This window comes from Paenibacillus antarcticus (genome assembly GCF_001637225.1).
Lineage (GTDB): Bacteria > Bacillota > Bacilli > Paenibacillales > Paenibacillaceae > Paenibacillus_AQ > Paenibacillus_AQ antarcticus.
The window spans coordinates 173014-230684 of the sequence record NZ_LVJI01000018.1 but is presented as its reverse complement, the minus strand read 5'-3'; the positions used below and the strand labels follow the sequence as shown (position 1 = coordinate 230684).

At 40.1% G+C, this 57671-nt stretch carries 58 protein-coding genes (2 of these 58 only partly in view); all 58 read left to right on the top strand.

The window, feature by feature from the left end; all coding sequences use genetic code 11:
- Positions 1-1215, top strand: partial view of a flagellar hook-length control protein FliK gene (locus PBAT_RS14310; protein WP_068650632.1) — the 3' portion only. 222 nt of this gene lie to the left of the window's left edge; only the last 1215 of its 1437 coding nucleotides appear in the window; its start codon lies beyond the left edge, outside the window; it ends in the stop codon at positions 1213-1215.
- Positions 1216-1232: 17 nt separating this feature from the next.
- The gene (locus tag PBAT_RS14305) at positions 1233-1769 is read left to right on the top strand and encodes a flagellar hook capping FlgD N-terminal domain-containing protein (protein WP_068650631.1); all 537 of its coding nucleotides are present in this window, start codon (positions 1233-1235) and stop codon (positions 1767-1769) included.
- Positions 1762-2151 (top strand): TIGR02530 family flagellar biosynthesis protein, encoded by a 390-nt coding sequence (locus PBAT_RS14300; RefSeq protein WP_068650630.1) that lies wholly within the window; start codon positions 1762-1764, stop codon positions 2149-2151. The genes PBAT_RS14305 and PBAT_RS14300 overlap by 8 nt, the downstream gene beginning before the upstream one ends.
- A gap of 79 nt (positions 2152-2230) precedes the next feature.
- Positions 2231-3049, top strand: a complete 819-nt coding sequence (gene flgG, locus PBAT_RS14295) for a flagellar basal body rod protein FlgG (protein ID WP_068650629.1) — start codon at positions 2231-2233, stop codon at positions 3047-3049.
- A 58-nt stretch (positions 3050-3107) separates the two neighbouring features.
- Positions 3108-3332, top strand: a complete 225-nt coding sequence (locus PBAT_RS14290) for a flagellar FlbD family protein (protein WP_068650628.1) — start codon at positions 3108-3110, stop codon at positions 3330-3332.
- Positions 3329-3790, top strand: a complete 462-nt coding sequence (locus PBAT_RS14285) for a flagellar basal body-associated FliL family protein (RefSeq protein ID WP_068650627.1) — start codon at positions 3329-3331, stop codon at positions 3788-3790. Before PBAT_RS14290 ends, PBAT_RS14285 begins: the two co-directional genes overlap by 4 nt.
- A gap of 42 nt (positions 3791-3832) precedes the next feature.
- Positions 3833-4831 (top strand): flagellar motor switch protein FliM, encoded by a 999-nt coding sequence (fliM, locus tag PBAT_RS14280; protein WP_068650626.1) that lies wholly within the window; start codon positions 3833-3835, stop codon positions 4829-4831.
- Positions 4821-6089 carry a flagellar motor switch phosphatase FliY gene (fliY, locus tag PBAT_RS14275; protein WP_068650625.1) on the top strand — a complete coding sequence of 423 codons (1269 nt, stop codon included), beginning with the start codon at positions 4821-4823 and terminating at the stop codon, positions 6087-6089. The genes fliM and fliY overlap by 11 nt, the downstream gene beginning before the upstream one ends.
- A gap of 26 nt (positions 6090-6115) precedes the next feature.
- A complete protein-coding gene (locus PBAT_RS14270; RefSeq protein WP_068650624.1) occupies positions 6116-6481 on the top strand; it encodes a response regulator in 366 nt (121 codons plus the stop codon).
- A gap of 27 nt (positions 6482-6508) precedes the next feature.
- Positions 6509-7015: a flagellar biosynthetic protein FliO gene (locus tag PBAT_RS14265; RefSeq protein WP_068650623.1), complete on the top strand. Its 507-nt coding sequence runs from the start codon at positions 6509-6511 to the stop codon at positions 7013-7015.
- Positions 7012-7767, top strand: coding sequence for a flagellar type III secretion system pore protein FliP (gene fliP / locus PBAT_RS14260; protein WP_068650622.1), 756 nt, complete (start codon positions 7012-7014; stop codon positions 7765-7767). Before PBAT_RS14265 ends, fliP begins: the two co-directional genes overlap by 4 nt.
- A 38-nt stretch (positions 7768-7805) precedes the next feature.
- Entirely contained in the window at positions 7806-8075 is a 270-nt protein-coding gene (gene fliQ, locus PBAT_RS14255; protein ID WP_068650621.1) for a flagellar biosynthesis protein FliQ, read from the top strand.
- An 11-nt stretch (positions 8076-8086) separates the two neighbouring features.
- Entirely contained in the window at positions 8087-8875 is a 789-nt protein-coding gene (fliR, locus tag PBAT_RS14250; RefSeq protein ID WP_068650620.1) for a flagellar biosynthetic protein FliR, read from the top strand.
- Between the two features lie 20 nt (positions 8876-8895).
- On the top strand, positions 8896-9978 hold the full coding sequence (flhB, locus tag PBAT_RS14245; protein WP_246168183.1) for a flagellar biosynthesis protein FlhB: 1083 nt from the start codon (positions 8896-8898) through the stop codon (positions 9976-9978).
- Positions 9979-10004: 26 nt separating this feature from the next.
- Entirely contained in the window at positions 10005-12038 is a 2034-nt protein-coding gene (gene flhA, locus PBAT_RS14240) for a flagellar biosynthesis protein FlhA (protein ID WP_068650618.1), read from the top strand.
- On the top strand, positions 12035-13423 hold the full coding sequence (gene flhF, locus PBAT_RS14235; RefSeq protein ID WP_068650617.1) for a flagellar biosynthesis GTPase FlhF: 1389 nt from the start codon (positions 12035-12037) through the stop codon (positions 13421-13423). Before flhA ends, flhF begins: the two co-directional genes overlap by 4 nt.
- Entirely contained in the window at positions 13420-14319 is a 900-nt protein-coding gene (locus PBAT_RS14230; RefSeq protein WP_068650616.1) for a MinD/ParA family protein, read from the top strand. Before flhF ends, PBAT_RS14230 begins: the two co-directional genes overlap by 4 nt.
- A 37-nt stretch (positions 14320-14356) precedes the next feature.
- Positions 14357-15667: a protein-glutamate methylesterase/protein-glutamine glutaminase gene (locus PBAT_RS14225; protein ID WP_068650615.1), complete on the top strand. Its 1311-nt coding sequence runs from the start codon at positions 14357-14359 to the stop codon at positions 15665-15667.
- Between the two features lie 32 nt (positions 15668-15699).
- Positions 15700-17781 (top strand): chemotaxis protein CheA, encoded by a 2082-nt coding sequence (locus PBAT_RS14220; RefSeq protein ID WP_068650614.1) that lies wholly within the window; start codon positions 15700-15702, stop codon positions 17779-17781.
- 58 nt (positions 17782-17839) lie between these two features.
- Positions 17840-18301 carry a chemotaxis protein CheW gene (locus PBAT_RS14215; protein ID WP_068650613.1) on the top strand — a complete coding sequence of 154 codons (462 nt, stop codon included), beginning with the start codon at positions 17840-17842 and terminating at the stop codon, positions 18299-18301.
- A 3-nt stretch (positions 18302-18304) separates the two neighbouring features.
- Entirely contained in the window at positions 18305-18931 is a 627-nt protein-coding gene (locus PBAT_RS14210) for a chemotaxis protein CheC (RefSeq protein WP_068650612.1), read from the top strand.
- Positions 18924-19418 (top strand): chemotaxis protein CheD, encoded by a 495-nt coding sequence (locus tag PBAT_RS14205; protein WP_068650611.1) that lies wholly within the window; start codon positions 18924-18926, stop codon positions 19416-19418. The genes PBAT_RS14210 and PBAT_RS14205 overlap by 8 nt, the downstream gene beginning before the upstream one ends.
- Before the next feature lie 14 nt (positions 19419-19432).
- Complete coding sequence (locus PBAT_RS14200; protein ID WP_248912429.1) at positions 19433-19837, top strand: hypothetical protein; 405 nt, start codon at positions 19433-19435, stop codon at positions 19835-19837.
- 15 nt (positions 19838-19852) lie between these two features.
- Positions 19853-20641, top strand: coding sequence for a FliA/WhiG family RNA polymerase sigma factor (locus tag PBAT_RS14195; protein WP_068650609.1), 789 nt, complete (start codon positions 19853-19855; stop codon positions 20639-20641).
- A 53-nt stretch (positions 20642-20694) separates the two neighbouring features.
- The gene (locus PBAT_RS14190) at positions 20695-22098 is read left to right on the top strand and encodes a DUF342 domain-containing protein (RefSeq protein ID WP_068650608.1); all 1404 of its coding nucleotides are present in this window, start codon (positions 20695-20697) and stop codon (positions 22096-22098) included.
- A 50-nt stretch (positions 22099-22148) separates the two neighbouring features.
- Entirely contained in the window at positions 22149-22469 is a 321-nt protein-coding gene (locus PBAT_RS14185; protein ID WP_246168872.1) for a hypothetical protein, read from the top strand.
- 37 nt (positions 22470-22506) lie between these two features.
- Positions 22507-23067, top strand: coding sequence for a hypothetical protein (locus tag PBAT_RS14180; protein ID WP_246168186.1), 561 nt, complete (start codon positions 22507-22509; stop codon positions 23065-23067).
- Positions 23067-23705 carry an MltG/YceG/YrrL family protein gene (locus PBAT_RS14175; RefSeq protein WP_068650606.1) on the top strand — a complete coding sequence of 213 codons (639 nt, stop codon included), beginning with the start codon at positions 23067-23069 and terminating at the stop codon, positions 23703-23705. Before PBAT_RS14180 ends, PBAT_RS14175 begins: the two co-directional genes overlap by 1 nt.
- Before the next feature lie 233 nt (positions 23706-23938).
- A complete protein-coding gene (gene rpsB, locus PBAT_RS14170) occupies positions 23939-24637 on the top strand; it encodes a 30S ribosomal protein S2 (RefSeq protein ID WP_068534617.1) in 699 nt (232 codons plus the stop codon).
- A gap of 228 nt (positions 24638-24865) precedes the next feature.
- Entirely contained in the window at positions 24866-25516 is a 651-nt protein-coding gene (gene tsf / locus PBAT_RS14165) for a translation elongation factor Ts (RefSeq protein WP_068580343.1), read from the top strand.
- 168 nt (positions 25517-25684) lie between these two features.
- The gene (gene pyrH / locus PBAT_RS14160) at positions 25685-26413 is read left to right on the top strand and encodes a UMP kinase (RefSeq protein WP_068534625.1); all 729 of its coding nucleotides are present in this window, start codon (positions 25685-25687) and stop codon (positions 26411-26413) included.
- Positions 26413-26967 carry a ribosome recycling factor gene (gene frr / locus PBAT_RS14155; protein WP_068534628.1) on the top strand — a complete coding sequence of 185 codons (555 nt, stop codon included), beginning with the start codon at positions 26413-26415 and terminating at the stop codon, positions 26965-26967. The genes pyrH and frr overlap by 1 nt, the downstream gene beginning before the upstream one ends.
- A 226-nt stretch (positions 26968-27193) precedes the next feature.
- On the top strand, positions 27194-27961 hold the full coding sequence (locus PBAT_RS14150; RefSeq protein ID WP_068650605.1) for an isoprenyl transferase: 768 nt from the start codon (positions 27194-27196) through the stop codon (positions 27959-27961).
- Between the two features lie 22 nt (positions 27962-27983).
- Positions 27984-28781: a phosphatidate cytidylyltransferase gene (locus PBAT_RS14145; RefSeq protein WP_068650604.1), complete on the top strand. Its 798-nt coding sequence runs from the start codon at positions 27984-27986 to the stop codon at positions 28779-28781.
- 18 nt (positions 28782-28799) lie between these two features.
- Entirely contained in the window at positions 28800-29939 is a 1140-nt protein-coding gene (locus PBAT_RS14140; RefSeq protein WP_068650603.1) for a 1-deoxy-D-xylulose-5-phosphate reductoisomerase, read from the top strand.
- 134 nt (positions 29940-30073) lie between these two features.
- Complete coding sequence (rseP, locus tag PBAT_RS14135) at positions 30074-31345, top strand: RIP metalloprotease RseP (protein WP_068650602.1); 1272 nt, start codon at positions 30074-30076, stop codon at positions 31343-31345.
- Positions 31346-31430: 85 nt separating this feature from the next.
- Entirely contained in the window at positions 31431-32879 is a 1449-nt protein-coding gene (gene proS / locus PBAT_RS14130; RefSeq protein WP_068650601.1) for a proline--tRNA ligase, read from the top strand.
- A gap of 146 nt (positions 32880-33025) precedes the next feature.
- Positions 33026-37339 carry a PolC-type DNA polymerase III gene (locus tag PBAT_RS14125; RefSeq protein ID WP_068650600.1) on the top strand — a complete coding sequence of 1438 codons (4314 nt, stop codon included), beginning with the start codon at positions 33026-33028 and terminating at the stop codon, positions 37337-37339.
- A 201-nt stretch (positions 37340-37540) separates the two neighbouring features.
- Positions 37541-38008: a ribosome maturation factor RimP gene (gene rimP / locus PBAT_RS14120; RefSeq protein WP_068650599.1), complete on the top strand. Its 468-nt coding sequence runs from the start codon at positions 37541-37543 to the stop codon at positions 38006-38008.
- A 36-nt stretch (positions 38009-38044) separates the two neighbouring features.
- Entirely contained in the window at positions 38045-39142 is a 1098-nt protein-coding gene (gene nusA, locus PBAT_RS14115; RefSeq protein ID WP_068580327.1) for a transcription termination factor NusA, read from the top strand.
- Positions 39143-39171: 29 nt separating this feature from the next.
- Entirely contained in the window at positions 39172-39480 is a 309-nt protein-coding gene (rnpM, locus tag PBAT_RS14110) for an RNase P modulator RnpM (protein ID WP_068650598.1), read from the top strand.
- Positions 39473-39796: a YlxQ family RNA-binding protein gene (locus tag PBAT_RS14105; RefSeq protein WP_068580577.1), complete on the top strand. Its 324-nt coding sequence runs from the start codon at positions 39473-39475 to the stop codon at positions 39794-39796. Before rnpM ends, PBAT_RS14105 begins: the two co-directional genes overlap by 8 nt.
- Positions 39789-42395, top strand: coding sequence for a translation initiation factor IF-2 (gene infB, locus PBAT_RS14100; RefSeq protein ID WP_068650597.1), 2607 nt, complete (start codon positions 39789-39791; stop codon positions 42393-42395). The genes PBAT_RS14105 and infB overlap by 8 nt, the downstream gene beginning before the upstream one ends.
- A 14-nt stretch (positions 42396-42409) precedes the next feature.
- Positions 42410-42757, top strand: a complete 348-nt coding sequence (gene rbfA, locus PBAT_RS14095; RefSeq protein ID WP_068650596.1) for a 30S ribosome-binding factor RbfA — start codon at positions 42410-42412, stop codon at positions 42755-42757.
- Positions 42758-42788: 31 nt separating this feature from the next.
- Positions 42789-43766, top strand: a complete 978-nt coding sequence (locus tag PBAT_RS14090; RefSeq protein WP_068650595.1) for a DHH family phosphoesterase — start codon at positions 42789-42791, stop codon at positions 43764-43766.
- Positions 43763-44680: a tRNA pseudouridine(55) synthase TruB gene (gene truB, locus PBAT_RS14085; RefSeq protein WP_068650594.1), complete on the top strand. Its 918-nt coding sequence runs from the start codon at positions 43763-43765 to the stop codon at positions 44678-44680. The genes PBAT_RS14090 and truB overlap by 4 nt, the downstream gene beginning before the upstream one ends.
- Before the next feature lie 85 nt (positions 44681-44765).
- Positions 44766-45674, top strand: coding sequence for a bifunctional riboflavin kinase/FAD synthetase (locus tag PBAT_RS14080; protein WP_420848777.1), 909 nt, complete (start codon positions 44766-44768; stop codon positions 45672-45674).
- 156 nt (positions 45675-45830) lie between these two features.
- Positions 45831-46100: a 30S ribosomal protein S15 gene (gene rpsO / locus PBAT_RS14075; protein ID WP_068534675.1), complete on the top strand. Its 270-nt coding sequence runs from the start codon at positions 45831-45833 to the stop codon at positions 46098-46100.
- A gap of 285 nt (positions 46101-46385) precedes the next feature.
- Positions 46386-48470, top strand: coding sequence for a polyribonucleotide nucleotidyltransferase (gene pnp, locus PBAT_RS14070; RefSeq protein ID WP_068650592.1), 2085 nt, complete (start codon positions 46386-46388; stop codon positions 48468-48470).
- A gap of 255 nt (positions 48471-48725) precedes the next feature.
- Positions 48726-49703, top strand: a complete 978-nt coding sequence (locus PBAT_RS14065) for a polysaccharide deacetylase family protein (protein WP_068650591.1) — start codon at positions 48726-48728, stop codon at positions 49701-49703.
- Between the two features lie 86 nt (positions 49704-49789).
- Positions 49790-51058, top strand: a complete 1269-nt coding sequence (locus PBAT_RS14060; RefSeq protein WP_068650590.1) for a M16 family metallopeptidase — start codon at positions 49790-49792, stop codon at positions 51056-51058.
- On the top strand, positions 51033-51479 hold the full coding sequence (dut, locus tag PBAT_RS14055; RefSeq protein ID WP_188016944.1) for a dUTP diphosphatase: 447 nt from the start codon (positions 51033-51035) through the stop codon (positions 51477-51479). Before PBAT_RS14060 ends, dut begins: the two co-directional genes overlap by 26 nt.
- A 213-nt stretch (positions 51480-51692) precedes the next feature.
- On the top strand, positions 51693-52592 hold the full coding sequence (gene dpsA, locus PBAT_RS14050; protein ID WP_068650588.1) for a dipicolinate synthase subunit DpsA: 900 nt from the start codon (positions 51693-51695) through the stop codon (positions 52590-52592).
- Positions 52589-53185 (top strand): dipicolinate synthase subunit B, encoded by a 597-nt coding sequence (locus PBAT_RS14045; RefSeq protein ID WP_068650587.1) that lies wholly within the window; start codon positions 52589-52591, stop codon positions 53183-53185. Before dpsA ends, PBAT_RS14045 begins: the two co-directional genes overlap by 4 nt.
- A 53-nt stretch (positions 53186-53238) precedes the next feature.
- The gene (locus PBAT_RS14040; RefSeq protein ID WP_068650586.1) at positions 53239-54285 is read left to right on the top strand and encodes an aspartate-semialdehyde dehydrogenase; all 1047 of its coding nucleotides are present in this window, start codon (positions 53239-53241) and stop codon (positions 54283-54285) included.
- A gap of 25 nt (positions 54286-54310) precedes the next feature.
- Positions 54311-55528, top strand: a complete 1218-nt coding sequence (gene dapG, locus PBAT_RS14035) for an aspartate kinase (RefSeq protein WP_068650585.1) — start codon at positions 54311-54313, stop codon at positions 55526-55528.
- Between the two features lie 63 nt (positions 55529-55591).
- Complete coding sequence (gene dapA, locus PBAT_RS14030; RefSeq protein WP_068650584.1) at positions 55592-56473, top strand: 4-hydroxy-tetrahydrodipicolinate synthase; 882 nt, start codon at positions 55592-55594, stop codon at positions 56471-56473.
- A gap of 234 nt (positions 56474-56707) precedes the next feature.
- Positions 56708-57671, top strand: the 5' portion of a protein-coding gene (locus PBAT_RS14025) for a ribonuclease J (RefSeq protein ID WP_068650583.1). The gene runs 716 nt beyond the window's last position; 964 of the gene's 1680 nt are visible here — the first part of the coding sequence; it begins with the start codon at positions 56708-56710; its stop codon lies off the right edge, out of view.

The window sequence follows — 57671 nt, the reverse complement described above, 5'->3', positions numbered from 1 at the left end:
TCTCTAAAAGAGAATATATCGACAGAGTCAGATCCGCTTGTCCAACTATTGCAGGGGCTTAATGAGGATGTGACAAAACTTGATGAGGCAATAACGGAAGATCCAGCTCTAATGGTGATTCTTCAAGACTGGCTACAACAAGTTAATACGTTGTTAAGCACAAATGAAATGGGATCACAACATGTAGATGGAGAAGAGTCCTCTACCATATCGACACTTGCAGATGACCCTGCAACGATAAGATTTGCATTGCAAGATGGGCTAACTCAATTAGTAGCTTTACTGCAGAATAAAGAAGTTACTACAAATACTTCTGCACAAGCTGTTCAGTTGTTGGCTTCTTTTGAGGGTTTATTGCAATCAGCAGGCGTTGTGGATCAAAAGAAGTCGCTAGGTACTGTTCAAGTTAATCAAACAACTAACCAAGCTCCTTCAATCCAGAGTGTTAATGGGAGTCAATTAACGGAAAATCAGGGCATTTCTGTTCAAAGTCGAGCACCAGTCCTGGGTATTCAGAATGTTGTTCCATCTTCTTCAGCCGTCCAAGCAAATGAATCCATTAAAATCGTACAAGGGACCTTGTTAACTCAAAATAACCTAGTACCAGTAACATCTGTAGATGAGGAATCGACTGTTAATGAAGTTGATGCTCTAAGTACGAGTGAAGGAACGTTTACAGCTGGTGAACTCGTTATGAGAGAAGGTATTAAGAATCCTCTAAAAGCAGCTGCAGCATCCGTTCCTGTTGAGCAATTTGCCAAGGAAATGACTAGTTTTGTAGTTAACAAGCTGGACATTGTGAAGCAAAATGGCATGACTGAAGCAAGAATATCTCTTTATCCAGAACATTTGGGGCAAGTGGATATTAAGATTACGATGTTGAATGGACAATTGGTAGCTACGTTTATGACAGAGCATTCGGGTGCAAAAGATTTGCTTGAACAGCAAATGTCTCAACTGAGATCAGCACTTCAGTCTCAAGGATTGCAAGTCGAGAAGTTGGAAGTGACACAGAATCAATCACTACAATCACATATGTACCAAGATGGCCGTCAACCTAGTGCTGGTCAACAACAGTCCAATCGTAGATCCAAAGAACGCGAGGGTCAATCGGATGATTCATTAGTGGTAGCTGAGCTGACAGAGGAATGGAATGACAGGTTATCGGCACAAATTGATACAGATAATGGTAGTACATTTGTAGCGAAAGCTTAAAGAATGGAGGTGAAAATGTGGCTTCAGATAACATTTCAACAAAAAATATTTGGCCTAATTATTCTACGAGTAATGTACAGACGGCAAGTAAAAAGGATACTTCAACGATGGGTAAGGATCAGTTCCTAAAGATCATGATGGCCCAACTTAAGAATCAAGATCCAATGCAACCATTGGAAGATAAGGAATTCATCGCACAGATGGCTCAGTTTACATCCGTTGAGCAATTGATGAATATATCGGGTCAATTGACAACATTGAATCAATCACTTGGCAGTGTATCTGGACTTATTGGTAAAGACATAAGTTGGGTAAGCACAGAAACTTCTGGTAGTAACTCGGAAGTGAAAACAGGAACGGTGACTTCAATTGTTATCCGCGATGGTGTTCAGTATGCAACAGTAGGAAAAGAAGCTATTCCGGTTAATCTAATACTCGAAATAGCAGAACCAAAAGCAGTTGTTAAGGATCCTGATGTTCCGACTGATGTGGATAATACAGTGAAACCTGATACGGAGACTGTTGTAGAAGAAGTGGGGGAACCCCATGAGTGATCGGATGACGATTGGGCAATTATATCCAGCCAAAATAAATCCAGTAGCTACTTCTAACAGAAGCAATGTTCGTAAATCACAGATTGAAACGGATAAGACTTCTTTTGATCAACTGTTACAGAAAAATATGCTCAAGTTCAGCAATCACGCTACAAAACGTTTAGAGCAAAGAGGGATTGAGATCCCCAATGAACAGTTGGCACGTATATCCGATGCTGTTGATCAGGCAGCAGCAAAAGGAAGTAAAGAATCACTTATATTATTAAATGATATGGCATTGATTGTGAATATACCAAATCGTACCGTTGTAACAGCGATGGACGGTGGATCCATGAAGGATAACGTCTTCACGAAAATTGATAGTGCTGTCATTATTTCATAACTGGCTGGCCCGAACCGGAAGCCAGAGGACTGTTGATCGATTGATATGGTCCATGTATTTAATAAGGAGGAATAATAGAATGTTAAGATCTATGTATTCAGGGGTTTCTGGGATGAAAGGCTTTCAAACAAAGTTAGATGTTATTGGTAATAATATTGCCAATGTAAATACGATTGGATTTAAGTCTGGTCGTGTGATGTTCAAAGACATTATGAGCCAAACGGTTTCTGGTGTAACTCCTCCTACGGAGGGTAGTCAAGGTGGTGTAAATGCTAAGCAGATCGGTCTAGGTGTATCTATCGGATCTATTGACACTTTGCATTTAGCAGGAAGTGCTATGACAACCAACAATCCAACAGATTTGCGTATTGACGGAGATGGATTCTTTTTAGTGAAGATGAATGAAGATCAGGAGGTTCCATTTCTCACACGTGCGGGTGACTTCCATATGGATGCTGGACGTAATCTAGTAACTTCTGATGGAATGTTTGTGTTAGAAGTGGGTGGCGGAGTTATTACTCTTGAAGAAGATGTTACGGCTTTTACGATAGCCCAAGATGGTACGATAGTTCAAAAAATGGGTGATGGAACGACTACACCAGGAGCGCAGATTGGCTTAGCTAAGGTAACCAACCCTGAAGGCCTTGAGAAAATTGGTGGTAACTTATACCGAATGACCTTAAATGCAAATCCAGAGGGTGAGCTTGAAATGTTTGGAGGTAATGATGCTGAAGAAGGTACGGGAGCTATCATTGCTGGTCAATTGGAAATGTCTAACGTAGATCTCACGAGTGAGTTTACCGAGATGATTGTTGCACAACGTGGTTTCCAAGCCAATTCTCGTATAATAACAACATCTGATGAAATCCTCCAAGAAGTAGTTAATCTGAAACGTTAATGATTTAGCGGGAGGGGAGGAATAATCTCCTCTCCCAAATTTTCATAGGAGGCTTATTATGATCTCAGTAACTAGAATTAATGGTTCGAAAATGTGGTTGAATGCTCTATTGATTGAAATGGTTGAAGAAACACCTGATACCTACATAACGTTAATCACAGGAAAAAGATTAATTGTACTTGAAAAGGCTACTGAGGTTATCTCACTTGTGAAACAATATAGTCAAGAGATTGGCCTGAATAGTGCAACTATTAAAGTACAACAAACGGAGGAAACCCCATGAAAAAGATGATGCCATGGCTGATTACAATTTTATTAGCTATCACGTTGATCGTACTAGCTGTCTTCTTATTGATGGCAAATCAGTTTCCAAAGGATGATGTCGCTAATGCAGTTAATTCTGTTGAGACGAAACACTTGTCAGCGGATGAAATTGTAGAATTGACTTCAGAAATTACTGGAATTAAAACAAACCTCTCGGATCCCGATTATATCGTATTGATGAATTTTGCGTTTCAATTGGATACCAAGAAGTCTAAGGAAGAGTTTGACAAGATCAAAGATATCAAAATCAAGCCGATTATTCTCAAAACACTTGCTGATACAAAAGCGGAGGATTTAAAAGGTGCGAATGGTAAAGATCAATTAAGCGCAAAATTGATCAATTTGATTAATAAAACCTTAACCGAGGGGAAATTGACTCAAATCGAGATCACTGATTACTTGTTAGCATCAACCTAAGAATTGAAGCATTGGAGATAATCCTGTAAGGGGGTGAGATGATTGGTAGATGTATTATCACAAAACGAGATTGACGCCCTGCTCGCTGCACTATCTTCTGGAGAAATGGACGCTGAAGAGCTCAAAAAAGAAGACACACAGAAAAAAATCCGTTCTTATGACTTTAAGAGAGCTGTTCGTTTCTCTAAAGATCATATACGCAGCTTAACGCGGATACATGAGAATTTCGCGAGATATCTTACAACTTATTTTTCAGCACAGTTAAGAACTTTTGTGCAAATTAACGTCGTTCAGGTGGAACAGCTTCCGTATGATGAATTTATTCGTTCTATACCTAAGATGACGATTCTTAATATTTTTGAAGCAGAGCCACTTAAAGGTAGAATGGTCATGGAAGTTCATCCGAATGTAGCTTACGCTATGTTAGATCGATTGCTCGGCGGTATGGGGAATGCGCCTTCCAAGATCACTTCACTCACTGAGATAGAAACGACGATTATGGAGCGAATTTTTGGCAGGGCATTTGAAAGTTTGCAAGAAGCGTGGAAGACGGTATTAGATATCACTCCGCGTATGGAAGCCATGGAGACTAATCCACAGTTCATGCAAATTGTATCACCGAATGAAACGATAGCTTTGATATCATTAAGTACCAAAATTGGAGATACAACTGGGATGATCAATTTATGTATCCCTCACGTTGTTCTAGAGCCAATTATGTCCAAACTGTCGGCACACCAATGGTTCGTGTCGGAGAAGAAAATAAGTGAACCTGTTGAAGTTGAATCTTTAAAACAACATGTTCGACATGCTAAATTAAAGATTGTAGCTGAACTGGGTAATTCAAGATTATCTATTTCTGAATTTTTGGGATTGTCTGTGGGAGATGTCATCAGTTTAAATAAGCCGGTCAACTCAGGACTATCCATTAAAGTAGGAGATAAATTGAAGTTTATTGGAAGTCCTGGGACATTAAAGGATCGCATTGCCATACAAATTGATGAAATTGTCAGTGAAGGAGTTGAAGAACATGACGAGTAAAGATTATTTGTCCCAAGAGGAAATTGATGCTCTTCTTAGACAATCGGATTCAGATAGCCCTGCAGAGCCCATAGAAACGGTAGATGACTATCTGATACCGCTTGAACAAGATGCTTTGGGTGAAATTGGTAACATTACATTTGGTAGTGCAGCCACAGCACTTTCGACATTGCTTGGGAAAAAAGTGGAGATTACCACGCCAAGAGTTTCAATTATCACCCGATCTCAATTCGAAAATGAGTTCCCTAAACCACACGTTGCTGTCCATGTAACGTATGTTGAAGGGTTTGAAGGTATTAATTCGCTAGTCATCAAGAATAGAGATGCACAAGTTATCGCAGATTTGATGCTTGGTGGTGAGGGAAATCCTTCTACTGAAGAGCTGAATGAGATTCATATCAGTGCTGTTCAAGAAGCTATGAACCAAATGATGGGGTCCTCAGCAACATCCATGTCAACGCTGTTTAATCGTTTTGTGAACATTTCACCTCCAGGTATCAATATTTTAGATATTGAGAGTGGTGAAGGAATGGCAAGTATTCCTTCGGATGAAACATTAATAAAAATTTCATTCCGATTAACCATTGGAGATCTAATTGACTCTACCATCATGCAACTTCTCACGGTAAACTTCGCAAAAGAAATGGTGAGGATATTAATTAGTGGGACAGAAGAGCCTGCACAGTTAGAAGTAGCAGCAGCGGTAGAGCCTGTACAGCCTCCTGTGAATTATGCAGCTCCTACACCTATACAGCAGCAGGCTAACCCAATCAATCAGGGACAGACACAGGCACAGGCACAGCCAAATGGTTATGGACAGGAACAGAATGGNNAACAGAATGGCTATGGACAGCAACCTATTATGCCTGGGTATGACATGAATCAGCAAATGCAATATGCGGCACCACCACAGCATTATGGGGCTCCAAATCGTAACCTAAATGTACAGCCTGTACAGTTCGCTAACCTACAGTCTGCTCCATATAATCAGATTGATCAAAACAATTTAGAATTATTAATGGACATTCCCCTTAAAATCACCGTAGAATTAGGAAGGACCCACAAGCAAATAAAGGATATTCTTGAATTGTCTCAAGGTTCGATTGTTGAACTAGACAAGCTCGCTGGTGAACCTGTTGATATTTTAGTAAACAACAAGCTGATTGCAAAAGGTGAAGTTGTTGTTATCGATGAGAATTTTGGTGTGCGTGTGATAGATATCATTAGCCAGTGGGACCGTATACAGAAATTACAATAAGCATAATTAGAGGAGGGTTTTTACCAATGGCAAATCGAATTCTTATCGTGGATGATGCAGCTTTTATGAGAATGATGATCCGAGATATTTTGACAAAAAATGGTTTTGAAGTAGTTGGAGAAGCACAGGATGGTGCTCAAGCTATTGAAAAATTCAAGGAAGTTCGTCCAGACTTAATCACAATGGATATTACCATGCCTGAAATGGATGGTATTACTGCGTTGAAAGAGATTAAAAAAATTGATCCAAGTGCCAAAGTTATCATGTGTTCTGCAATGGGACAGCAAGCAATGGTTATTGATGCTATTCAAGCGGGTGCAAAAGACTTCATCGTTAAGCCGTTCCAATCTGATCGTGTAGTTGAAGCGATTAATAAAACGCTGGGTAATTAGGATCATCTATGAAGGATACGAATCAATATGGATGATGTAAATTACGGGTTGAATATCGTTTATGTAATTATTGTATTAGCGGTTATTATTGCACTCATAATTTTGTTGATTCGTTTCTTAGGCACCAAAAACAAATCTTGGTTTAGTAATCCAACCATTCGAATACTTGGTGGTGTTGGACTTGGTCCAAACAAAACATTACAACTGATTGAAGTAGGAAATAGTGTTTATTTGATCGGCGTAGGTGAAAATATTAACCTTGTTGATAAAATTTCCGATCCAGATGAGGTAATCTCTATATTGGCAGCACTAGAGGAAGAGGCAGCGATGAAAGGTAATATGCTGCCTCCATTCTTAAGTAAACTTGTTAGTAAATTGCGAAGAGAGCAACCTTCACAAGAGATTGAACTAGAAGATGGATCTTCATTTCATGAAGTGTTTGATTCCAAGATTCGTAGAATGTCTAACCGAAAAGACAAAATGGAAGAGCTGCTCCGAGAAGATAATAATAATGATCGGTTGAGTGATCCATGAAAAAAAAGCTCATATTAGTATGCATATTATTAGGAATAGTCAGCTTATTCTCCATTACGGCGGCTTTTGCGGACCCTATTCCTAATATTGATATTCAGATCGGGGATTCTGGAGCTGGGAAACCAGCTACTAGCTCCTTGTCAATACTTCTCCTCATCACTGTGATCAGTATTGCTCCGGCTTTATTGGTGTTAATGACGAGTTTTACGCGGATTGTGATTGTACTTGGTTTCGTAAGAACTTCACTAGGGACACAACAGATGCCCCCAAATCAGGTGTTAGTTGGACTTGCATTGTTCTTAACATTGTTTGTGATGTCACCAACGCTATCGTCCATGAATGATGTCGCCCTGCAACCTTATTTAAAAGGAGATATTACACAGACAGAAGCCTTAACCAAAGCTTCTGAACCCATCAAAAAGTTCATGTTTTCACATACACGAGAGAAAGACCTGTTATTGTTCATGAACTATACGAAAATGGAAAAGCCTGCTACATATAATGATATTCCGCTTACGGTGATGGTACCTGCCTTTGCAATTAGTGAGCTTAAAACGGCATTTCAAATGGGATTTATGATTTTTATACCCTTTCTAGTCATAGATATTGTAGTTGCTAGTGTATTGATGGCCATGGGAATGATGATGTTACCACCCGTTATGATATCACTTCCGTTTAAGATTTTACTTTTTGTACTCGTAGATGGTTGGTATTTAATTGTTAAATCGTTACTGCTTAGTTTTAACACATAGCACATAGTAAGACGTATATGTGGTGAGGGAGATCAGTCATGAATTCGGATTTTATTATTGGACTGGCTGGACAAGCGGTTTATACCGCACTTATTGTAAGTGCACCAATGTTGCTTCTGGGACTCGTGGTTGGTTTGATCATTAGTATATTTCAAGCTACCACCCAGATCCAAGAGCAAACACTTGCGTTTGTTCCAAAAATAATTGCTGTATTGTTATCGTTATTGTTGTTTGGTCCTTGGATTTTAACGACACTCGTAGACTTTACCTTTAATATATTAGACAATTTGTATAAATATATCGGTTAGGTTGAATATCAATGGAATTATTAACGCAAGGTTTCCCGATCTTTTTGCTTATTTTTTGTCGAATTACATCTTTTTTTGTCGTAGCGCCAGTCTTTTCATCCAAAGGTGTACCTGCGCAATTTAAGGTGGGATTATCATTTTTTATTAGTTTACTTATTTATCTAACTTATGGTATTCATCAGTCTATTCCACAAGATATGACCTATATCCTACTCATAATAAGTGAAATTATGGTGGGATTACTTCTTGGATTTGTTGGGTACATGTTGATCACAGCGATTCAGACAGCAGGTTCATTCATAGATATACAAATTGGTTTCGGTATTGCCAATGTATTAGATCCTATGACAGGTGCTTCAGTACCGATGTTAGGTAATTTCAAATACATGATTGCTATGTTGCTTTTTCTAAGTATGAACGGCCATCTACATTTATTGGAAGCCATTTTTGATAGTTATGAATGGATTCCATTAGGAAATGACTTTTACATGAAGCTGTACGGTGGTAGTATTACTGAATTTTTAATTAAAACCTTTAGTCAATCCTTTGTGTTAGCTTTTCAAATGTCAGCTCCGTTGGTAGTAGCGATGTTTTTAACTGATGTTGGGCTTGGCTTTTTAGCGAGAACTGCACCTCAATTTAATATCTTTGTTATTGGAGTTCCACTAAAAATTTTCTTAGGCTTGGCGATGTTGTTATTGCTCGTCCCCAGCTTTTCATATGTATTCGGCAACCTTTTTGAAATTTTGTTCGAATCGATGCACAACCTGCTAGGGGTCATTGGGAAACCACCAAATTGAGCAGGATGGAGGATTTGATCGTGTCCTTTAGATATCCTTTGGACTTACAGCTATTTTCTCAAGAGAAAACAGAGAGGGCAACTCCTAAAAAGCGCCAAGATACACGGAAAGAGGGGCAAGTTGCAAAAAGTATGGAGATTTCGAGCTCTGTAACGCTACTTTCTGCATTTCTCTGTCTTCTTATATTTAGTGGATTCTTTAAGGAACGACTTGTTCATTTGTACAGCGATATATTTATGAACCGTTTGTTGACTGAGATTACAATCAACAATGTGATGATGATGTTTAAAGACTATGGTATACAAATATTAATAATGATGGCCCCATTGTTTTTAACGGTGGTCGTCATGGCGCTTATCGCGAATTTCATGCAGGTGGGTTTCCTACTCACAGGTGTAAAAATGAAATTCAGCAAACTTGATCCGATCAAAGGGTTTAAAAATATATTTTCAATGAGATCATTAGTTGAATTTGCTAAATCTTTAGTCAAGTTAACGATTATTGGCTATCTCGTTTATAGTACGTTATGGGGTAAAAAGGTAGAAATTGCCTCGTTGTCTGAAATAAGTTTGGATAATATCTTAAAGTTTGTAGCAGATCTGACGATGAATTTAGGACTCAAAATTGCAATTGCGTTATTTGTACTAGCTGTGTTGGATTATATATACCAACGATATGAATATGAAAAAGGTATAAAAATGTCTAAGCAAGATATTAAAGATGAGTACAAAAAAATGGAAGGTGATCCGTTAATTAAAGGGAAGATCAGGGAACGCCAACGAAGGATGGCTATGCAGCGTATGATGCAAGAAGTCCCGAAGGCTGATGTTATTATCACGAACCCGACTCACTTTGCGATCGCTTTGAAATATGATGGATCTACCATGGAAGCTCCAAAGATTATTGCTAAAGGTCAGGATTATATGGCCCTTAGAATTAAAGCAATTGCGAAGGAACATGGTGTCATTACAATGGAAAATAAGCCTCTAGCTCGCGCACTCTTTCAAAGAGCGGAAATCGGAGATTCGATTCCTGCAGATTTGTTTCAGGCGGTGGCTGAAGTACTGGCCTATGTATATAAACTAAAAGGTAAAAAATCATAATTGTGGGATTGGAGGCATAGAGTACCGTGAAAATTAAAGAAATCACCGTCCTGACAGGAATCATCGGTATTGTTCTTATGATGATTCTTCCAATCCCGGCGTGGCTTTTAGATATTTTACTCGTGATTAACATTTCAATTGCACTCATGATTTTATTGGTATCTATGAATACCAAGGAAGCACTAGAGTTTTCCATATTTCCATCACTGCTCCTTATTACAACATTATTTCGTCTTGCATTGAATGTATCGACAACGAAGTTGATTCTTTCTACGGGAGAAGCAGGTACAGTCGTTGCGACATTTGGTAGCTGGATCGCAGGTGGTCAAATTGCAATAGGATTTATCGTATTTTTGATCCTAGTTGTTGTGCAATTTATAGTGATTACCAAAGGGTCTGAACGAGTTGCTGAAGTAGGAGCACGTTTTACACTAGACGCTATGCCTGGTAAGCAAATGAGTATTGATGCAGATTTAAATGCTGGATTAATCAATGAGAAACAAGCAAGAGATAGACGTAGTAAAGTAGAACGTGAAGCAGACTTCTATGGGGCTATGGATGGTGCCAGTAAATTCGTTAAAGGTGATGCTATCGCCAGTATTATTATCCTGATCATTAACTTGGTTGGTGGATTTATTATTGGTATGACCATCCACGGTATGGGATTCGGTGAAGCGATTTCGACATACTCTATTCTCACTATTGGTGATGGACTAGTTAGTCAGATTCCAGCTTTATTGATTTCTACTGCTGCTGGTCTGATTGTGACACGCGCTTCGTCTGAAGGGAATCTTGCAGATGATTTAACTAAGCAATTGTTCGCTTATCCTAAATTGATCTACATTGTGGGTGGGACTATTGCAATGCTTGGTTTCTTTACACCGATTCATATTATTACGACGCTTCCACTAGCATTCCTATTAATATTCGCTGCAAGAAAGATGCAACAGAATTTGGATAAGAGACAATTAGCTGATGAACAGTTAGAAGAAGAACAGCAAATTGAAGAGGTTAGAAGTCCAGAAAGTGTTATTAATTTATTACAAGTAGACCCCATTGAATTCGAGTTCGGGTATGGACTTATACCCCTAGCAGACACCCAACAAGGTGGGGATTTACTTGATAGAATTATTATGATCCGTCGACAATGTGCACTTGAATTAGGACTTGTGGTCCCTGTTATCCGAATTCGCGACAATATTCAACTAAAACCGAATGAATATGTCATAAAAATTAAAGGGAATAACGTTGGCGGTGGTGAATTATTACTTAATCACTATTTGGCTATGAGTCCAGGTTATGATGACGATTCCATATCAGGGATTGAGACTTTAGAGCCTGCATTTGGTCTTCCAGCATTGTGGATTGATGAGAGTACTAAGGAACGTGCTGAATTATCAGGGTATACGGTAGTCGATCCTCCTTCTGTGGTTGCGACTCATCTTACAGAATTGATTAAGAAGCATGCTCACGAGTTACTGGGTCGACAAGAAACAAAGACACTTATCGACAATTTAAGAGAAAATTATCCTGTTCTTGTCGATGAACTCATTCCTTCCGTGTTATCCGTGGGGGATGTTCAAAAAGTGCTATCAAAATTACTACGTGAGAAAATCTCTGTACGTGATTTAGTTACGATTTTTGAGACATTGGCAGACTGCGGAACCTACTCTAAAGATCCAGATGTTCTTACTGAATATGTACGTCAATCCTTATCAAGACAAATTACTCAGCAGTATTCGCAAGAAGGAGAGACCCTAAAGGTCATAACCGTTGGTCCTACGTTAGAGAAGAAAATTTCGGAAAGTGTGCAGCAGTCTGATCAAGGTAGTTATCTTGCCTTGGATCCCATGTCTACGCAGACGATATATCAGAAGTTAAATGAACAAATTAATAGGTTGCTACAATCGGGACAACAACCTATCTTCTTAACATCACCAACGATTCGTATGTATTTACGACAAGTCATTGAACGTACCATGCAAGATATACCCGTTCTCTCATATAGTGAATTGGAACCAAATGTAGAAATTCAAAGCGTTGGAGTGGTGAATTTATGAGAGTGAAGCGGTACATAGTCGAACATATGCCGGATGCCATGCAACGAATCCGCAGTGAACTAGGTAGAGATGCTGTCATTCTTAGTACGAAGGAAATAAAAATAGGCGGGTTCCTTGGTATGTTCACGAAGAAGAGGATTGAAGTAGTCGCTGCTGTAGAGAAAGAATCTCAAGTAAAAGAAAGCCAGCCAGCACGTCCTAATAGACAAGCTACCACCAAGAATGAATTGAGTGCTGTGAATGCTATTAAAGCTGTTCCAAACGCTAGTCTTTCGACATTGAGCGTACCTAACAGGGCGGTTCCGGCAGCTTATAAAAGAACGAATGATGTACTCAAAGCTGGGATGAACGATGTTGCTCGTGATCTTGAATTATCAACGATGAGTGTTGCAGCATCTTCTGAAATGGTAGCAGAAGAACAACTAGTTGAAGAGAGACGACAACTAGAATCGGAGCGACCTACTCATGTAGCCTCAATCAAGTTGATAGATCAGCAAGTATCGGATGATCCACTTCTAAAGGAAATAAAAGAAATGAAATTGTGGATGGCTAAAATGGCCAAGCATTCGATGATGAAAGAAGAATTACCGGAAACCCTTCAAAAAATTCAGGAACAGCTAATACAACAGGAAGTGGACATACATTTAAGAGCAGAATGGATCGAAGCAGCTTGTGAGAAGTGGGAGGATAGCGGGCATTCCTTAACGGATGACCAACTCCACCAATTTATTTACGATAAAGCATTTTCTTTTCTTGAAAATCGGCTTGGTGGTGGAATTAACAGCACGACCAAAATTGTATATGTCGCTGGTCCTACGGGTGTTGGAAAGACAACAACCATTGCCAAACTTGCAGCAGAGCAGTTGTTTAGATATCAGCGCAAAGTAGGGTTTATCACATCTGACACTTATCGGATATCTGCCGTGGAACAACTTAGGACTTATGCGTCTATCTTAAATGTACCTTTAGAGGTAGTCCAATCACCGGGGGATATGCAACGAGCTATGCAACGTCTTGACTATTGTGACCTTATACTAATGGATACGGCTGGTAGGAACTATCGAAATGAATTGTTAGTTTCGGAACTTCAAAGTATGCTGACACACGCTGGAGACAGCGAGACTTACTTGGTATTGAGCTTGACCTCTAAGTCACAAGATATGATGAAAATCACGGAACACTTTAGTAAATATGGTCTTGATAAGGTGATCTTTACAAAGCAAGATGAGACCGGAAGTTATGGACCTATATTTAATTTACTTAATAACTTTCCACTTCATCTGTCTTATATGACGAATGGACAAAATGTTCCAGATGACTTGATGATGCCGAATCAAAAAATGTTATGTGACCTCCTTTTGGGAGAGAGGGAAGATGAGTCATGAATGATCAAGCTCAATCTTTGAGGAAACTTGTCTCGATCAATGAGAGAGCTCGGTCGTTGGATACGCAGGAAAGCCAAGATACGGGCTTAGCCAAGTTTATTACTGTTACTAGTGGTAAGGGTGGTGTTGGGAAATCAAATTTCACCTTGAACTTTGCTCTTTCCCTACAGTCATTAGGGAAGAAAGTATTGATCTTTGATGCTGATATTGGTATGGCTAATATCGATGTTCTAATGGGAACGAATTCAAGATATAACCTACATCATTTACTTCAGCGAGAGAAAAGTATACATGAGATAGTCGGCAAAGGTCCTAATGGGTTGTCTTACATTTCAGGAGGATCAGGGATTACTGATCTCATATCACTGTCAGAACATGATATCCAATACTTCACTTCACAAATTGAACTTCTAGCAAGTCAGGTAGACTATATTATTTTTGATACTGGAGCAGGATTGTCCAAAGAAAATATACAGTTCATTACTTCCGCTGATGAATGTCTTGTGGTAACTACACCTGAACCAACGGCAATTACAGATGCTTATGCATTGATCAAAATAATACATGGTATCGATCAAGATGTAGGGTTTCAACTGATTGTAAATAGAGTGGACGATGAAAAAGAAGCATTGTTTACAGCTAATAAAATCAAACTCGTAGCTCGAAAATTTCTTGATATTGATATCCCTATGCTTGGTTATATAAGTGATGATTCGCATGTGGTTCAAGCTGTGAAGAAACAAGTGCCATTCTCCATAGCTTTTCCTAATAGTGTGGCCTCAAAAGATGTTCAACGTCTTGCAAAGCATTATGCGATTGTCCCTTCCGCTTCAGAAAGAGAAACTTTGACAGGAATCAAAGGATTTATGCATAAGTGGCTACATCGTACAAAATGATTCTTCTGTAAAAAGACACAGGGAGGTATGTATCATAATGCATTATAAGGTTGTTGTTGTGGATGACTCTCCTTTTATGCGAAAGATCATTTCTGATCTTATTGAAAGGGATTCTTCTTTCCAAGTGGTTGGAACGGCAGTTAATGGCTGGGAAGCTTTAATGAAAGTATCTGAATTAAAGCCCGATATTGTCACTATGGATGTCGAGATGCCTGAAATGAATGGTTTGGAAGCATTAAATGCGATTATGATGGATAATCCCATTCCAGTAATTATGTTATCAGGAGTTAATGAAGAAGGGATGAGAGAAACAATCATCGCACTGGAGTCCGGGGCATTTGACTTCATCAGAAAACCTTCTGCAAGCATCACTAATGATATAATTCAAGTTGGCGAACTTCTTCTTGAGAAAATGAAGGTCGCGATGCAAGCCAAGGAACGAAGAGCTGCTTGGCAAGCTAAAGAACTTATTAGATCTGAAGGAATAAAGAAACAAATAAGTATTCTCTCAAATCCTATACGTGAGTTTAATAAGCCTCTATCAGAAATCATTAATACGGTGAAAGGGCACAAGAAACATGAAGCTCTTTCCAAGAAGATAGAGCAAACACCAAAGGTTATTAGTAGCCCGATAGTATCCAATAATAAACCACCTTTGGACAAGGATCTCAATCAGACTAAACGTACGAAAACAATCAAAGAGATGATGCCATTAGTGATGGGTAATCCTCCCAGTAAGATTTCAAGTGGAATAGAAAGTGATACCAGTTCTTTCCAACATCTTGTTGCTATAGGTTGCTCAACTGGCGGACCTAGAGCTTTGAAGGAACTCTTGGAGAGGATTCCAGGGGAATTACCAGCTCCAGTAGTGATTGTGCAGCATATGCCGCCTAAATTCACTAAATCACTTGCTCAGCGGCTTAATTCTTTCAGCTCGCTTGAAGTAGTGGAAGGTGAGCAAGGTATGGTCTTGTATAAAGGATATGCCTATATTGCACCTGGCGGATTCCATATGAAGATCGTACGGGCGTCTGCTGGCCATTATGAAATTTCTTTAACTGAGGAAGGGACACGTAATGGGCATCGGCCTTCCGTTGATACCATGTTTGATTCATTGCTCCCATTTAATACGCTAACTCGTCACGTAGTTCTACTGACAGGTATGGGAAGTGATGGTGCCAAAGGAATGAAGACTTTATATGATTCAGGTGTAACCGACACCTATGCTGAAAGTGAAGAAACATGTGTTGTGTATGGTATGCCTCGTTCAGCTGTGGAATTGAATTGTGTGAGGCATATTTTACCACTATTAGATATTCCTAATATGCTAGTTCGAATGATGAAATAATAGAAAGTGATCTCACAAGGGGGTGTATCTCAATGGACATGAATCAATATTTATCTATGTTTATTGACGAGTCGAACGATCATCTGCAATCGCTAAACGAAAAAATGCTTGAACTGGAGACTAATCCAGATGATTTAAGTATTGTACAAGTAATATTTAGATCGGCTCATACGCTTAAAGGTATGGCTGCAACAATGGGGTATGAAGACCTTGCGTCATTAACGCATCAAATGGAGAATGTACTAGATTTGGTACGTAATGAAAAGCTAGCCATGCAAGATTTTATATTTGATACATTATTTAAAAGTTTGGATGCCCTAGAATCTATGGTTGAAGATATTATAAACGGTGGTACCGGTAAAGCCGATGTGTCATTGATAGTAACTTCATTACAGGCAATCGTACTTGGTGAGATACCATCACCTCAAGGCGGGAATACGAGTACAAAAGTGGATGAAGTAAAAGACAATATGAATCATTCTATTCAATTAGATGAGTTTCAATTTTCGATCTTGGATCAGTCCATTATGGAAGGGCATCGTGCGCTGTATCTGGAAGTCTTTATTCGTGAAGATTGCCATTTGAAAGCAGTCCGTGCTTATATGGTATTTGATTTATTGGAAAGATCCGGTGAGGTAATTAAGACTCATCCATCGGTAGAAGATATTGAGCAGGAGAAGTTTGATCGGAGTTTTTCATTATATTACATAACACAAAAAAGTGTAGATGAAATGAAGCAGATGATACTAAACTTATCCGAAATTGATAAGGTGAGTATCGTGGAATTAGATCGTGAATCTTTGAATTTGATGGGCGAGATGAGTAATTCTTCCAAAGAAGTTGCGGCTACAGCAGAATTGGAATTGGAAAAAACAACGGGTTCCAATGTGCTAGTACCTCAAGCAACTACTCAGCCAACGAGTCAAGCTCCAAAGGAAGTAGTCAAAACAAATAGCGGTACGCCAACTCGTACAATTCGTGTCGATATTGAGCGACTCGATGTCCTAATGAATCTTTTTAGTGAGCTGTTAATTGATCGTGTCCGTTTGGAACAATTGGCAAGTGAAGCTCGAAATCATGAGCTAACAGAAACTGTAGAGCATATGAGTCGTGTAAGTTCTGATCTTCAAAATATTGTACTGAAGCTTCGAATGGTTCCAGTCGACACCGTATTTAATCGATTCCCGCGGATGATACGTGACTTAGCCAAATCTTTAGACAAGAAGATTGATTTAGTTATTACAGGTTCTGAGACAGAGCTAGATCGAACCGTTATTGATGAAATCGGAGATCCGCTTGTACATTTGATTCGAAATGCTGTTGACCATGGCATTGAATCTGTTGCAGAGCGATTGGCTGCTGGGAAATCAGAAGTAGGTACGGTGAACTTACGTGCTTTTCATAGTGGAAATCATGTGTTTATTGAGATTGAAGAAGATGGCCGTGGCATCTACCGCGAGAATGTTCTTAAGTCAGCCATTAAAAAGGGTGTTGTAACTGAAGCGGAAGGAGCGGCTATGACTGATGAAGAAGTTTACCAACTTCTTTTTGCAGCTGGCTTCAGCACAGCAGAAGTCATTTCAGATGTTTCTGGCCGCGGCGTTGGGTTGGATGTCGTGAGAGCGAAGATTACTGCTCTGGGTGGGCATGTAACTATTATTTCTACCCCAGGCAAAGGAACGAATTTCTCAGTTCAATTACCACTAACGTTATCCATTATTTCGGCCATGTTAGTGCAATTAGGATCAGAAAAGTATGCCATTCCGCTTACATCTATTGTAGAGACTGGTGTTATAAAACGAAATCAAATTCGAACAGTTCATGGTTATAAAATGGTTGAGTTTCGAGGCGTACAAATTCCGTTGATTTCGCTTAGTCGTATATTTAGCGTTCCTGATTTCGACGAGAGTAAAGAAGAAGAGTCAGAGATTATCGTGATTCGAAAAGGTGAAAAGATGGCTGCTTTAGCTATAGAAGATTTCATAGGGCAAAGTGAAATTGTACTGAAGAGTCTAGGGAAATACTTACCTCAGATTAAAGGGGTATCGGGTGCAACTATACTTGGAGATGGTCAGGTTGCCTTGATTCTAGATCCGAACGAATTCATCAAATAGTTTCAAGGTAAATGCGAGGGTAATATAGGTAGCGGAAAATCATTAGGAGGTTTTTTAAATGGGAGAAGATATTAAGGTCATCGTGTTTAAATTAGGAGACGAAGAGTACGGTATCGAAGTGGATAAAGTTCAGACAATTGAACGGATGGTTCCCATCACACGTGTTCCCAAAACGTTCACTTTTGTAAAAGGTGTTATTAATTTACGTGGAGTTGTTATTCCTATTATTGATTTGCGTGGGCGATTTAGCCTACCTTTGATAGAGTACACAGAAAGTACCCGTATTATTATAGTTGCTGTAAATGAAATGGAAGTAGGATTCATTGTAGATTCTGCTAACGATGTTATTGACCTGAATACAGATAAAATTGAGAATCCACCAGAGGTTGTTGGGGGAATTAAAGCTAAATATCTTCAAGGAGTTGCCAAGATCGACGAAGAACGCCTTCTTATTATGCTCAATCTGTCAGAAGTACTGAATAAGAATGAAATTATTCAATTGGAAAGTATTGAGGAATAAAGGATGCGAGTCTTTAAGCATTTTAAAGAATTTAAAATGGATGTTCTGAAGGAAGTTGGTAATATAGGAGCAGGAAATGCTGCAACAGCACTTTCTCGCCTTCTAAATAAGCCAATCGATATGGCCGTTCCTAAAGTTCAAATTCTCCGGTTTGAAGAAGTTTCTGACAAAGTTGGGGGATCAGAACAAGTCGTAGTAGCCATATTTCTAAGGGTTGAAGGCGATGCACCTGGTAACTTGTTTTTTATATTAAGCCCTAAATCTGCCAAGAGTCTTCTGAGACGTCTAGCTGGAATTAAGGTCGCTAATGATGATTCTTTTAATGATATGGAGATATCTGCACTCAATGAGATTGGAAACATACTATCAGGATCTTATCTGTCAGCACTTGCGGATTTGACAAAGTTATCTATGTCTCCAACAGTGCCATCGTTAGCTATTGATATGGCAGGAGCTATATTAAGCTATGGCCTTCTACAGTACGGAGAAATGGGAGATGATGCATTGCTCATTGACACTACATTTCTAGAAGGAAATCATGAAGTTGAGGGTCAATTTTTCCTGATACCTGACCCGGAATCGTTTGCTATAATATTCGAATCTTTAGGAGTGCCTTTCGAGAATGATTGAGCAAAATGTTGTGAAAGTAGCTATGGCTGACCTAAATGTCATTAAACAATACGGACTGATTCGAACTTCTGGATTAGGTTCTTGCATAGGGCTTACAATGTATGATCCAATTCTTCACTTGGCAGGGATGGCACATGTGATGTTACCCTCTTCTGAAATTGCACGAGATGGCGAACTTAATATTGCTAAATACGCAGATACGGCTTTACCAGCACTTTTAGAGAGACTTCAGAAAATGGGTTCCTCTAAGAGTAATCTTGTAGCAAAAATGGCGGGTGGTTCACAGATGTTTGCCTTTGGTGGAAAAAATGACACCATGAGAATTGGACCAAGAAATGCGGAATCATGTAGAACAAAATTACAAGAGCTTGGTATTCCTCTTATTGGGGAAGATACGGGTGGAAACTATGGACGAACGATTGAACTTGACTGCAGTACTGGCATATTATTCATCCGTAGTGTACAAATGGGCGCAAAGGAATTGTAGAGAAAATGAGAAATATGCGATTTAATTTATTGATTGCTGCTTTTGGATTTATACTCACGTTCATAACGTCATCCTTAAATAATCTTTACATGACGAGTTTAATTAGATCGTTGCTTGCTTTTGTTATCTGGTTTGTGCTTGCTTTTGTTTTCAGATGGGTATTGGGCCTTATGACATCACATGCAGATAATGAGCTCCAAAGACAGATTGAAGTTGAACAGAGTAACGATCAACGAGGTACGCGATTTGATTTAACGTTACCTAATGACAGCGAAGAATTGAATGATCTGTTAACACCAAGGCCTGAATCATCTGTTGAAAGTGACACCGGATTTACACCGCTGAATCTACCGAAATTAGTTTCCGCGCAAGATCCTGAGCAATTAGCTAAGGCCGTTCGTCACCTGACAGAAAAATAAGGAGGGTGAAAGGACTTGATTGAGCAGAAAGTTTCTAACCTGAATCATATGGACTTGTGGATGTCATGGAAGGAACATGACGACATTGAAGCTAAAAAGAAGCTTATTGAGAATTACTTGCATATTGTTGACTACGTTTCTAGTCGTTTGGCAATAGGTCTTCCAAAGAATGTTTCCAAAGATGATTTGGCTAGTAACGGTGTTATGGGTCTTATCGATGCGATAGATAAATTCGATTACAAACGCGGGTTTCAATTCGAAACCTACGGTTCCTGGCGCGTACGTGGGGCAATCCTTGATTCATTACGTCAGGGCGATTGGGTGCCACGTTCTGTTCGTGAAAAGGCGAAAAAAATTGAAGATGCATTTCAACATTTGGAGCAAAGATATCTTCGTTCTGTAAATGATTCGGAGATGAGCGAATATTTAGAACTGACTGAAAAAGAGTACCATAATATGCTTCAGGAAGTAGCGGTTATGACATTGTGTTCATTAGAGGATCCGATTCGAGAGGAAGAATCAGAAACTCGATTGAGCATGATGATTGATGAGAAGGCTAGGAATCCTGATTATAAAATTAATGAATTTTATATGAAGGAATCTTTAATAAAAGGCATAGAAAAACTTACAGATAAAGAACGAACTGTTGTATCACTTCTATATTATGAAGATCTTTCACTGAGTGAAATAGCAGAAGTGATGTCTCTCTCACCTTCTCGTATTTCACAGCTTCATTCTAAAGCTATCCTTAGGTTAAGAGGGACTTTACAGAAAAATAAAGGATTATTGATGGAAAATGACTAAAGCGTACTTATATCCATTGGATATGTGAAGAGATGTATAAAGGGGGAATAAGTTTGACGGACCACTATTTGCTTGAATCTTATTTAATAGTGAGTATTTCTGATGACAAAACTGAAGCTTACCTCCAGTTCTTGAAACAAGACGAAGAATTCAGGTGCACGCAGGAAGAACTCGAACGATTTATTCATACGAACGAAGTTAAGTATGGTATAGATCGGTTTACACTCCAACAAATTGCAAATAATCCCCAAAAGTTCTATTCGGCGAAGACTCCGATTGCGTTCGGGTTTTCTCCTGTTCAAGGTATAGATGGTCGAATTGAAATGGTTATGAAAATAGTTGAGGGTCATAGTCCATTGGAATCTGAAGATGGAAAGGTAGATCATAAGGAAATAAATAATCTCAACAATGTACGAAAAGGTCAAATTATTGCTAAACGAATAGCGCCTATACCTGGTAAGTCAGGGATGTCGGTTACAAACGAAGTAATTCCATTTAAGATGGGCAAAGAAGCTAATTTTAAAGTAGGTAAAAATGTTGTTGTTAATGCAGATAAAACAGCCTTGTATGCCTCTCTCGATGGGATGATAACCATCGCAGATAAAAGAAAAATCAACGTATTTCCAATTTATGAAGTTAATGGTGATGTAGATTACAGCGTAGGAAATATTGATTTTGTAGGTAATGTTATTATTCGTGGCAATGTACTCACTGGGTTTAGAATTAAAGCTGCTGGAGATGTTCGCGTGATCGGCGGAGTAGAAGGTGCTGAGATTGATGCTGATGGATCAGTTGAAATTACAAGTGGTATTATCGGCTACAACAAAGGACACGTCAAAGCAGGAGTAAATGTAAAAACATCTTTCATTCAAGATGGAAATGTGATTGCTGGTGGAGACGTGATTGTATCTCAAAGTATTATGCACTCTACTATAAGAGCTGCTAAAAATGTGATATGTAAAGATGTAAAGGGTCTCATTGTAGGTGGAAGTATTCAGGCAGGTGAAAAAGTTATCGCTCGGACTGTCGGTAATACGATGTCAACAATCACAACCATTGAAGTAGGTGTGGTACCTGAATTACGAAATGAATTAACAGATCTTAGGAATCAACAAAGGTTTCAAAACGATAATGTAGTGAAAACAGAGCAAGCTTTAAATCTATTAAATCAATTAGCTTCAGTTGGACAATTGTCACCTGACAAATTGAGCATGCGTGTTAAATTGAACACAACTCTTAAATCCCATGTTAAAGAGCAGTATGAAATTAAAGAACGGATATTGGAAATAGAAAAGATGCTTGAAGATACAAGTAAATCTAAAGTTGAAATCGTCAATACGATTTATGGTGGTTCGAAGATTGTTATTGGGAGATACACCCGTTTTGTCAAAGATACTTCAGAACGTGTTTCCTTTTATTATTCCGAAGGTGATATATCGATGGCTCCTTATATATAACGGAATATTTATAGGTATAAATTTCTCCAGAGTGAGGTGATATCGTGAGTATGAAATCGGTAGAGTTACAAATCGCAGTGCCGAGAACCCAAGAAGTAGGGAAAATACAAAACGAGCTTCATCATAGATCCGCTCAAGAACAAAGTTTATTAATGAATCAACAAATTAAGGAAAGCCGTGAGATGCGACAACGTAGTTCGGGTGTTACTGATACAGCAAAGTCCTCGATTCGTGAAGAGGGGAAGCAACAGCATTCCACTGACAGTGACGGGCAGTCTCAGCCACCTTCTAATAAACAACAAGATCATCCCTCAGAGCAACAACCGGCTGAGCACCCATACAAGGGACATCATATCGATCTGTCTCTTTAAATTTTCTGCTGGACAGATCAAAGGAGATTAGAGACTTTTGAAACCATGGATTATAATCGTCATGTTGGGGGCTGCAGCTTTGGTATATGCTGTGATGCTACCCAAAAGGCAATCAGATAAGATGTCCTCGGAACAAGTGGTCAAAGAAGTGGAATCCACTTTAGAGCAGTATATGGCCGATATAGAAGAGGAAAATGATACATTGGTTGAACTGGTTGGACAAATGAAGAAAGATACTTCCGCTAAGCATATGGCAATGGAAGAACAGCTGAAAGAAATGCGGCAAAGGTTACTTGAGGTGGAACAACGCTCAGTACAACAAGGTGCTCGTATCACTGATGTTGAGAAGGAAAAGCCTCTTCAAGTAACAGCATTAGCGGAGATACAGAATGTTGGGGTGATAACGACTAATTTGCCTGAAAATGAGCCATCTGATGAGGTGCCTGAAACTGTGAACTCTATTAAACATCGTTATTCAGAATTGTTCGAATTATACAATCAAGGTAAATCGATTGATATTATTGGCAAATTAGTCGGGCTTCAACGCGGTGAAGTTCAACTGATTCTTCAACTAGCGAAACAGGAGGAGTTACGGTAATGAAGAATCGTTCATTTATGAGCGGGTTAGGCATCGGACTCATTATAGGAGCAATTCTTCTTCAATTGATGATCGTGGGCGAGGGTCAAGTCTCAATAACTGCAGGTCAATCTGCTGATTTGACTAGGCAACAATTAGAAGAGAAAGCCAAAGCGATGGATTTGAAGGTGATTGAATCATCTGAGCAATTAATGACGAACGAACAATGGCAGCAACAAAAGGATGAACAGAGTGATGATCCTCAAGGCAAGTCGACGCTATCACCAACGAAGACTAAACCGACTATAGAACCTGTTCAACCATCATCTCCAGAACAACTTGAGCAGAATGTGAGTGAGAGTGCTCCTTCTATAATACAGTCACCACAAGCACAAAGTACGTCACCTCCAAAGACCCCAGTGGCTCCTGCTAAGGCAAAATCTCAAATAGTAGAATACAATATCAAAAAGGGAAGTAACTTGACAAAAATTGCAGACGATTTAGAAAAAATAGGTGTGATCGGAAGTAGTGAGCAATTTATTAAACAAGCTGTAGATCAAAAGATAAATAGAAAGATTCGCGACGGGAGTTACACCTTTACTAAAGGTGAAAACATTGAATCAATTATATCCAAAATTCGATTACAATCGTCTCGCTAATTTTAGCAGACGTTTTTTTATTGTTTACATTTCACATCTTGTTTTCTCACAAAAACAAACTATATTCATGATGAAAATGGTTGCATCGACATATAACTTATGGTATATTAATTGTCGGTGTTAAAAACACACGCCAAGTGATCCCTGTAAGGGTGCTTTCTTTATTAGAAAGTCTTTAAGGGAAATGACGGTTGGCGGAGGACACAAAAAACCAATATTAGGAGGCGCTTAAAATGGGAGTAATATCCATGAAGCAACTTTTGGAAGCAGGCGTACATTTCGGTCACCAAACTCGCCGCTGGAATCCAAAGATGGATCGTTATATTTTCACTGAAAGAAACGGTATCTACATTATTGACTTGCAAAAAACAGTTAAAAAGGTAGAGGAAGCTTATAACTTCGTGAAAAGTGTTTCTGAAGAAAACGGAACTATCCTTTTCGTAGGAACAAAGAAACAAGCACAAGATTCCGTGAAAGAAGAAGCTGAACGTTGTGGAATGTTCTACATCAATCAACGTTGGTTGGGCGGAACTCTAACTAACTTCGAAACAATTCAAAAACGTATTTTCCGCTTGAAAGAGCTTGAAAAATGGGAAGAAGACGGTACATTCGCTGTACTACCTAAAAAAGAAGTTATCCTTCTTCGCAAAGAGAAAGATCGTCTTGAGAAATTCCTAGGCGGAATCAAGAACATGAAGGGCCTACCAAGTGCCTTGTTCATCATTGATCCTCGTAAAGAACGTATTGCGGTTGCAGAAGCTCGCAAATTGGGTATTCCAATCGTAGGTATCGTTGATACTAACTGTGATCCAGACGAAATTGACTATGTTATTCCTGGTAATGACGATGCAATTCGTGCTGTTAAACTATTGACTGGTAAAATGGCTGATGCCATTGTTGAAGCTCAACAAGTTGAAGAACCAACAGCCTAATATAGCATTGGGTAATTCATAAATAAATGAATTAAAATGAAAAGGGTGGTTGGCAGGTTTATAACCTCTCACTGCCCTTTTTTTAAAATATTACGAAAGTATAGGTGTCACCCATACTTTCGTAATATTTATCACGGAAGTTAGATATCGGCTCCGCTGGGACGATCATTTCTACTTGGATTATTGAATTAAATTGAAATACTATATCATTTTTGGAGGGAATATTAAATGGCAGTTAACGCTAGCGCAGTGAAAGAGCTTCGTGAAAGAACGGGAGCAGGAATGTTGGATTGTAAGAAAGCACTTGATGAAACAAATGGTGATGTTGAAAAAGCAATCGATTTTCTTCGTGAAAAAGGATTATCGGCAGCTGCTAATAAAGCAGGACGTGCTGCTACTGAGGGTACTGTAGAATCATACATTCACGCAGGCGGAAAAATTGGTGTGCTTGTAGAAATTAACAGTGAAACTGACTTCGTTGGTAAAACTGAAGAATTCAAGTCTTTTGCTCGTGATATTGCGATGCAAATTGCAGCAGCTAACCCACTTTATGTTCGTCGTGAAGAAGTGCCTCAAGAAGAAGTTGACAGAGAAATGGAAGTTTTGAAATCACAAGCATTAAATGAAGGTAAACCTGAGAAAATCATTGCAAAAATGGTTGAAGGTCGTATCAGTAAGTTCTATGAAGAAATCTGCTTGATGGAGCAATCCTTCATTAAAGATCCAGACAAAACGATTTCAATGATGTTGAATGAGAAAATCAGCAAAATTGGTGAAAACATTTCTATTCGTCGCTTTGTTCGTTTTGAACTTGGTGAAGGTCTAGAGAAAAAAGAAGATAACTTCGTAGATGAAGTAATGGCACAAGTTAAACATTAATAATCATACACAAAAAAAGTGTTATAATAATAGACATAAAGAAGAGTGGAACACAATGTGTTCCTTCTTTTTTAACATATAAGATGTATTTATGCTTCTTATACGGTGAATATAGACATAAAAACTGGCGCGGACTTATTAGCGCCTTCGCAAAGTGGAGGTTTTACATTGGAACAGCCAGTATTTAAAAGAGTGGTCTTAAAAGTCAGTGGTGAATCTCTCTCCGGACAGACTGGATATGGTATTGATGCTGATACTATCGCATCGATCGCAGTACAAGTTAAAGAAGTTGTTGAACTTGGTGTTGAAGTAGCTATCGTATGTGGTGGCGGTAACATCTGGCGTGGAATCGCAGGTAGCGCTAATGGCTTTGATCGTGCTACAGCTGATTATATGGGGATGTTAGCAACAGTAATGAACTCACTAGCGTTACAGGATGCATTAGAACAAATTGATGTGCCTACAAGAGTTCAGACGTCCATTGCGATGCAACAGATTGCCGAACCTTATATCCGACGCAGAGCTATACGCCATCTTGAAAAAGGTCGCGTCGTTATCTTTGCTGCTGGAACAGGCAATCCGTACTTCTCAACTGATACAACAGCTGCTTTACGTGCTGCGGAGATTGAAGCTGAAGTGATCTTGATGGCGAAGAATAAAGTGGATGGCGTGTATTCTGCTGATCCGTTTAAAGACGAAACAGCTGAGAAATATGAACAGTTGACTTACATGGAAGTACTTAACAAAAATCTAGGTGTGATGGACTCTACGGCATCATCCTTGTGTATGGATAATAATATCCCACTCATCGTATTTGCAATCACTGAACTAGGAAACATTAAACGTGTTGTATTAGGTGAGAAAATTGGAACGATTGTTAAAGGGAGTGTAGACTAATGCCACAAGCTATTAGAAAAAGTGCTGAAGAACGTATGGAAAAAGCGATTCTTGCTTTGAAACGTGATCTTGCTTCACTGCGTGCAGGTCGTGCGGCACCTGCTCTTCTTGATCGAATTCAAGTTGAGTATTATGGAGCGCCTACACCACTCAGTCAATTAGCTAACATTAACACGCCGGATTCTCGTACGTTGATGATTCAGCCTTGGGACAAATCTTCGTTACAAGAGATTGAAAGAGCGATTTCAAAGTCAGATATTGGAATTACACCTTCCAATGACGGGACTATGATCCGTTTGACAATACCTGCCCTTACTGAAGAGCGTCGGGTTGAATTGGTTAAAACAACTAAAAAATTCGGTGAAGAAGCAAAAATTGCTATCCGTAATATTCGCCGTGATGCAAATGATGATATTAAGAAATTGGAAAAAACAGATATTACTGAAGATGAATCCCACAAACATCAAGAAGATATTCAAAAGATGACGGATAAATATAGTGCCGAAGTCGACAAGGTTCTCTTGGTGAAAGAAAAAGAGATCATGGACGTATAAGAGACTTATGGCCCCTCCTTTTATGGTGGGGTTTGTCTCTTTTTAAAATATAAGAAAGTATAAGTTTTACTTGGTATGCTATTTCTTATATTTCCGAAGAGACGGATACCCGTCCTTAAGGGGCGGGTATCCGTCTCTTCTTGAATAGGAAATAACTTTCTTTAACCATGTAGGTGTAGTGTGAATATCAGTTTCAACTTGCAGAAAGTGGCTTGGAGGAAATGGAATGATCAAACGAATTCGATCATGGTGGATGCATAAAGACAGTCCGAAGCCGTTGGATATTACTGCTGATAATATTCCTGAACATGTAGCAATTATCATGGATGGAAACGGTCGTTGGGCGAAACGTCTCGGATTACCTCGGATAGTAGGGCATCATAACGGAATGAAGGCTGTTAAGCGAGCAACGATTGCTGCGGATGACCTGGGTATTAAATATTTAACGATGTACGCTTTCTCTACGGAGAACTGGAAACGTCCTAAAGACGAAGTAGATTTCCTTATGCGACTTCCCCAAGAATTTCTCGCGATTGAGTTGGATGAATTAATTGAACGAAACGTACAGATTCGTATGATGGGTGATAAAGATAAATTACCTAATCATACGTTGAAAGCGATGGAAGATGCTATGGAACGTACAGCGGGTAATGATGGGCTTGTACTCAATTTCGCGCTGAACTATGGTGGCCGTAAAGAAATAACGGATGGCATGACATTGCTTGGACATGAGATTGAAGCAGGTAGATTAAAAGCAGAGGATATCAATGCTGAATTGATTGAAAAGCATTTAAAAACCCATGGTATTCCTGATCCAGACCTGTTGATCCGTACAAGCGGAGAGATGAGAATTAGCAACTTTATGCTATGGCAGTTGGCATATAGTGAATTATGGTTCACCGATATTTACTGGCCTGAGTTTAATAAGGATCATTTACATGATGCTGTCGCTGAATATCAGCGTAGAACAAGACGATACGGTGGGCTGTCATAACTCAAGTAGAGGATGAAAATCGTTGAAACAACGACTTATTACCGGGATTATTGCTGGAGCTATTTTTCTAGGATTTTGTGTGATTGGTGGCATGTCATTTCATCTACTTGTACTTGCCATGTCTCTGATAGGTTATTATGAATTTGTGAAAATGATTAAAGTGCGCCCTTTTAGCGGAATAGCTGCTCTTGGATTTGTGGGCGTGTTCATGATCATGTTTCCTTGGAAACTTTTGAATATAGCGTATACCCCAAATGGGGAAATGATATGGCTTCTCCTATTTCTATTGATGATGATGACGGTACTCACCAAAAATCAGATCAGTATTAAACAGGTGTCATTGCTATTATTAGGTATATTATATATTGGGGTTGGATTTTACTACATCGCTGAGTCTCGTCACGCTCCTGACGGTCATGGATTGTTCTGGACTTTCCTGTTGCTTTCATCGATCTGGGCGAGTGATGCAGGTGCCTATTTTGTTGGTAAACAATGGGGTCGTCATAAGCTGTGGCCTGCGATCAGCCCCAACAAGACTGTTGAAGGTGCGCTTGGTGGAGTTGTGATTGCTATCATAACTGCTGTCATATTTGCACTTTCTTCGGGTGATTTGCTCGGGTTAGGTGGTGCTTGCCTCATTGGGCTTGCATGTGCAGTCGTAGGACAACTGGGTGATTTGATTCAGTCCGCATACAAGCGAGTTTATAATATTAAAGATTCAGGTAAGTTATTACCAGGTCATGGCGGGATATTAGATCGTTGTGACAGTTGGATTATTGTTTTCCCTTTTGTACATATCGTGATGTTATTGCCTTACTAACACGAGAGAAGGTGCATTGTGAAAAAAATTAGTATTCTAGGTTCTACGGGATCTATTGGGACACAGACATTGGACGTAGTATCCACGCATAGAGATCAATTTCAAGTCGAAGGCCTTGCAGCCGGGACAAACGCGGAATTGCTGATCCGTCAGGTACATGAGTTTAAACCTAAGAAAGTTTCCATTGCTACGAAAGAATTAGCTGAACAAATTAAACCCCATCTTCCTTCTGCTACACAAGTTTATTATGGAGATGCAGGTTTAGTAGAAGTTGCAGCAGGGACAGACGCTGAAATGGTCGTTACTGCAGTGATGGGTAGCGTAGGGTTGCGGTCTACATTAGCAGCAATTGAAGCAGGCAAGCATATTGGACTGGCTAACAAGGAAACCTTGGTAACTGCTGGTCACTTAGTGACTTCACTTGCGCTAGAAAAGGGAGTGAAGTTGTTCCCGATCGACAGCGAGCACTCTGCCATTTTTCAATGTATGAATGGTGAACGTAGATCCGATGTTGCTGGGATTACCATAACAGCATCGGGAGGTTCATTTCGCGATTTATCACGTGAAGAATTAAAGGATGTTACAGTTGAAGATGCGTTAAAACATCCTAACTGGTCGATGGGATCAAAGATTACAATAGACTCTGCGACAATGGTTAATAAGGGACTCGAAGTGATTGAGGCACATTGGCTTTTCAACTTACCTTATGATCAAATAAATGTACTTCTTCACCCAGAGAGTATCATTCATTCATTTGTGGAATTCTGCGATAGTAGTATTATTGCCCAGCTAGGAAATCCAGATATGAGAGTTCCTATCCAATATGCTTTAACTTATCCAGAACGCTGGATATCACCTACACGTTCTTTATCTCTTGCAGAAGTGGGTAGTCTTCATTTTAAAGAGATGGATTATGTGAGATTCCCTTGTCTAAGACTTGCATTTGAGTGTGGAAGAATGGGTGGTACAGCAACAACGGCCTTTAATGCTGCGAATGAGATCGCAGTAGCACGTTTTTTACAAAAGGAAATATCGTTTCTTCATATTGAAGAGATTATTGAAAAAGTACTTGAACAGCATAATAATATTTCCATTCCTGATTTAGGTTCTATTGAAGAGTGCGATCGACGTTCGCGTGAGTTGGCACTAAGACTTTAACTTTAATGAAATTTACCATTCTCTCTTTTTGAAAAAAATTGCTTCAAAAGTGATTCTCTTGTGTTGGGTCGGAGAATAATGATAATCTATAAGGACATACTTCGATCTTAGACAATAGAGGGGGATGAGTTACTTTGGAAATGGTTCAGGTCGTTTTTCTGACTGTATTAATGTTTTTTGTAATTGTGACGGTACATGAGTGGGGTCATTATTATTTCGCCAAACGTGCTGGCATATTGGTTCGAGAATTTGCTATCGGTTTCGGTCCGAAACTGTTCTCCTATAAACGTCATGAAACGCAGTTTACACTTCGATTACTACCTTTTGGTGGATATGCTCGTATGGCTGGTGAAGATCCAGAAATTGTGGAAATTCAAGTGGGACAGACGATTGCCGTTCGTGTTGTGAACGATGAAGTGAAGAAGATATATTTGGATCAGCTAGATAATCGTAAGAATGTGATACGCGGTGAAGTAGAATCCATTGATCTGGATGTAGGTCTATCTTTAAGACTAAATGTAGATGAAGATGTTCAACAATATCGTGTTCATCCACAAGCGATGATGGTAACCAAGGGGAAAGAGACACAGATTGCTCCTAAGAATCGTCAATTTGGTAGCAAGACTGTAGGTCAACGAGCATTGTCTATCGTTGCTGGACCTGTGATGAACTTTATTCTTGCGTTTGTATTGTTCGCGATACATATACAGATGGCCGGTATTCCATTGGATAACCCAACGTATGTTCAAATTGGTGATGTATCAGAAGGTATGCCTGCTTCTGAAGCTAATTTGAAAAAAGGGGATATTGTTGATTCGATCAATGGAACGATGATTGGTGCTGATTATCAGAAGATGATTTCATTAACAGCAGAATCTCAAGACAAGCCTATGGAATGGACGATTCGTCGAGGCGATGAAACATTTAAAGTTACCCTTACACCACGTAAGATGGAAGGACAAGAAGGTGGTAAAGTGGGTATTACTCCCGAACTTCCTTCTCGTAAAGCTTCTTTTGGTGAGACAATTGTAAATTCTGGTAAGACGATGGTAAGTACCACTGAAATGATCTTTAAAGGGTTCAGTCAACTAATTAATCAGTTCTCGATGGATGATCTTGGAGGACCTGTGCGTACCTTTGAGGTGACGGGTCAGATTGCTAAGCAAGGTATTGAGCAATTGACATATTGGGCGGCTATATTAAGTCTTTACTTGGGGATTTTCAACCTGTTCCCTATTCCGGCACTTGATGGTAGCCGACTTGTCTTCCTTGGTGTTGAATGGATACGTGGTAAACCAATTGATCCGAATCGTGAAGGAATGGTTCATTTTGTTGGGTTTGCGCTGTTGTTCTTACTCATGATCGCTGTAACCTATAATGATATTTTAAGATTGATTAATGGATAAAAACTTTGTTTATGCTTTCGATGTGAATTTTTCAGAAGCGTAGCATGAAGTATTACAGAAAAATTTTAGGAGGAAATTCATCCTTATGTCAAAAGATAAGCAGTTCGTAACGGAGATTACACCACAAGGAGAAGACTTCTCCCGTTGGTATATAGATGTGATTAAAAAGGCAGAGTTAATGGATTATTCACCGGTTCGGGGTTGTATCGTATTCCGTCCGGATGGATATGAAATTTGGGAACACATTCAGGCTGAAATGGATCGCCGCTTTAAGGAAACAGGACATCGCAATGCTTATTTTCCACTGTTAATTCCAGAAAGCTTCTTCCAAAAGGAAAAAGATCATATTGAAGGATTTAATCCAGAGTTGCCATGGGTAACTGAGGCTGCTGGGGAGAAACTGGAAGAACGTCTTGCGATTCGTCCAACATCTGAAACGATGTTTGGTCATATGTACTCTAAATGGATTAAATCGTACCGTGATTTACCTGTACTAATCAATCAATGGGCGAATGTTGTTCGTTGGGAGAAACGGACGTTACCATTTATTAGAACGACTGAGTTTTTGTGGCAAGAAGGTCATACGGCTCATGAGACAGAAGCAGAAGCACGTGAAGAAACGATGAAAATGTTAGAACTTTATCGATCTTTCTTGGAGGAGTATCTTGCAATCCCAGTCATTACGGGACAGAAAACGCCTTCGGAACGATTTGCTGGGGCAGTGGATACGTTCTCTATTGAAGCGATGATGAAAGATGGAAAGGCTGTTCAAGCCGGAACATCGCATTATCTAGGGACGAAGTTTGCGGAAGCATTTGAAATACAATATTTAAATCGTGAGAATACGCAAGAATATGTACACACGACTTCATGGGGAACAACCACTAGATTGATTGGATCGTTAATCATGGTTCATGGTGATGATCGTGGACTTGCTCTACCTCCAAAAGTGGCTCCAACTCAAGTGATCATGGTTCCTATTGGACCGCCTAAGACTCGTGAAGCAGTGGTAGGACGTACAGACGAATTGTTTGTGGAACTGAAGAAAGCAGGAGTACGAGTTAAGGTCGATGATCGTACTGATGTTTCTCCTGGTTGGAAATTTAATGAATATGAAATGCGCGGTGTCCCAGTTCGATTGGAGCTTGGTCCTCGTGACATGGAGAATGGTGTCTGTGTGCTAGTATCACGTATTACTGGTGAGAAAAAGATTGTCCAACAGGATAATCTGGTCGAAGAAGTGAAGGCAATGCTTGAACAAGTTCATCAAGAAATGTTGGACAGAGCGAAGCAATTTATGAGTGATCATTTCTACTCGGTGGACAACCTTGAAGAAATGAAGATGAGAATGGAAGAATCTCGTGGCTTCACATTAGCTGGATGGTGCGGTACAGTGGAATGTGAACGTAAGGTGAAGGAAGAGACCGGAGCTACGAGTCGTAACATCCCATTGGAACCATCTGAAACGAAAGAAACTTGTATCGTCTGTGGGGAGTCATCCAAACATACAGTTGTATTTGCTAGAGCATACTAATAGTTAATAGAGTTCTAAGAAAGATAAGTGGAAGAGCTTCTGGCAGAAATGAGTCGGTGGGTAAGAGATCGAGAGCATTTTTGTACACGGAGCTCTTCGCTTTTTAATAGTTAAGGCTAGGTTAGGTGGTCAAGGGGGAAGATAGGATGAGCACTGTGGAAGAGAAAAGAGCAAGGTTTGAGCTTTTGATGAAACAAGGCGCAGTTCCACCTGCTATAATAGATCCTCATTTTTTAGATGGATATATTGAAAAGGTTGAGATTAGCCGTAGCAGCCAAGAATGGTCCATTAGCATTGTTAAAGATACTGTTGTTCCTGGCGAAGTGTATCGTTCATTTTGTCTCAGAATTCAAGAAAAGATGCAACATATAGCGAAAATTTCATTTGTTTTCAAATATACAGAGGCAGTATTACCTGAAAGTATTGTGAATGCTTATTGGAGTTTATTTAAAGAGTGGGTACAGAGGGAAATTCCTTCAGTAAATGGATGGATGGCCAGAGCATCATATGAAATTGATGGTGAGAAGTTACTCTTGAAATTGACGGATGCGACTTCAATGGAACTAGCGAAGAAGAAACAAATTGATCAAGCAATTACACGCTTTTTCGCGCACTACTTTGCTCTTCCCCTTCATGTTAAATTGGGTATTGGAGATAGTGGCAAGGAAGCCATTGAGGAATTTGAACAGAAGAAGATTCTAGAAGAGCGTGAAGTTGTTCAGAATATGATGAGTAGCATTGAGGCTGAGAGTAATTTCGATGAAGATGCTGGAGATGTTCGTCTTCATATGGGATATGATATCAAGGAACAGCCTATACCTATTCAAGAGATTCAGGATGAAGAGAAAAAGGTTACGATTCAGGGAGCTGTGTTTGGTCTAGATAGCAAAGAGTTACGAAATGGTATGACCTTGTTTATGTTTAACGTGACTGATTTCGGTGATTCCATGCAATTGAAGATGTTTGCCAAAACAAAAGATGATGTCAAAGTGTTAAACAAATTGGAAAATGGCAAATGGATAAAAGTACGTGGACGGGTAGAATACGATCGTTTCATGACTATACCTGAATTGGTCATGATGCCAACGGATTTAAATGAAGTACAAGCACCTGCTGAGCGTAAAGATAACGCGCCTGTGAAGCGGGTAGAATTCCACTTGCATACTACGATGAGTACGATGGATGCCATCACACCTATCGATAAATATATTAAGACGGCAGCTAGATGGGGGCATACGGCGATTGCCATTACCGACCATGGTGGTGTTCAAAGTTACCCTGAAGCAGCCAAATCAGCGAAGAAGAATGGATTAAAGATGCTTTATGGTGTCGAAGCCAATGTTGTGAATGATTCTATTCCTGTCGTCTTACAGCCACAACCGATCGATCTGAGTAGTGCTACTTATATTGTATTTGATATCGAGACTACAGGTCTTTCCGTTACAGCTAGTAATATTACAGAACTTGCTGCGGTGAAAATAAAAGATGGTAAGGAAATCGATCGCTATGCCACTTTTGTTAACCCACATGAGAAAATTCCATATCACATTCAGCAGTTAACGAATATCACAGATGAAATGGTAAAGGATGCTCCGGATCTAGAACCTGTATTACATGAGTTCGTTAAATTCGCTGAAGATGGCATTCTAGTAGCGCATAATGCAAGATTTGATGTTGGTTTTATTCAAGCGTCCCTGAAGGAATATGGACTACCGATAATGTTAAATCCAGTGTTGGATACCCTTGAATTATCTCGCTTACTTTATCCAGGTATGAAGAATCATAGGCTCAATACGATGGCTTCCAAGTATAAAGTGTTATTGGAGAGCCATCACCGGGCAATTGATGATACGATCGCATTGGCAGGTATATTGAGTGGTCTCCTAAGTGATGTACTGAAGATGAAAGGCATAACGATGTTAGACCGTCTAAATGACTATGTAGGAAAAGACTTATCTAACACACGCCCATTTCATTGTGGGATATATGCTTTGAATTTAATAGGTAAAAAGAATTTATTTAAGTTGATTTCCTTATCTAATACGGAGTATTTTAAGCGAGTGCCTTGTATACCGAAATCTAAGCTTGTGGAAATGCGCGAAGGATTGTTAGTGATTTCAGGTTGTGAGAAAGGGGAATTTTTTGAAGCGGTCTTAAATAAGTCCGTGGAAGAGGCTGAAGATATTGCGCAATTCTATGATATTCTGGAGATACAACCCTTAACGATGTACATGCATTTAGTTGATAAGGGTTTGGTTGCGAGTCCCCTTGAATTAAAGACAGCTGTGAAGCGAATTTGCGAAATAGGCGAGAAATTAAGCAAACCTGTAATTGCTACAGGGAATGTTCATTATCTTGAGCCTCGGGAGAAACTATTCCGTGATATTGCTATTAATGGTATTACAGGATTCAGTCCTTTGAAGGATATGCAGAAACCTGATGCACATTTTCGTACGACAGATGAAATGCTTGAGGAATTCGAATTCTTAGGGAAAGAAAAAGCGAATGAAGTTGTCGTTACGAATACCATTGAACTTGCCGATCGCTTTGAAGATTATCCGCTGTTTCCAACAAAGCTCTATACTCCTATCATAGAAGGTGCTGATGAAGAGATTCGCAACACCTGTTATGAAACGGCTAAGGGTTTATATGGGGAAGATTTACCTGATGTCGTGATAAAGCGACTTGAGAAAGAATTGGAACCGATTATCAAATACGGATTCTCGGCCAACTATTTAATATCTGAACGTCTAGTAAAGAAATCCAACAGAGATGGTTATTTGGTTGGTTCACGTGGATCTGTAGGGTCATCCGTCGTTGCGACCTTTTTAGGGATATCTGAAGTTAATCCGTTACCAGCTCATTACGTTTGTAAGAATGCTGAATGTAAATATAATGAATGGTTCCTTGATGGTAGTATTCCGAGTGGATTTGATCTTCCGGAGAAAACTTGTCCACAATGTGGGGGCAGGTTGACTGGTGAGGGGCAGGATATTCCGTTTGAAACCTTTTTAGGATTTAAAGGAGATAAAGTACCCGATATCGATCTTAACTTTTCTGGGGAGTATCAGCCAATAGCTCATAATTATACGAAGGAAATTTTTGGAGAGAAGTGTGTGTTCCGGGCAGGTACGATTGGTACTATTGCAGAGAAAACAGCTTTTGGTTATACGAAAAAGTATGAAGAAGAACACCAGAAGCAGTGGCGAGGTGCCGAGGTTAGTCGTCTTGCAGCTGGTTTTACAGGTGTCAAAAGAGGTACGGGACAGCATCCAGGTGGTATTGTGGTAGTACCTGATTATATGGATGTTGAAGATATCACGCCGATTCAGTTCCCAGCAGATGATCAAGGCGCTGAATGGAAGACGACTCACTTTGATTATCATGCATTTGAGAATAACTTACTCAAACTTGATATTCTAGGTCACGATGACCCAACGATGATGCGTATGTTACAAGATTTAACGGGTGTTGATCCAACAACGATACCTATGAATGATCCCAAAGTAATGAGTTTGTTTCACTCTACAGAAGCACTAGGGGTTACACCACAACAGATCAGAACGCCAGTGGCAACGTATGGTGTACCAGAGATGGGAACTAAATTTGTTCGTCAAATGTTAATTGAGTCATTACCAACATCTTTCGCCGATTTATTGCAGATCTCCGGATTGTCACATGGAACTGGGGTATGGCTAGGAAATGCGCAAGATTTAATCAAGAATGGGACATGTAATATAAAAACAGTAATTGGTTGTCGCGATGATATTATGCTCTATTTGATTTATAAAGCAGGAATGGATGCTGGTTTAGCTTTTACGATTACAGAGAGTGTTCGTAAAGGTAAAGGGCTATTACCTGAATGGATTGAAGAGATGAAGAAATGTAAAGTACCTACTTGGTATATTGATTCGTGCCTCAAAATTCAATACATGTTTCCAAAGGCCCATGCTGCTGCCTACGTTATATCTGCAGTGCGTACGGCATATTTCAAATTGTATTATCCAATTGCTTATTATGCGACATACTTTACCGTTCGTGCTGAGGATTTTGATATTGAACTTTGTTGTCAAGGATATGAAGCCATTGGTCGTCAAATTGTGGAAATTGAACAGAAAGGTTTCCAAGCAACGACTAAGGAGAAGGGCATGTTGGCTATTCTAGAAATGGCTTTAGAGATGACGGCACGTGGATTCAGTTTCAAAACAATTGATCTATACCGTTCTGATGCTACGAAGTTTACGATAGATGCAGATTCGCTTATTCCTCCGTTCTCTGCAATGCAGGGGATTGGTGATAATGCTGCTCGGAATATTGCAGCAGCACGTGAAAATGGGGAATACTTATCAATTGAAGATTTCCAGCAAAAATCAAAGGCAAGTAAAACGATTGTGGAGGTACTCACACAGATGGGATGTTTCCGTGGGTTGCCTGAAAGTAACCAATTGTCTTTGTTTTAAAAGTTGCTAAACACCTGATAGACAAGGGCTTTTTCTTGTTAGCATAAGAGGTAGTCAAGGACTGATACTTGTCAGTGTTGCCAGACTATGTTATAATTTTCTGTAGTAATCATGGAGATAAAACCGTTGTGTAAAGAGTGGGGCAACCCACTCTTTACTCTTTGGTATATAGGATAATGAAAGTCTTGGAGGTTATAGTCTTTGAGCACACCTAAGATAAAAAGTATCGTAGAAGAAATGGTCCAACCTTATATGGATGAGCATAACTTCGAACTAGTTGATGTGGAATACGTAAAAGAAGGTAGTAATTGGTTTCTACGTATTTATGTCGACAAAGAAGGCGGTATTGATATTGATGACTGCGGCGTAATTAGTGAATATATAAGCCAGCAGCTGGATCTTAATGATCCGATTACTGATGTTTACTTCCTGGAAGTATCGTCTCCTGGTGCGGAGCGACCATTAAAGAAAAGTGCCGACATTTCTAAATCTGTTGGTAAAGATGTGTTTGTTACTGTATACGAAGCACTGGACGGTCTCAAAGAATTTGAAGGCCGGCTTCTTTCGTTTGAGGACGATATACTTGTCATTGTAATTGGTAAGAAGCAGAAGCAGTACAGTATTCCGTATGCTAAGGTGGCAAGTGCTAGATTAACTATCATTTTTTAAAGAACAAGGATGAAGAAAGGGGGGAACTGAATTCCAATGAGTATGGATTTTATTGAAGCAATGAATGAATTGGAACGAGAAAAAGGGATCAGTAAAGAAATACTATTTGAAGCGATTGAAGCGGCTTTAATTTCAAGCTACAAACGTAATTTTAATACGGCCCAGAATGTTAGAGTAGACATGAACCGCAACACAGGGGTTATTAAAGTTTATGCCCGTAAACTAATTGTGGAAGAAGTGTTAGATCCTCGGATGGAGATTTCACTTCCCGCAGCACGCGAAATAAACCCTCATTTTCAAATGGAGGATATTGCAGAGATTGAAGTTACTCCACGTGATTTCGGTCGTATTGCTGCACAAACTGCGAAACAAGTTGTTACTCAACGTATTCGTGAAGCAGAGCGTGGATTGATCTATAATGCTTATGTTGACAAAGAGGAAGATATTGTAACCGGAACGGTTCAACGTCAAGATCCCCGAAATGTCTACATTGACTTAGGTAAAGTTGAAGCATTACTTCCATTAAATGAGCTTATGCCAAACGAGAAGTTTAAACATGGCGAGCGGACAAAGGCCTATATTACAAAAGTAGAGAACACGACTAAAGGTCCGCAAATTATGTTGTCACGAACTCATCCTGGTTTACTCAAGCGCCTCTTTGAATTGGAAGTTCCTGAAATTTTTGACGGTGTTGTTGAGATTCGTTCCGTTGCACGTGAAGCGGGTTTCCGATCAAAAATTGCAGTGTTTTCACGTAACGATGAGGTGGATCCAGTAGGTTCTTGTGTTGGACCTAAGGGAGTTCGAGTACAAACTATTGTGAATGAACTGCGTGGAGAGAAAATTGATATTGTACGATATTCCGATAAAGTTGAAGAATATGTTGCCAATGCTCTTAGTCCTTCTAAAGTTCTAGAAGTCGAAGTGTTTGAGAATGAGAAGATGGCTCGGGTTGTTGTGCCGGACTATCAGTTGTCTCTTGCTATCGGTATTAAAGGACAGAATGCTAGGCTTGCAGCTAAGTTGACTGGATGGAAAATTGATATCAAAAGTGAGACTCAAGCGGAACAGGAATTCGGTAGAACGAAAACATTCTCTGATGAGATGCCTCAAGATTCTGTCTCCGTCGATTAATTTCCTAATATTAGGACGGAGGGTACACTATGAAGTCTAGAAAAGTACCATTACGCAAATGTGTGGCATGCCAAGAAATGATGCCGAAGAAACAACTGATTCGTATCGTGAAGACGCCAGACGATGAGGTGCTAATTGATCTATCAGGAAAGAAATCTGGTCGTGGAGCATATTTGTGCGGCAAGGTGTCCTGCTTTAAATTGGCAAACAAGAATAAGTCGTTAGATCGTGCCTTGAAACATCACGTGAAGCCAGAAATTTATGAACAATTGGCAGATGATTTTGTTGCTGCTGAAGATGAATTTCTAGTGATGAAGGAGAATTCTAATGATGAATAAGACGCTTTCTCGGCTAGGTCTTGCGATGCGTGCAGGAAAAATAGTCACAGGTGACGAAGTCGTGCTCAAAACTATTCGTTCTTCAGAAGCTAAGCTGGTTATCCTAGCTAGCGATGCATCACCAAATACACAAAAAAAGTTTCGTGATAAATGCGGAACGTACAAAATCCCTCTGGTGATCGGATATGACCGGGAAAGTCTGGGCACAAGTATTGGGAAACCACATCGTGTTGTGCTGGCAATTACGGATCAAGGATTCGCGAAAATGATCTCTGAATCTATGGAGACAATGTCGGAGGTGGAGTATATTGACTAAACAAGAAAGTAATAAGGAAAAATTTCGCGTATATGAGTATGCTAAATCGCTAAACATGAGTAGTAAAGAAATTATTACGATTTTGAAGCGTTTGGATTTACCCGTTAATAACCATATGAGTGTGATGGAGAACGACGCTGTCACTAAAGTGGAGAAATTTTTTGAGAACATTAAGTCCAATGCAGCCGCTAAAAGAGACAGCGGAGATAACCATGCAATGGCAGCAACGTCATCTGTCAAGAAGGATGCCGCTGTGGTAAAGCCGAACGAAGCGTCTGTTTCTCTTCAAGAGAACAGTACCGTTCCGGTGCAAAGTGAGACCAAAAAACAACAGGAAAAGCAGGTAGGTATGAATAATAATCCGAATAATAACAATGGTACAGGTACAGTAACGTCCAGGCCGCAAAGCAGCACGGGTACTCCGAGACCCCAAAACAGTAATAATGGAACACCAAGACCTCAAAGTACTGGTGGAACAACAAGACCTGCTTCATCCCAAGGTGGACAAAGACCAAGTGGTCAACAAGGAACAAGCAGTGTGAACCGTTCAAGTAGCCCGTCGCAAGGTGGAGGACAACGTTCAAGTAGTCCAACAACTCGTCCGAGTAGCCCGGCAGCTCGTCCACAGACACCAAACCGTACTACAGGAGCTCCTACTCGTGATGCATCACGTACGGAAGGTGCTGCACAAGGGGATAACCGAGGCGGCGCTAACAAGAATAGATCCAATAATAATGGATCTAGACGTTTCGATGATAATAAAGGTGGCAACTACAGAAATAATCGCGGTGGTAAGAACGGCAGAGGTAAAGCTAATTACCAAGCTCGCGAGAAAATTGACAATACCCCTAAGAAAATTATCGTTCGTGGTGTGACAACGGTCGGCGAATCTGCTAAGTTACTTCACAAAGATGCTTCTGAAGTGATCAAAAAGTTGATTACGATGGGTGTTATGGCAACCATCAATCAGGAACTTGATGTCGAAACTGTCCTTCTACTTGCCGCTGAATTTGGTGTGGAAGTTGAAGTGAAAATCGCAGTAGAAGATGATCGCTTTGAAACGATGGAAGAAGTGGATGAAGCAGCTGATTTGAAACCTCGTGCTCCTGTAGTAACCATTATGGGTCACGTTGACCATGGTAAAACTACACTACTTGATGCTATTCGTTCTGCAAATGTTTCTGGTGGCGAAGCAGGTGGTATTACACAGCATATTGGTGCATATCAAGTTGAGATCAACAATAAGAAAATTACATTCCTTGATACACCAGGTCACGAAGCATTTACTGCAATGCGTGCACGTGGAGCTCAAGTGACTGATATTACAATTATTGTTGTTGCTGCCGATGACGGTGTTATGCCACAGACAGTAGAAGCGATTAGCCATGCTAAAGCAGCTGAACTGCCTATTATCGTAGCAGTTAACAAAATTGACAAACCAGGTGCTGATCCTGATAAAGTGAAGCAGGAGTTGACTGAATATGGTCTAGTTCCAGAAGAATGGGGCGGAGATACTATATTCGTTAACGTATCTGCTAAGCAGAAGACGGGCCTTGAAGATTTACTTGAAATGATTCTGCTAGTAGCAGAAATGAATGAATATAAAGCTAATCCTGATAAACGTGCACGTGCGACAGTCCTTGAAGCTGAGCTAGATAAAGGACGCGGTCCAGTAGCACGCGTGTTAGTACAGCATGGTACCCTTCGCGTAGGAGATGCTTTCGTAGCGGGTAACTGCTTCGGTCGTATTCGTGCGATGGTGAATGATAAGGGTCGTCGATTAAAGGAAGCTGGACCATCTACACCGGTTGAAATTACTGGGTTGACGGAAGTTCCACAAGCTGGAGATCCGTTTATGGTGTTTGAAGATGAGCGTAAAGCTCGCTCCATCGCAGATAAACGTTCGATTACTCAGCGTCAGTCTGATATGGGTAGTAACGTTCGTGTGACATTGGATGATCTATTCCAGCACATTAAAGATGGTGAAATTAAAGGACTTAACGTAATCATCAAAGGTGATGTTCAGGGAACAGTTGAAGCTCTTAAGAGTTCTCTTGAGAAAATTGAAGTTGAAGGCGTTCGCGTTAAGATACTTCACAGTGGTGCAGGTGCGATTACTGAATCCGATATTATTCTTGCAGCTGCTTCCAGTGCAATTGTAATTGGATACAACGTTCGTCCAGATAATCAAGCAGCTCTTACTGCAGACCAAGAGAAAGTAGACATCCGTCTACATCGTGTCATCTACAATGTTATTGAAGAGATTGAGCAAGCCATGAAGGGCATGCTTGACCCAATTTATAAAGAAACGATTATTGGGCATGCTGAAGTTCGTAGTGTATTCACGATCACGAAAGTGGGTACCGTTTCAGGATGTATGGTTACTTCAGGAAAAATTACGCGAAATGCGGAACTTCGCTTAATTCGTAACAGCATTGTTATTCACGAAGGCAAGATTGATTCCTTGAAGAGATTTAAAGACGATGCAAAAGAAGTTGCTACAGGTTATGAATGTGGGATTACTTTGGCAAGCTATAATGACGTCAAAGAAGGCGACGTTATTGAAGCGTTCATCATGGAAACAGTGGAACGCAAGTAGAGAGGTGATTACACATGGCTAAAATTCGTACAGGGCGTGTTTCAGAACAGATCAAGAAGGAATTGAGTGTTCTCATTCAAAGTGAACTGAAGGACCCTCGGATAGGCTTCGTAACCGTAACAGGGGTCGAAGTTCCGAATGATTTTGCGCAAGCAAAAGTGTATCTCAGTGTACTAGGCGACGAAGAACAAAAGAAAAATACGCTTATTGCACTTGATAAAGCTAACGGTTTTCTTCGTTCAGAGCTTGGAAAAAGAATTCGTTTTCGGCATACACCGGAGCTTTTCTTTAAGATAGATGAGTCTATCGCATACGGGAGTCACATTGAAAAGTTGTTAAGCGAAATTGATAAGAATCAATGATCGTGAATGATGTTTTTAAAGGAGACGAACGATGCTGACCTATGAACAATCGATTGAAGAAGCAAAGCAATATTTGCTCAAGCATGATGATTTTCTTGTAGTGTCGCATGTTCAGCCAGACGGAGATGCAGTCAGTTCCACGGTAGCTGTGGGCTGGCTTCTCTCATGTCTAGGGAAGAAATTCACACTGTTGAATGAAGGTCCTGTGCCACAACGCATGAAATTTCTCACACTGGCAGATACGATCCTTAATATGGAGATTAATCCTCCTATACGTAAGTTTCAGAATGTCATCTGTGTGGATTGTGCTGATTTTGGACGGGTGGGTCTAACGAATCAGTATTTTGCTGAGGATGCCCTTATTCTAAATGTGGATCATCATCCAACGAATGATGGTTATGGACATGTGAATCTGATAAAGACTGATGCAGCTGCTACAGCAGAAATTTTATATGATTTAATTGGACTCTTTCCGGTAGAGTGGACGCAAGAGTCTGCTACAGCCATTTATACAGGTATACTTACAGATACAGGTGGATTTCGTTATTCAAATACTTCTCCCAAAGTTATGGGTATAGCTTCTGAATTACTTTCTTATGGTGTTAACGGGCCATTACTGGCTGAAAACTTATTAGAAGAAATGACTCCTTCTCAAATGAGAGTGTTGATTAAGGCACTTAGTACACTTGAAATGTCTGCTGATGGTCTGATTAGTTGGGTTCATGTTACACCTGAGCATATGGTAGAATGTGGAGCTGCGAATGAAGATCTAGAAGGTATTGTGAACTATCCGCGTAATATTCGCGGGGTGGAAGTTGGAATTCTATTTAAGGTTATCAACGAGAACGCTGTAAAAGTAAGCTTGCGTTCTTCAGGAACCGTAGACGTTGCGGCATTTGCGCAAACCTTCGGTGGTGGAGGTCACGTAAGAGCGGCAGGTTGCAGGATAGAAGGAACGTTAGATACGATTATTCCACAAGTCATTGAGCGGGTGAGACAATTATTATGAGCGATCTAGAGGGTATACTTGCTGTTTATAAACCAGCAGGTTTTACATCACATGATGTGGTAGCAAAAGTTCGACGTATTCTGAAAATGAAGCGTATCGGGCACACAGGAACATTAGATCCTGAAGTCACTGGTGTATTGCCGTTATGTCTGGGCCGTGCTACCCGAGTGGTTGAATATATGCAAGAGCTTCCCAAAGAGTACTACGCTACGCTTCGTCTTGGCATAGCTACAGATACAGAGGATTTAACGGGTCAAGTTATAGAACAAGTGGAATCTGTCTCCGTTACTAAGGAAGATGTAATACAGGTGCTGAATTCATTTGAAGGTGTTATATCTCAAGTTCCTCCAATGTACTCTGCTGTAAAAGTAGATGGCAAAAGGTTGTATGAGTTGGCACGAGAAGGTAAAACAGTTGAACGTAAGAGTCGTGAGGTCACCATATATGAGATCGAAATGACCGATACTTCATGGGACGGTCCTTATCCTGAACTCTCTTTCCGTGTACTATGCTCTAAAGGAACATATATACGAACACTTTGTGTAGATATCGGACGGGCACTTGGTCTGCCATCGGTCATGGTTAAGCTTACACGTTCCAAGTCAGCAGGGATCGATGCAGAACATTGTTTAACTTTTGATGATATTCAACGGTACATGGATGAAGGTACTCTTGGTACACACTTAATTCCTGTGGATCAAGCGATTCCTCATTTACCTGTACATACGGTCTCTGAGGAGAAAACGTCAGCAGCGATCCAAGGCCAAAGACTTTCATATAAATCAGTGGACCCAGAAGTGAACGGAGATGGACCTATCCGTTTATATGATATTAAAGGAAGATTCCTAGGCATATTTCAAAGACAAGAAGATACAGGGGCGATTGCTCCAGTGAAAGTTTTTTTACAGGAATAATAATCGGATTTGCAGGTCATCTAACGGAATTGCAGGTGAGAAAGTTGTGAAGACTGTCATATTATCTTACCCCCTTTCACCCGAAATGCTTCATGAGCGGGCAACCTCTCAAGTCATTGCTATAGGGCAGTTCGATGGAATCCATCAAGGCCACACCAGTGTGATTGCCTCCGCCGTCTCTTTGGCGAAAATCAAAGGAATCCCATCAGCTGTAGTGACCTTCAACCCACATCCTAAAGAGGTTATGGGGAAAGGTGACTATGAAGGATATTTAACGCCGCTTGCGAATAAGCAGGAGCTACTTGCAAGCATGGGCGTTGATACAATGTATGTTGCTCAGTTTGATGAAGATTTTTCTCGTGTAAGTCCACAAGACTTCTTCACAGGTGTACTTCTGCCGCTGAATATCGATACGGTTGTTGTTGGTTTTGACTTCCGGTACGGTTATCACGGGGCAGGGGATGTTGAAACGCTTCGTGAAATGGGTTTGGGCGTAATGGATGTTGAGATTATTTCGCCTTTTCCACTAGAAGGTGAAAAGGTGAGTAGCTCAAACATACGTAAAGCACTTCAGACTGGAGATTTACAACAAGCTAATGAATGGTTAGGACGCTGTTACCAATTGCGTGGTACTGTGATTGAGGGTGAGAAACGAGGTCGTACGATCGGATTTCCAACCGCTAACTTGAAATTGGATGATCGTTATGTGGTTCCAGCCAAAGGCGTATATGCCATTCGTGTATTGTACAATGGTGGTTGGCTTCCAGGAGTAATGAATATAGGAGTAAAACCAACTTTTCATGAGGGTGTAATTGCACCTAGTTATGAAGCTCATCTGTTTCACTTTAACGAAAGTTTGTATGGTGAGCATTTGACAGTGGAGCTCGTACATTATTTGCGTGAAGAACGAAGATTTCCGTCTATTCAGGATTTGATAACTCAGATCCAAATGGATGCGAAAATAGCTGAAGAGCTATTAATGGCTTCGGAATAATACCTAAGTGAACGGTAGAACATTTACTTTTTACAAACAGGTGTGCTATACTGAATAACGTCATTGGAGACAATGATATAGTCCTTAGCTTGGTCGCGCGATCTCACCAACGGTGACGAGGCTAATGGAGAATATAATTGAAGGAGGTGAATAGCAATGGCATTAACTCAAGAACGTAAAAATCAATTGATTGAAGAGCACAAAATTCATGATACTGATACTGGATCACCAGAAGTGCAAATCGCTATTCTTACGGTTAACATTACGAACCTAATCAGTCATTTCCAGGCACACAAGAAGGATCATCATTCTCGTCGTGGTTTGTTGAAAATGGTTGGTCAACGTCGTAGATTGTTGAAATACCTTAAGAATAAGGATGTTAGACGTTATAGCGCGTTGATCGAGAAACTAGGATTACGCCGTTAATATTCCAATAATCTTACTAAATGCAGCCTGGTTGTTCACCGTATGTCCTTTTAGGAGTGACTACGGGGCAGCCGGGTTGCTTTTAAAATATAAGGAAATAAAAGCTTATGCAGTATAATTTTCTTGTATTAATCACAGAAACGGATACCTGAAAGTGATACGTTGTATCGCTAGCACTCGGAAGCATATTTTTTGCTGAAGAAAGGTGTGGCCGTTTCTTCTTGTGTATTGTTATATGAAATATCGATAATATGGAAATACTGATAGAATAAAAGGAGGGATTTCATGGAAAATCGTGTTGAAATGCAATTAGGCGGAAGAACTTTAATTTTGGAAACAGGACGGTTGGCTAAACAAGCGAATGCAGCAGTAACGGTTCGTTATGGAGAAACAGTCGTTTTGTGTACAGTAACAGCTTCTAATGAACCGAAGGATTTAGATTTTTTCCCACTTACGGTTAACTATGAGGAAAGAATGTATTCAGTTGGTAAAATCCCAGGTGGATTTATTAAACGTGAAGGTCGACCAAGCGAGAAGGCTATTCTTTCTAGCCGTCTAACGGACCGTCCTATTCGTCCATTATTTCCAGAAGGATTCCGTAATGATGTTCAAGTAGCTAACATTGTCATGAGTGTGGATCAAGATTGCGCACCTGATATCGCTGCGATGATCGGAACTTCTGCAGCACTTAGCATATCTGATGTTCCATTTAGTGGTCCTATTGGTGGTGTTGCTGTTGGTCGTAAGGACGGGCAGTTCATCATTAATCCGAACATGGCAGATCAAGAAACAAGTGACCTATACCTAGTTGTTGCTGGAACGAAAGATGCGATCATGATGGTAGAAGCAGAAGGCGATGAAGTGCCAGAAGAAGTTATGCTTGAAGCTATCATGTTTGGTCATGATGAGATCAAGAAAATTGTGGCGACGATCGAAGAACTGGTTGCTCTAGCTGGCAAACCTAAGATGGCAGTCAAACTTCGTACGGTAGACGCTACCGTTAATGTTGCTGTTCGTGAATATGCAGAAGTTCAGCTGAAAGAGGCTGTTAAAATTTCGGAAAAACATGCACGTCAGGACGCGATTGACAGCATTAATGAGGCAACGGTTACTTTGTTTGAACAAAAGTACATAGAGACACCGGAACTCATGAAAGATGTTAAGGAAGTCTTGCATGATATCGTTAAGGAAGAAGTAAGACGTTTGATTACACATGACAAAGTACGTCCTGATGGACGGAAATTGGATGAAATTCGTCCGATTGAATGTGATACAAGTATTTTACCACGCACGCATGGAACAGGATTGTTCACACGCGGACAAACACAAGCGCTAAGTGTATGTACTCTAGGAGCACTTGGAGACATTCAAATTCTTGACGGAGTCGATTCACAAGAATCGAAACGTTTCATGCATCATTATAACTTCCCTCCGTTCAGCGTTGGTGAAGCACGTCCATTACGTCCACCAGGTCGCCGAGAAATTGGACATGGAGCACTCGGTGAAAGAGCAATGGCTAGAATTCTTCCTTCAGAGGTTGACTTTCCGTATGCAATTCGTCTGGTATCCGAAGTACTTGAATCCAATGGATCGTCCTCACAAGCTAGTATTTGTGCAGGGATTCTAGCTATGATGGATGCAGGGGTTCCTATCAAGGCGCCTGTAGCTGGTGTGGCTATGGGACTTATTAAAGATGGTGAGCATGTATCCATTTTGACTGATATTCAAGGTTTGGAAGATCATCTTGGAGATATGGACTTTAAAGTTGCTGGTACGGCTGTAGGTGTTACTGCTATCCAAATGGATATCAAGATTGATGGAATCAGTCGTCAAATCTTGCAGGATGCTTTGGATCAAGCAAGAGAAGGACGTATGTTCATCTTAAGCAAAATGAATGAAGCTATCGCTCAACCAAGAACAACGTTATCTCCTTACGCTCCGAAAATTATGACCCTGAATATTAACCCTGAGCGCATTCGTGATGTTATTGGTGCTGGTGGTAAAATTATCAACAAGATCATTGAAGAGACAGGCGTTAAAATTGATATTGAACAAGATGGACGAGTATTCATCGCTTCGACTAACGAAGAAATGAATCAAAAAGCACGTGCTATTATTGAAGGTATTGTCCGCCAAGTTGAAGTGGGCGAAATCTATGTAGGTACTGTTAAACGTATTGAGAAATTTGGTGCATTTGTTGAGATTCTTCCGAACAAGGAAGGTTTAGTTCATATTTCACAATTGTCTACTGAACGCGTTGCTAAGTGTGAGGATGTCATTGCTATTGGTGACTCGATCACGGTTAAAGTAACCGAGATTGATCAACAAGGACGAATCAATTTGTCTCGTAAAGCGACACTGACCGTTTAGTCGTTAATACAATTAGGTTTATATGTACTCATTAGAGAAAAGAGACAGAAAGCTTCATATTCTGGCTCTTTTTTTAAAATATAATAAAGTATATGTTTCACTTAATACTCTATTTCTTAGATTTTCGCGTAAAACGAGTGCCGTCCTTGATAAAGGACGGCACAGCCGTTTCTACTTGAATATATATCCCTATTCATATTCCATTTGTTCTGTTCATATGATGGGACAAAGCTACCAAGGGAGATGAATTGTTTTATGAATACGAGAAAGTTCGCTATTCTGCTTGCTTGTTTTACGATTGTGATCGGAATCAGCCAGATGAGTAGTATCAAGCAATTTATAGAGAATGGACGCAACGGTAGTATCTCACAAGATGTCTTTCAATTGAATCATCTTATGAACGAAGATGATCCCTTATATCGTGAGATAAAGGCGAAGGCAGTAAGTACAAGGATTGAGCCTGTGGATGCTAAAGTTGACCGGGTATGGAAAGCGATTCCTGGTTATAATGGATTAGAAGTAGATATAGATGAGACATACAAGCAAGCCAAAGCTGCAGGGAATACAACTTCGATTACATACAAGTATCGTCAACTGATTCCGAAGGTAGGGCTCAGTGATCTTGACGTTCAACCAATATATCGAGGAAACCCTGCTAAAGCCATGGTGTCATTAATGATCAATGTGGCCTGGGGGAATGAATTTATCGTGCCTATGCTAAACACATTAGATCAAGAAAAGGTTAAAGCAACTTTCTTTTTTGATGGAAAATGGTTGAAGAGTAATTTAGAAGTAGCCAAGGAAATTCAAAAAAGAGGACATGAACTATCTAATCATGCCTATTCACATGCAAATATGAGTCAGTTAAGTGAAGAAAGCGCAATTGAAGAAATTAGTAAGACTCAGAAGCTACTGAAGGATGAATTGGGTGAAGAGAAAAAATGGTTCGCTCCTCCTTCAGGTGATTTCGACAGTGATACAGTTCGAATTGCTAAAGGGCTTGGTATGCATACGGTTTTATGGACATTGGATACGGTGGATTGGCAGCATCCTTCTCCTGCGTCGATCGTGAACAAAATATCTAAGAAAGTAGAAACAGGTTATCTCATATTGATGCACCCAACCTCATCGTCCTCTCAGGCCTTACAGGGGATGATTCAAGCGATTAAAGCGAAAGGTTTGAGTCTGGGGACGGTAAGTCAAACACTTTCTTCAGAACGAATACTACCTTGAATAGTTGAGTGAAGCTTAATTATTTGGTAGGATAGGGAATGCATTTATATTGAATTATGTAGGTTTTATAATAGGAGGGCCTTCAAGTGGAAAAAATAAAGCTAAGTAACGGCCTGAGAGTAGTTATGGAAAAAATTCCAAATTGCCGTTCCGTATCCTTCGGGATATGGGTGAAAACAGGTTCGAGATATGAGAATCTTGAGAACAATGGTGTTTCTCATTTCATTGAACATATGCTTTTTAAAGGAACAGAACGATTTAATGCAAAAGAGATCGCGGAACAGTTTGATGCTATTGGAGGTAATGTGAATGCATTTACTTCCAAGGAATATACGTGTTATTACGCGAAAGTACTTGATGAACATTTACCTATAGCGGTAGATGTACTTGCGGATATGTTCTTTAGATCTAATATCGATGATACGGAACTCTCAAAAGAAAAAAATGTTATTCTTGAAGAAATTTCAATGTACGAAGATACCCCGGATGATATTGTTCATGATTTAATGGCACAAGCGGTGTATGGGGAACATCCTTTGGCTTACCCTATCTTAGGTACGAGAGAGCTCCTAGAAAATATGAATTCAAAACATCTAAGAGCGTACATGGGCGAACATTATACAATCGAAAACACTGTGATAAGCGTAGCAGGTAATATTGATGAACATCTCGTTGATTTATTGGAACGACATTTTGGTGATTTTCAGAATCACGGAAGCGAGAGTCAGATCGTAGTTCCTGAGTTTCAAAGTAATGTTTTGTTTCACAAGAAAAAAACAGAACAAAACCATATTTGTATGTCATTTCCCGGCTGTGCTATCGATGACGAAAGACAATATGCCATGGTATTACTGAACAATGCCATAGGTGGAGGAATGAGTTCGCGCTTATTTCAAGAGATTCGTGAGAAACATGGACTGGCTTACGCGGTCTATTCCTATCATAGTTCTCATGCGGACAATGGATTGTTCACCATCTATGCTGGTACCGCTCCTAAACAAACAAAACAGGTTATGGATCTGACGAAAGAAGTCTTATTTGATCTCGCTACAAAGGGTCTAAGTGAAGACGAGTTGCGTAAAGGAAAAGAGCAACTGAAGGGAAGCCTTATACTTAGCTTAGAAGGTACAGGTAGTCGGATGAATCGACTAGGTAAAAATGAGCTTATGCTTGGCAGACATTATTCGTTAGATGAAATGATCGCTAATATTGAGAAGGTATCTATGAATGATGTTGATTCCTTATTAGATCTTATGTTTAGTGTACCCACATCCATTGCTATGGTAGGTACTTCAGATAAAACGATTTCAGCTGTAAGGAGAGATGAATTTGTCACATTACGTTCAAATAAATAAGTTGCCAGGAAATGAAGATGTAAAACTTCCTGAGAAGATGTCTCGTTTAGCATCGGGGTATGATTTGTATGCAGCGGTTGAAGAGGATGTAGTCTTACAACCTGGTGAACGAAAATTAATACCTACTGGATTTGCGATTGCTATGCCAGAAGGGCTTGAAGCACAAATTCGTCCACGGAGCGGACTAGCACTCAAGCATGGCATAACGTGTTTGAATACACCTGGAACGATTGATGCTGATTATCGTGGGGAAATCAGAGTTCTTTTGATTAACTTGGGTGATGCACCCTTTAAGATTGTTAGAAATGAACGAATTGCTCAAATGGTGTTCCAAATCGTTCCGCAAGTGGAATGGGAATTTGTAGAGGAGCTTTCAGAGACAGTACGTGGTGAAGGTGGATTTGGTCATACGGGTAAATAAAGAAGAGAAGCAAGAAGAAACGGCTATACCATTTTTTAAGAGCGGGATATCTGCCTCTTTCTAAATATCTTTTTTATATTGTGAAATTGAGCTGACGAATACCTTATATAGGTAATCGTCAGCTCTTTTTTTGTCCGCACATTCATCACCCCTTCTTAGGCTTCGGCATATCATGCTCATATAGCACTTGGAATTGTGAAAGGAGACATCCTAATGCTGACTGGAGTTAGAGTTGTGTTCCTAGGCGGGGATGCAAGACAGATTGAAGTGATTCGTAAGTGTTCTCAGATGGATGCAGTAGTCACCATAGTGGGGTTTAATGAGCTCACAGATCAGTTGACAGACATCACAAGAGATCAACTGTCTTCCTCGCTGTTAGAAACAGCGGATGTTCTTGTACTGCCTGTAATGGGCTGTGACGAGGAAGGGAAGATCATGACATTATTCTCTTCCGAATCAATACAGCTTCAAGATGAGCATATTGCAGCATTATCAAAAGAATGTACAGTGTATACGGGAATAGCAAAACCACATCTAAGAAACATGTGTGCAAGAAATAAGATTAATCTTGTTGAAATGCTCAACAGAGATGATGTGGCTATCTATAATTCTATCCCTACAGCTGAAGGTGCCTTGATGATGGCTATTCAGAACACCGATTTCACAATACATGGATCGACTTGTATGGTTCTGGGAATGGGGCGCACAGGATTTACAATGGCCAGAAGTCTACAAGGATTAGGGGCAAAAGTAAGGATGGGCGTTAGGACGAAAGAGCACTTTGCAAGGGCAGACGAGATGGGCTGGGAGCCTTTCATGACAAGGGATTTGGGGGAAAAAGTGGGCAATATCAACTTGCTTTTTAATACGATACCGACTATGATAGTCACAGCGCAAATCCTGTCCCAAATGTCTCCAAATGCAGTGATTATTGACCTTGCTTCAGCCCCTGGTGGGTGTGATTTCCGCTATGCGGAGAAGCGGGGAATTAAGGCGCTGCTTGCCCCTGGTCTGCCTGGTATCGTTGCTCCCAAAACGGCGGGAATTATCATTGCCAATGCGTTGGTACAGTTGATTTCGGAAGAAATCATGATTCGGGGGGATGCAGGATGAAGTGGCAGGGGAAGACAGTAGGGTATGCAATTACAGGATCACATTGTACGATTGAAGAAGTGATGCCACAGATTTCTCGATTTATAGAAGAGGGTGCTAACGTAGTGCCGATTGTTTCAAATACGGTACAAAATACGGATACTCGTTTTGGAACTTCTGAAAATTGGTTAAAACAGTTGAAAGATATAACAGGGAATGATATCATTTCTACAATTGTTGGAGCGGAACCACTAGGGCCGTCCAAATTACTAGATGTGCTTGTCATTGGACCTTGTACAGGTACTACGACAAGTAAGCTCGCAAATGCTATGACCGATACACCGGTGTTAATGGCTGCAAAAGCCCAGATGCGTAACGGTCGTCCTTTAGTATTGGCTATCTCCACAAATGATGGATTAGGGTTGAACGCAGCGAATATTGCAAAGTTATTAGTTACTAAAAATATTTACTTTGTACCATTCGGTCAGGATAATCCACAGCAAAAGCCAAATTCGCTCGTTGCAAAAATGGATCTTATTCCTGAGACATGTTTTGCTGCACTTAGTGGAACTCAACTACAACCTATGATTATCGAAAGGTTTCAATTTGCTTAAGCAATTATAAATAGAGTATGGATGTCATAATTAGATAAGGGGAGATACGGCAAATGAGCAAACAAAAGTTTAATGTTGCTGTTGTAGGAGCGACAGGAGCAGTTGGAGAACAGATTTTAGGACTATTGGAGAAACGTGATTTTCCAATTGGTAAGTTAAAGCTGTTATCATCTGCACGTTCTGCAGGCACAGTCATTAACTTTAAGGGCCTAGATGTAATAGTAGAAGAAGCTACCCCTGATAGTTTTGAAGGTATTGATATTGCGTTATTTAGTGCGGGTGGAGATGTGAGTAAGGAATTTGCTCCGCATGCTATTCGTCATGGTGCTGTTTGTATTGATAATACGAACGCCTACCGTATGGATCCAACAACACCGTTGGTTGTTCCAGAAGTTAATGCTGAGAAAATCAACGACCATGTTGGAATCATTGCGAATCCGAACTGCTCTACAATTCAAATGGTAGCTGCATTGAAACCTTTGCAAGATGCTTACGGCATCGATCGTATTATCGTGTCTACTTATCAGGCAGTATCAGGTGCGGGAAGTAAGGCTATTGATGAGTTACTTCGCCAAAGTAAAGCTGTACTGGATAATGATCATGTTGATCCGCAGATTTTACCTGTAGGTTCCCTTCCAGTTAAGCACCAAATTGCTTTTAATGCGATTCCTCAAATTGATAAATTTCAGGATAATGGATATACCCTTGAAGAAATGAAAATGGTTAATGAAACAAAAAAAATAATGGGTGACGAGACCATAAACGTGACCGCAACTTGTGTACGTATCCCAGTTGTTTATGGTCATTCTGAGTCCGTATATGTGGAATTGAAACAAGACTATGATCTAGCTGAAGTGAGGAATCTTCTTGAAAATTCCCCAGGAATTACAGTAGTTGATGATCCTTCGACACAATCGTATCCACTTGCGACAGAAGCTACCGGAAAACCAGATGTATTTGTAGGACGTTTGCGTCGGGATTTGGGACATCAACGAGGGCTTAACTTGTGGATCGTATCCGATAACCTCTTAAAAGGTGCGGCATGGAATGCTGTACAGATTGCTGAGATTATTGTATCTAAACATTCCGAACGCTCATAAGGTAAACATATTTGGAGGAATGGAAATGCGTATCTTAGTACAGAAATTTGGAGGTACCTCTTTATCCTCACCACAGGCTAGAGAACATGTTATTTCACATATAAAGAGAGAATTAGATGAGAATTATAAATTAGTGGTTGTTGTCTCAGCGATGGGTAGACGTGGTGAACCTTATGCCACGGATACATTGCTCGAATGGATTGTTCAGAATGGTGATGCATTGCCTGATCGGGAAAAAGATTTGTTGCTGTGTTGTGGTGAGATTATTTCAGCAACTACTTTATGTAGCTTGTTAGAACGTGAAGGAATCTCTTCAACCGTTCTAACGGGTGCACAAGCAGGTTTTGAAACCGATGGTCATCACGGTAATGCACGTATACTGGATGTTCGTCCTGCACGAATTATTGAGGAGTTCAACAATCATAATGTAGTCATTGTAACTGGTTTTCAGGGACAGACTATTTCTGGTGATTTTACTACACTTGGAAGAGGCGGTAGTGATACCTCAGCGACTGCATTAGGAGCAGCTCTACATGCGGAGATGGTAGATATTTATACCGATGTTAACGGTGTATTGACTGCAGATCCACGTATTGTAGAAGATGCCAAGCCTTTAGCAATTGTCAGTTATGCGGAGATATGCAATATGGCCTATCAAGGAGCTAAAGTGATTCATCCACGAGCTGTTGAGATTGCGATGCAAGCACAAATTCCTGTGCGTATTCGTTCGACATTCTCTGAGAATGAAGGAACACTTGTTACCCATCCAGAAGGATTTAATGACGTTCAATCTGGCGTCGTGGATCGTTTCGTCACGGGAATAGCTTATGTAAGTAATGTAACTCAAATTACTGTAGACTGTAGCGATGGTCCAAGCAATCTACAGTTGAAAGTATTTAAATCAATGGCGGAGAATTCCATCAGCGTTGATTTTATTAATATTACACCTACGGGTGCGGTCTATACTGTCTTTGATCATGAGTCGGAGCGGGCACTGTGTGTACTGCAAGAGATGGGACTGCGACCAAAGAGCTTATCAGGATGTGCTAAAGTGGCTGTTATTGGCGGTGGGATCAACGGCGTGCCTGGAATTATGGCTAGAATCGTGGAATCTTTAACTGAACAAAACATACAAATACTACAATCAGCCGATTCAAATACGACCATTTGGGTGCTTGTAAAGAAGGAAGATATGGTACAATCTTTACGGTCACTTCACACCGAGTTTGAATTAAATCGATAAGTGCAGTATAGATATATGCTTACGAAGTCAAGTTTCATACGGAAACTTTTAGGAGGAACGAAAGTGGAATTTGGCAGATTAGTTACAGCTATGGTAACACCATTTGATGATCAGGGTCGTATCAACTGGGATGAAACTGCCCAACTGATAGACTATCTTATTGAAGAACAAAAGTCAGATGCATTGGTTATTGCAGGAACAACTGGGGAATCTCCAACGTTAACCGATGACGAGAAGCTTGAACTCTTTCGGTTTGCAGTTGATAAAGCGGGAGAACGCTGTAAAATCATTGCGGGTACCGGCAGTAATAACACAAGTCATTCGATTCATTTGACACAAGAAGCGGAGAAGCTGGGTGTTGATGGGGTTCTGTTGGTAGTACCCTATTATAACAAACCGAGTCAAGAAGGAATGTTCCGTCATTTCGAAGCTATTGCCAATAGTACGCAACTTCCAATCTTGTTGTACAATGTGCCAAGTCGCACGATTGCTAGTCTATCAGTAAAGACAACCCTTCGATTAGCTGAGATACCTAACATTATCGGAACCAAAGAATGTGCTTCGTTGGAACAGATTACGTTACTAGTGTCATCAGCACCTGCTGATTTCAAAGTATATTCAGGTGATGACTCATCAGCACTTCCAACACTTGCTGTTGGAGGCTATGGAATCGTAAGTGTAGCCAGTCATATCGTAGGTTCAACAATGAAGGACATGATCAATGCTTATCTTGAAGGGGATGTAAGAACAGCAGCTAATCTTCATTTGAAGTTGTTCCCTATCTTCAAGGGATTATTTGAATGTCCAGATCCATTACCGAATCCTTCAGCCGTTAAATATGCTCTTCAATTGTTGGGACATGATGTTGGAGGCGTACGTCTTCCACTGATTGGTCCAAATGAAGATGAGGTAGCATTTATTAATAATCTTATTACTTTGGTATGATTTCTAAGCATAAAATAGACTTTTATGATTTCAATGAGCACCTCCTTGGAGGTGCTCATTTTTGAAAATAAAGGATTGTATACTAGGTGAGCTTAATACTCACATGTAAGATGACTTGTTTTTTCACTTTTTAATCATGTATAATGGGAGCAAGTGACTGGGTGCGGTATATTTTTGAAATATAATATAAATAATGGTACACGTCCAAAACCATACAAGGAGGGTAAGATTCAATTGTCTAAGAAACTAAATAACGATAAATTGACGATATTTGCTTTGGGCGGCGTCGGTGAAATCGGAAAGAACATGTATGTCATTCAATATGCAAATGACATTGTCGTAGTGGATTCCGGATTGAAATTTCCGGAAGAGGATATGCTAGGAATTGACATAGTTATTCCAGATATTTCTTATTTAACAGAGAATCGTGATAAAGTGAGAGGCATTTTGCTGACGCATGGACACGAAGATCACATCGGTGGATTACCTTACGTGTTGAAACACCTAAATGTTCCTGTATACGGAACCAAGCTTACGCTTGGATTGGTGGAGAATAAGCTGAAAGAAGCTAATTTGCTTGGAGAAACGAAGCGAATTCTGATCGATGAAGATTCCGAGGTACAAATCGGATCAACGATGAAAGCTACATTCTTCAGTACGAATCACAGTATTCCTGATTCTGTTGGTATTTGCATCGCAACGCCAGAGGGAAATGTAGTTCATACAGGAGATTTCAAATTTGATCATACACCTGTAAATGGTCAATTTGCTAACTTACAGCGCATGGCTGCTATTGGACAAGAAGGTGTACTTGCGCTTCTTTCAGATAGTACAAATGCTGAGAAGCCTGGATTTACCCCTTCAGAACGTAATGTAGGTATCGTACTCGAAGACATATTCCGCAAAGCTTCACAACGTGTTGTTATTGCAACTTTTGCTTCGAATGTACACCGTATTCAGCAAGTGGTTAACGCTGCTGAAGCTACGGGCCGCAAAATTACGGTTATTGGTCGTAGCATGGTTAACGTAGTATCCATTGCTTCGGAACTTGGATTCTTAATCATTCCAGAAGGAATGCTGATTGAACCAGAAGAAGTAAACAAGATGGCTGCAGATCGTGTTGTTATTTTGTGCACAGGAAGCCAAGGGGAGCCGATGTCTGCTTTAACACGCATGGCTCGCTCAACGCATCGTAAAG

Excerpts from the sequence above, each read along its gene's own strand:
- PBAT_RS14040 (WP_068650586.1), top strand. The coding sequence starts at position 53,239 with ATGAGCAAACAAAAGTTTAATGTTGCTGTTGTAGGAGCGACAGGAGCA.
- PBAT_RS14220 (WP_068650614.1), top strand. The coding sequence starts at position 15,700 with ATGGACATGAATCAATATTTATCTATGTTTATTGACGAGTCGAACGAT.
- fliQ (WP_068650621.1), top strand. The coding sequence starts at position 7,806 with ATGAATTCGGATTTTATTATTGGACTGGCTGGACAAGCGGTTTATACC.
- rbfA (WP_068650596.1), top strand. The coding sequence starts at position 42,410 with ATGGCTAAAATTCGTACAGGGCGTGTTTCAGAACAGATCAAGAAGGAA.
- PBAT_RS14175 (WP_068650606.1), top strand. The coding sequence starts at position 23,067 with ATGAAGAATCGTTCATTTATGAGCGGGTTAGGCATCGGACTCATTATA.
- PBAT_RS14265 (WP_068650623.1), top strand. The coding sequence starts at position 6,509 with ATGGATGATGTAAATTACGGGTTGAATATCGTTTATGTAATTATTGTA.
- fliP (WP_068650622.1), top strand. The coding sequence starts at position 7,012 with ATGAAAAAAAAGCTCATATTAGTATGCATATTATTAGGAATAGTCAGC.
- PBAT_RS14285 (WP_068650627.1), top strand. The coding sequence starts at position 3,329 with ATGAAAAAGATGATGCCATGGCTGATTACAATTTTATTAGCTATCACG.
- PBAT_RS14290 (WP_068650628.1), top strand. The coding sequence starts at position 3,108 with ATGATCTCAGTAACTAGAATTAATGGTTCGAAAATGTGGTTGAATGCT.
- PBAT_RS14090 (WP_068650595.1), top strand. The coding sequence starts at position 42,789 with ATGCTGACCTATGAACAATCGATTGAAGAAGCAAAGCAATATTTGCTC.
- rpsB (WP_068534617.1), top strand. The coding sequence starts at position 23,939 with ATGGGAGTAATATCCATGAAGCAACTTTTGGAAGCAGGCGTACATTTC.
- nusA (WP_068580327.1), top strand. The coding sequence starts at position 38,045 with ATGAGTATGGATTTTATTGAAGCAATGAATGAATTGGAACGAGAAAAA.
- PBAT_RS14205 (WP_068650611.1), top strand. The coding sequence starts at position 18,924 with ATGATTGAGCAAAATGTTGTGAAAGTAGCTATGGCTGACCTAAATGTC.
- PBAT_RS14045 (WP_068650587.1), top strand. The coding sequence starts at position 52,589 with ATGAAGTGGCAGGGGAAGACAGTAGGGTATGCAATTACAGGATCACAT.
- PBAT_RS14105 (WP_068580577.1), top strand. The coding sequence starts at position 39,473 with ATGAATAAGACGCTTTCTCGGCTAGGTCTTGCGATGCGTGCAGGAAAA.
- PBAT_RS14125 (WP_068650600.1), top strand. The coding sequence starts at position 33,026 with ATGAGCACTGTGGAAGAGAAAAGAGCAAGGTTTGAGCTTTTGATGAAA.
- PBAT_RS14215 (WP_068650613.1), top strand. The coding sequence starts at position 17,840 with ATGGGAGAAGATATTAAGGTCATCGTGTTTAAATTAGGAGACGAAGAG.
- truB (WP_068650594.1), top strand. The coding sequence starts at position 43,763 with ATGAGCGATCTAGAGGGTATACTTGCTGTTTATAAACCAGCAGGTTTT.
- PBAT_RS14270 (WP_068650624.1), top strand. The coding sequence starts at position 6,116 with ATGGCAAATCGAATTCTTATCGTGGATGATGCAGCTTTTATGAGAATG.
- rnpM (WP_068650598.1), top strand. The coding sequence starts at position 39,172 with ATGAAGTCTAGAAAAGTACCATTACGCAAATGTGTGGCATGCCAAGAA.
- PBAT_RS14300 (WP_068650630.1), top strand. The coding sequence starts at position 1,762 with ATGAGTGATCGGATGACGATTGGGCAATTATATCCAGCCAAAATAAAT.
- PBAT_RS14080 (WP_420848777.1), top strand. The coding sequence starts at position 44,766 with ATGCTTCATGAGCGGGCAACCTCTCAAGTCATTGCTATAGGGCAGTTC.
- PBAT_RS14150 (WP_068650605.1), top strand. The coding sequence starts at position 27,194 with ATGATCAAACGAATTCGATCATGGTGGATGCATAAAGACAGTCCGAAG.
- proS (WP_068650601.1), top strand. The coding sequence starts at position 31,431 with ATGTCAAAAGATAAGCAGTTCGTAACGGAGATTACACCACAAGGAGAA.
- rpsO (WP_068534675.1), top strand. The coding sequence starts at position 45,831 with ATGGCATTAACTCAAGAACGTAAAAATCAATTGATTGAAGAGCACAAA.
- fliR (WP_068650620.1), top strand. The coding sequence starts at position 8,087 with ATGGAATTATTAACGCAAGGTTTCCCGATCTTTTTGCTTATTTTTTGT.
- PBAT_RS14210 (WP_068650612.1), top strand. The coding sequence starts at position 18,305 with ATGCGAGTCTTTAAGCATTTTAAAGAATTTAAAATGGATGTTCTGAAG.
- PBAT_RS14185 (WP_246168872.1), top strand. The coding sequence starts at position 22,149 with ATGAAATCGGTAGAGTTACAAATCGCAGTGCCGAGAACCCAAGAAGTA.
- PBAT_RS14200 (WP_248912429.1), top strand. The coding sequence starts at position 19,433 with ATGCGATTTAATTTATTGATTGCTGCTTTTGGATTTATACTCACGTTC.
- PBAT_RS14225 (WP_068650615.1), top strand. The coding sequence starts at position 14,357 with ATGCATTATAAGGTTGTTGTTGTGGATGACTCTCCTTTTATGCGAAAG.
- dapG (WP_068650585.1), top strand. The coding sequence starts at position 54,311 with ATGCGTATCTTAGTACAGAAATTTGGAGGTACCTCTTTATCCTCACCA.
- flgG (WP_068650629.1), top strand. The coding sequence starts at position 2,231 with ATGTTAAGATCTATGTATTCAGGGGTTTCTGGGATGAAAGGCTTTCAA.
- flhF (WP_068650617.1), top strand. The coding sequence starts at position 12,035 with ATGAGAGTGAAGCGGTACATAGTCGAACATATGCCGGATGCCATGCAA.
- pnp (WP_068650592.1), top strand. The coding sequence starts at position 46,386 with ATGGAAAATCGTGTTGAAATGCAATTAGGCGGAAGAACTTTAATTTTG.
- PBAT_RS14230 (WP_068650616.1), top strand. The coding sequence starts at position 13,420 with ATGAATGATCAAGCTCAATCTTTGAGGAAACTTGTCTCGATCAATGAG.
- dpsA (WP_068650588.1), top strand. The coding sequence starts at position 51,693 with ATGCTGACTGGAGTTAGAGTTGTGTTCCTAGGCGGGGATGCAAGACAG.
- PBAT_RS14065 (WP_068650591.1), top strand. The coding sequence starts at position 48,726 with ATGAATACGAGAAAGTTCGCTATTCTGCTTGCTTGTTTTACGATTGTG.
- frr (WP_068534628.1), top strand. The coding sequence starts at position 26,413 with ATGCCACAAGCTATTAGAAAAAGTGCTGAAGAACGTATGGAAAAAGCG.
- tsf (WP_068580343.1), top strand. The coding sequence starts at position 24,866 with ATGGCAGTTAACGCTAGCGCAGTGAAAGAGCTTCGTGAAAGAACGGGA.